Raw genomic sequence first — 57,671 nt, 5'->3', positions numbered from 1 at the left:
TTGTGAAGATATGGACGTTCATATTACAGGTGTTAATGCAAAGAGTGCTAAAGATCAAATTATAAACATTACTATGACTCTATCTATTTCAAACACAAATCAGATGGAAAAGGTTTTACGCTCGCTTAGAAGCGTACCAGGTGTAGCTGATGTATATAGAGCTATAACATAAAAAATAAACGATAAAAAAATTATGTAAACCATATTAGTTTGGAGGCAGCATGAGGGCGGTTGTACAAAGAGTAACGGATGCAGATGTAACCGTTGAAGGAAAGATTACTGGAGCAATTAATAAAGGGTTTGTGGTACTGTTAGGCGTTGAGGATACCGATGATCTAAAAGATGTAAGTTATATAGTAGATAAAGTTTCTGGCTTACGGGTTTTTGAAGATGAAGATGATAAAATGAATCTTTCGTTAATGGATGTTGGTGGCCAGGTTTTAGCCGTTTCTCAGTTCACTTTACTGGGTGATGCAAGAAAAGGGAAAAGGCCAAGTTTTATAAAAGCAGCCAGACCAGAAAAAGCCAAGGAACTTTATGATGAATTTGTTAAGCAGATAAAAGAAAAAGGAATTTTTACAGGAGAAGGTATTTTTCAAACAGATATGCTTGTGAGAATTAACAATGATGGACCTGTAACCATATTACTTGATAGTAAAAAATTGTTCTAATTGTGTTAAAAGGTGGGGAGTATATGCAGATAAATTGTATACCAAGTGGAGCTTTGGGTGTAAACACTTATTATGTAAGAGACGAAGATACGAATAAAGGTTTCATTGTAGATCCAGGTGGATTCAGCCCAAATATGGAAAATTTAATAAAAAAAGACCGTTGTGATGTTGAGTATATCATTCTTACTCATGGACATGGAGATCATATTGGTGGCGTTAAGGATTATTTATCTTTATTTCCAAATGCAAAGTTAGTGGCTTGCATTCACGAAAAAGAATTTCTTGCTAATCCAAGATTAAATATGTCAAGAGACTGCTGCGGCACAGAAATAGGACTTGAAGCTGATATCTGGGTTGATGATAATGATACTCTGGAAATTGGCAACTTGAAACTTAAATTTCTTTATACACCAGGACATACTCCTGGTGGAATGTGTATTTTACTGGGCAATGTAGTATTTAGCGGGGATACTTTATTTCAGCAGTCAATTGGCAGAACTGATTTTCCAGGTGGCTCATTTCCTCAGCTAAAAAATGCCATTCATACGAAGCTATTTACTCTTCCAGAGGATACCATGGTTTATCCAGGGCATATGGGTTCTACAAATATAGGACTTGAAAAGAGGAGTAATCCATTTGTATAAAATAATATTAAAGGGCATAACAAATAAATACGAATTCGATGAGTTAATAAAAGTATTCCTTCGACCAGAAGAATATACTTTATATTGTGATTTAGATCAAAATGATACAACTGGTATAAATGAAATGGTTAATTATGCAACTGGCCAGTTGCTTGAATTTAATGAAACAGAAAAAAACGCTCTTAAACAGGCTATCTACAAAAAATTATCAGTTTTAACTGGTAAAATGCCTGAATGGGGCATACATACTGGAGTAAGACCAGTAAAACTTGTTGGTGAACTTTTTAATAAGCTGGGATCTATGGGACTTGTTATAGATAAGCTTAAGAATTTTTATCTTTTTAATGATGAAAAAATTTCTCTAATATGTAATATATATCAAAAACAGCAAGAAATTTTAGATATACCAGTACAAAATAGTGTTGGACTTTATATTGGCATACCATTTTGTCCAACTAGGTGTTTATACTGTTCTTTTACTTCTAATCAATCAGAACCTGATAAAATCCAAGAATATATGGACGCCTTGCATAAAGAAATCAGGCATACTGGTAAAATGATGGCAGAAATAGGCATGTATCCGGAATCAATATATATAGGTGGAGGAACGCCTACAACACTTACTGCAGAACAATTGGACAGATTGTTACAAGAAATTAACAGGGCTTATGATTTAAGCAAAAATAAAGAATTTACTGTAGAAGCTGGCAGACCAGATACGATAACACTTGAAAAACTTCAAGTGTTAAAAAAGAATGGCATTGAAAGAATTAGTATTAATCCACAAACAATGAAAGATAAAACTTTAGAACTAATAGGCCGTGCTCACAATAGTAATGATATATTAAACGCATTTAATATGGCAAGAAGTGTGGGAATTCCTATTATTAATACAGATATTATTGCTGGTCTTCCTGAAGAAACGCTTGAAGACTTTGAAAAGACTATTGATACGATGATAAAACTTGGAGCTGAAAACATTACAGTCCATACTTTAGCAGTTAAACGAGCATCAAGACTAATAGATGTGGATAGTGATTTTCATTATAAACAAGCTTTGATAGTAAAAGATATGCTTGCCTTATCAAAGGACAAGCTTTATAAAAACCATTATAAGCCGTATTATCTTTATAGGCAGAAACACATGGCGGGTAGTTTAGAAAATGTAGGTTATGCCAAGAATGGATGTGAGGGCATTTATAATATAAGGATAATGGAGGAGCATCAGACGGTTGTTGCTCTTGGTGCTGGTGGAATATCAAAAGCATATTATCCAGAAGAGAACCGTCTGGAACGGGTTCCAAATGTATCTAATTTTGAAATTTATATATCAAGATTGAACGAAATGTTACAGAGAAAAGACGATAATTTATTTAGGAGGTAGTTTAATGTTAACAAATGCGCCAAAGGGTACGAAAGATGTTATGCCAAATCAGGTATATAAATGGCATTTTGTTGAAAAAGCCTTTTCTGACATATGTGGAAAATATGGATTCAAAGAAGTGAGAACCCCTATTTTTGAGCATACAGAGTTATTTACAAGGGGTGTTGGCGATACTACTGATATTGTAGAAAAGCAGATGTATACCTTTGAAGATTATGCAAAACGAAGTATTACTTTAAAGCCAGAAGGTACTTCACCAGTTGTAAGAGCTTTTGTTGAACATAAGCAGTTTGCTGAAGTTCAACCCACAAAAATGTATTACGATATACCTTGTTTTAGATATGAAAAGCCACAATCTGGAAGACTTAGAGAATTTCATCAGTTCGGTATTGAAATTTTTGGAACAAATAATATGATGGCGGATGCTGAAGTAATCTGTCTTGCATATGATTTTTTAAATTCTTTGGAAATTAAAGATCTAGAGCTAAGAATTAACAGCATTGGCTGCCCAAAATGCAGAGAAAAGCACAGAACGGCTTTAAAAGAATTTTTAAAGCCAAAGTATGACCAACTATGTGATACATGTAAAAACAGATATGAAAAAAACCCTTTAAGAATTCTTGACTGTAAATCTGAAATATGTCAGGAGTTAGGCAAGGGAGCGCCAATGATGCTGGATTACTTATGCGATGAATGCAGCGAGGCATTTGGAGATTTACAAAAAGATTTAACCGCTATGGGTGTTGAATTTATTGTAGACCCTGGTATTGTAAGAGGACTAGACTATTATACAAAAACTGCATTTGAATTTGTATCTAATAAAATTGGTGCACAGGGTACAGTATGTGGTGGGGGTCGTTATGATCACCTTATTGAGCAAATTGGCGGACCTGCAACTCCTGGTGTTGGATTTGGGCTTGGAATTGAAAGATTATTGTTGACTATGGAAGCTAATGGAATTGAAATCCCTGAACCAGAACCTGTAGATGTATTTATTGCAGTTATGGGTGAACCGGCTAAAGAATATGGACTTTCACTTATGAGAAAACTGAGATTAGAAGGTGTAAAAGCTGAAATGGATCTTCTTGCAAGAAATTTCAAGGGACAGTTTAAATATGCAGATAGAATTCATGCAAAATATACGGTTGTAATTGGAGACAATGAACTTCATGAAGGCAAACTTACCATTAAGACAATGGCTACATCAGAGCAGAGGGTTGTTGCAATTGATAATATTATTGAGGAATTAAAAAAGTAAGATAGGAGATATAAATAATGAGCAATGTTTTTAAGAGAACACACATGTGCGGCATTTTGAATTCAGGCAATATTGATGAAAGTGTTGTATTAAATGGATGGATTCAAAAAAGAAGAAATCTTGGAGGCCTTATTTTCTGCGATTTAAGAGATAAGACTGGTATTGTTCAGGTTGTTTTTGATGATAAAATTCCTCAAGAGCTTTTTGAATGTGCGGACAAACTTAGAAGTGAATATGTTGTTGGAATTAAGGGTATAGTTAAAGAAAGACAATCAAAAAATCCGGATATTCCTACAGGAGATATTGAAGTTTTTGCGAATGACTTAGTGATTTATTCAGAAGCAGAAACTCCACCAATTTACATTAAAGATGATGATAATGTTGATGATAATTTAAGGTTAAAATACAGATACTTAGATTTAAGAAAGGTTAAGATGCAAAAAAACCTTACTTTCAGACATAGCATAGCAAAACTTGCAAGAGATTATTTTGATAGTCAGGGTTTTACTGAAGTTGAAACACCTATTCTTAATAAGCCAACACCGGAAGGCGCGAGAGATTATCTTGTACCAAGCAGAGTTAACCCAGGTCAATTCTATGCATTACCGCAATCACCACAGTTGTTCAAACAGCTTTTAATGGTAGGTGGTACGGATCGGTATATGCAGATAGCTAGGTGCTTCAGAGATGAAGACCTAAGAGCTGACAGACAGCCTGAATTTACACAGATTGACCTTGAAATGTCTTTTGTTGATGTGGATGATGTAATTGAAATTCAAGAAGGTTTTCTAAAGAGAGTAATGAAAGAAATCATGAATGTTGATATTCAGACTCCATTCTTAAGACTTCCTTATGATGAAGCTATGGAAAGATACGGAAGTGATAAACCAGATACCAGATTTGGTTTTGAACTGAAAAAACTGAATGATGTAGTAGCAGGGACTGAATTCAAAGTTTTTGCTGATGCGTTAGAAAAGAATGGTGATGTAAGAGGCATTAACATTGATAGTGGTTCTGAACATTTCAGCAGAAAAGATTTAGATAAGCTTACTGATGCTGCAAAGCATTACGGAGCAAAAGGTCTTGTATGGATGAGATTAGCCGAAGGTGAAATTAATTCTTCTGTAAATAAATTCTTTACTCAGGAACAGCTGGCTGAAATTGCAAAAGTATTTGATGCAAAAACAGGAGATTTAATTCTAATAGCTGCGGATAAAGCCAAGATTGTATTTGATACACTTGGATTCCTTAGAAGAGAAATTGCTGGAAGACTTGGTCTTCTTGATGATACACAATACAATTTCTTATGGGTTGTTGACTTCCCATTATTTGAATATGATGACGAAACAGATTCTTATTCTGCTATGCATCATCCATTTACATGTCCTAGACTTGAAGACGTACCGATGCTTGACACGGAACCTGGAAAGGTTAAGGCTCAGGCTTACGATATTGTTCTTAATGGTGTAGAACTTGGTGGCGGCAGTATCAGAATTCATGATAAGAACCTTCAGGCAAAAATGTTTGAAGTACTTGGATTAAGTAAAGAAGTTTGTGAAAGCAAATTTGGTTTCTTGTTGGAAGCCTTTAAATATGGTACACCTCCTCATGGTGGTTTAGCTTATGGGCTTGACAGACTGGTAATGCTTCTGTCCGGAGAACACAGCATTAGAGAAGTTATGGCATTCCCTAAAAATCAGGCAGCGCAGTGTATGGTAAGTGATGCCCCTACTAGTGTACCGGAAGATCAGCTTGAAGAACTTAGTATAAAGATCAAAGGTTAAAATTTGTTCTTACTTTAGTGGAGAGGTTATGAATAAAATAGGGATATACGGGGGAAGTTTTGACCCCATACACTGGGGGCATATCCAACTGGCTTTGCAGGCAAGGGAGGAACTACATTTAGATAAAGTAATCTTTATTCCTGCAAAATACCAGCCCTTTAAGATGGATATGGAGGTTACCCCAGAAGAACATAGAGTAAATATGTTAATACAAGCACTGCAAGGAAAAAAGGGCCTTGAAATTTCTTACGCAGAGCTTGAAATTGATGAAATTTCATATACTATTAACACTTTAAGGAGAATAAGAACTTTTTATAGTAGTGATACAGAATTCTTTTTTATCTTAGGCACGGACTCATTTTTAAATATTGAATGCTGGTACAAGTCAAAAGAATTACTACGTGATTTTAGTTTTGCCATAGGCAGTAGACCCGGTTACAAAGAAGATCAATTAAAATGCTGTATAGACAAGATAAGAGCGGTTTATAATACTAATATTATATTGTTAAATAATGAAGAATTACCCATTTCTTCAACGGATATAAAAACTCATATTAAAATGGGGGAAAGTATTAAAGATCTGGTTCCGGAGTCTGTAGAAAGGTACATCCATGAAAATGGACTATATAAATAATTATATTGAAAAAAACTTATCAGAAAAAAGAAAACGTCATATTTATGCAGTTAAAGACACGGCTCTGAAATTAGCTTCTTTATATGGCGTTGATTTAGAAAAAGCAGAGATTGCTGCACTATTTCATGATATGTTTAGGGAAATATCTCTGCATGAAATGAATGAATATGTTAAGCAATTTAATTTAGGTTCAAAATATCTAAATAACAGAAATTTAGCTCATGGTAAAGTTGCAGCAGTTATTATGACAAAAGATTATGGGATTACGGATGAGGATATTTTAAATGCAGTAAGTTATCATACTACAGGCAGACTAAATATGTCACAGTTAGAAAAGATAATCTATTTAGCTGATGCCATAGAACCAAATAGAGAATATCCAGGAGTAGAGGAATTAAGGAAAGCTGCATTTGTTAATTTAGACCAAGCTTGTATATTATCATTATCAAGAACTATTGATTATGTTAAATCACAAAATTTATTTTTAGATGAAGATACTGTAGAAGCAAGAGATTACTTAAAAAGATTGAAAATTTAAAGGAGATCTAGATGAATAGTAAAGAAATAGCATTATTGGCCACTAAAGTTTTGGACCAAAAAAAGGCACAGGATATCGTATGTATTGATATTAGCATTAAATCTTCATTTGCTGATTATTTTGTTTTAGCTTCAGGTAATAGCGAAAGGCAAATTAAATCACTAAGTGATGACATTGATGATGAATTTGCAAAAGAAGGAATGTTTGCAAAGAGTATAGAGGGACAGGCTAGTTCAGGTTGGATTCTCATGGATTATGGTGATGTAATTGTAAATGTTTTAACTACAGAAATGCGCCAGAGATACAACATTGAGAAGGTTTGGGGCGATTGTGAATTTTTAGAACTTGATTTGGAGGATTAATCGATGTTAGAAAAGTACAACTTCAGTGAAATCGAAGAAAAATGGCAGAAGTATTGGGACGAGAACAAGGTTTTTGCTACTTCTGAAGATGAAAGTAAAGAAAAGTATTATGTACTGGAAATGTTTCCATATCCATCAGGAAAACTACATATGGGACATGTAAGAAACTATTCTATCGGTGATGTTATTGCAAGATACAAAACTATGGCTGGTTTTAATGTATTACATCCTATGGGCTATGATTCATTTGGTCTTCCTGCTGAAAATGCAGCCATTAAGCATGGCATTGCTCCTGCTAAATGGACTACAGAAAATATTGCAGAAATGACAGAACAGTTAAAGGAATTAGGATTTGCATATGATTGGGATAGAGAAGTAGCTACTTGCCGCCCTGACTATTATAAATGGATGCAGTGGATTTTCATTCAGTTCTATAAGAAAGGTTTAGCTTATAAGAAAGAAAATCCTGTAAACTGGTGCCCAAGCTGTCAAACTGTACTTGCAAACGAGCAGGTTGTTGATGGCTCTTGTGAACGTTGTGGTTCATTAGTTGGTAAGAAAGAATTATCTCAGTGGTACTTTAAGATTACAGATTATGCAGATAGACTTCTTGATAACCTTGAAAAACTAGAAGGATGGCCAAGCAAGGTTAAAATTATGCAGAAGAACTGGATAGGAAAGAGCGTTGGAGCTGAAGTTGACTTTGATGTGGATGGGTTTGATAAAAAACTTAAAATTTTCACAACAAGGCCAGATACTCTTTATGGGGTAACTTACATGGTACTTGCACCAGAACACCCATATGTAAAAGAATTTGTAAAAGGTTCAGGCAAAGAAACTGAAGTTAAGAAATATTTAGATGAAGTTCAGCATAAATCTGATATTGAAAGAACATCAACTACAAATGAAAAAACCGGTGTATTTATTGGTAGATATGCTGTCAATCCTTTAAATGGAAAGAAGGTTCCAATCTTTATTTCCGACTATGTTCTGATGGATTATGGTACTGGGGCTATAATGGCGGTACCTGCCCATGACCAGAGAGACTTTGAATTTGCTAAAAAGTTTGACTGTGAAATTATTCCTGTAGTGGAATCAGCAGACCCTTCAATAGACATCAATAATTTGACAGAAGCTTTTGTGGCAGAAGGTAATATGATAAATTCTGAGATGTTCACTGGTATGAACAATAAGGAAGCAATACTTAAGATTATAGATTATCTTGAAGAAAAAGGGATTGGTAAAAAATCCATTAATTACAGGCTAAGAGACTGGCTTATTTCAAGACAGAGATATTGGGGTACACCTATTCCTATGATTTACTGTGATGATTGCGGATGGGTTCCTGAAAAAGAAGAAAATCTTCCTGTAATGCTACCAACAGATGTGGAATTTACTGGTAAGGGCGAATCACCACTTACAACAAGTAAGACTTTTGCTAAAGCCGTATGCCCTAAATGTGGAAAGCCTGCTAAAAGAGAAATGGATACTATGGATACATTCCTTGATTCATCTTGGTATTTCTTAAGATACACAGATGCAAAAAATGACAAGGAAGCTTTCTCAAAGGATAAGCAAAAATACTGGATGAATGTTGACCAGTATATAGGTGGTGTAGAACATGCTATACTTCACTTAATGTATGCAAGATTTTTCCAGATGGCTCTTTGTGATCTTGGATATACTACAAATGAAGAACCTTTCGAAAATTTATTAACTCAGGGTATGGTTATCAAAGATGGCAAGAAAATGTCAAAATCTATTGGTAATGTAGTAAGCCCTGCAGAAATCATTAAAAAATATGGAGCAGATACAGCGAGATTATTTATTTTATTTGCTGCACCTCCTGAAAGAGAACTTGATTGGTCAGATGCTGGTGTTGAAGGAAGTTACAGATTCCTTAACCGAGTATACAGACTAGTTTATGAACTTGAGAATGTTATAGAACATGCACCAAATTCATATATTTTAGAAACAGAAGAAGATAAATCTTTAGCTTTTGAAATGAATACAACTATTAAAAAGGTTTCTGAAGACGTTGGCGGCAGATTTAGCTTTAATACTGCTATCAGTTCCATTATGGAAATGGTAAATGAAATGTATAAATACAAGGAAAATGATAATATCAATCTAGGGCTTCTAAAAGCTGCAGTTGAGAACCTGGTATTAGTTTTATCGCCATTTACACCTCATATCTGCGAAGAAATGTGGCAGAGTTTAGGACATAATGAATCTATTCATACAGTTAGCTGGCCAAAGTATGATGAAGCAGCAATGGTAAAAGATACTGTTGAAATCGTTATCCAGATAAACGGAAAAGTTAAAGAAAAAATGAATGTAACAAATAATTTAGATAAAGAAACATTTGAAAAGATAGCGATGGAAAATGAAAAAGTAAAAGCTTTAATAGATGGAAAAACTGTTGTTAAAATCATAGCAGTACCTAACAAGCTATTGAATATCGTTGTGAGATAAGTTTCATAGCAAAAGTAGAACGGAGAAACAATGAGAAAAAGAACGAATAAAAAGGGTGGCAGCCCACTACGCGTTATTCCAATTGGCGGATTAAATGAGATCGGTAAAAACATGACCGTTTTGGAATATAAAGAAGATTTGCTAATTATTGACTGCGGACTGTCCTTTCCAGAAGATGAAATGTACGGAATTGATATTGTTATTCCTGATTTTAGCTATGTTGTAAAAAACAAAGAGAAAATAAAAGGAATGATATTAACACATGGTCATGAAGACCATATAGGAGCTATTCCTTACCTTCTAAAGCAGATTAATATTCCAATTTACGGAACAAGGTTAACTTTAGGGCTGGTAGAAAATAAGCTTAAAGAACATGGAATTAAGGCTGATTTAAACACAGTTGCCCATGGAGACAGGGTCCAGCTGGGAGCATTTAATGCAGAAGCCATTAGAAGTACACATTCTGTTGCAGACGCCATTTGCTGGTGTATAGATACACCAGTAGGAAGAGTATTCCATACAGGAGATTTTAAGATTGATTATACACCGGTAGGCGGAGCACCTATGGATTTTGCAAGACTTGCTGAACTTGGCTCAAAGGGTGTTCAGCTTATGCTTTGTGATAGTACAAATGCTACAAGACCGGGTTATTCCATGTCTGAACAGACGGTAGGCATTACTCTTGAAAATATATTTAGAAATTCAGAAGCAAGGATTATTATTGCTACATTTTCATCAAATGTACACAGAGTACAAAGAATTATTGATAATGCAGTTATGGTTGGCCGTAAGGTGGCAATATCTGGTAGAAGCATGGTCAATGTAGTAAATATCGCGATGGAACTTGGATATTTAACTGTCCCTGCAAATGTACTTGTAGATATAAATAAAACTAAAAATATTCCAGATAAAGAACTTGTAATCATCACTACAGGCAGTCAAGGTGAACCAATGTCAGCGCTTTCAAGAATGGCGTCTGCTGATCATAAAGCAGTGACCATTAAAAAAGGGGATATGGTAATACTATCCTCCAGCCCTGTACCTGGAAATGAGAAGACAGTTTCAAATGTTGTAAATAAACTTTTTGAAAAGGGTGCAGAAGTAATTTATTCAGATATAGCAGATATTCACGTTTCAGGCCATGCCTGCGAAGAAGAATTGAAGTTAATGCATTCTCTAATTAAACCTAAGTTTTTTATGCCGGTACATGGTGAGTATCGACATCTAAAAAGACATGCACAAATTGCAGAGAGCCTGGGTGAAGATCCCGAAAATATCTTTATTTTAGAAAATGGCAATGTTCTTAGTGTGACTGCTAATAAGGCAGAAATACTCAAAGAAGAAGTACCTTCACAGGCTGTATATGTGGATGGCTTAGGCGTAGGTGATGTGGGAAATATCGTACTTCGTGACAGAAAGCTTCTTTCAGAATCAGGGCTTATTATTGTAGTAGCTGCTATCGATAAGGCATCTGGTACAATATGTTCTGGTCCAGATATTATTTCCAGAGGATTTGTTTACGTAAGAGAAAACGAAAATCTTATTGAACAAGCAAGAAATCTCGTTTCAAACACACTTGATAAATGTTGTGAAGAGAATATTAAAGATTGGAATGCGCTTAAATCAGCAGTAAGAGACGATCTTAGAAGCTTTATTTATAAGCAGACAAAGAGGAGTCCTGTTATACTGCCCATATTCTTGGAGGTTTAAAAATGAATGTATATGATGCAGCTAGAACTCTAGCTACAGCAATTAAGGATTCAGAGGAATTAAAACAGTATGAAGCTATGAAGGCGACTGTTTCTCAAAATAGTGAGCTTACTGAAATGATAAATGATTTTCAGGCGAAGCAAATGGAAATGCAGACAAAGCAAATACTAGGCCAGGAAATTGATGAAGAATTTACTGGCCAGATTCAACAGCTTTATGGTATTATGATGAGTGATCCTCTTGCAGCTCAATATCTGCAGTCAGAACTTAGGTTTTCACTTATGATGAATGATATATATAAGATTTTAGGAGAAGTAATTAATCTTGGAAATAACAAATAAAGGTTAGAGGTTATATTGAGGACTTGGCAATTGTTACATCTTTTGATATAATAAATACCGTAAAATCTACAAAAGACTTAATAATTCTCTAAGAACCAAGGTTTTTAGTTATTTTGACACTAATTATAAAGGAGTAAAATATGTTATACGCAAGTGATTTTAGAAAAGGTATTACTTTTGAATTAAATGGTGAACCACATGTTATTTTAGATTTCCAGCATGTGAAACCAGGAAAAGGTGCTGCTTTTGTAAGAACAAAGTACAAAAATATTCTTACTGGTGCCACTAGAGAAGAAGCATTTAACCCAAATGATAAATTCCCTAAGGCTCATATTGAAACAAAGCAGATGCAGTACTTATATAATGATGGGGAATTATACTACTTCATGGATCAAGAAACTTTTGAGCAGGTTCCTCTAATGGAAGAACAGGTTGAAGAAGCTATCAAGTACTTAAGAGAAAATGATGAAGCTACTATTAAATTCTACAAGGGGTCAGCATTTATGGTAGAACCTCCTAACTTTGTAAATCTAAAGGTAATTGAAACTGAGCCAGGCGTTAAAGGAGATACGGCTACTAACGTAACTAAGGCAGCAACTGTTGAAACAGGCGCGATTGTTCAAGTCCCTATTTTTATTGAAGAAGGCGAAGTTATTCAGATAGATACAAGAACAGGCGATTATTTAGGAAGATCTAAATAAAAGCAGTAACTGAATAAATGAATTAAAAGGGGCGTTCTAAACGTCCCTTTCTATTTAATGTGAATAATACAAAAGAGGAAATATTTATGGGAAAAACAAATCAAAGCAAGGGAAAAGGGAAAAAATTTAATTTAATAGCCTTAATTTTAGTGCTAGTTATAATATTAATTGGAAGTTCAGTATACTATCTAAGCAATTTAGGAAACCCCTTAGATAAAGACAATACTCAAATAGTAGCTGTCAGTATACCTCCAGGCTCAGGAACAAAAAATATTGGTCAAATATTACAAGATAATAAAATAATTTCAAATGCAAATCATTTTAAACTATTATCAAAATTACAGGGAAACGATGGAAAGTATAAAGCAGGGGAATACTCACTATCACCAGCCATGACAATTGAGCAGATTATGGAAATAATCATATCGGGAGAATCGAATATCAGTCGGTTTACAATTCCGGAAGGGCTTACTGTAAAGCAAACTGCAGAAAAACTTGCTGCAAAAAATTTAATTAATAAAGATTCCTTTATCTCAGAAATACAATCTGGTACCTTTGATTATAAATTTATGTCTCTTTTACCCAATAATGAAAACCGACTTGAAGGTTTTTTATATCCTGAAACATATGATATTTATACTACAGCCAGTGAACATGAAATCATAAATAAAATGCTGGCACAATTTAATAAACTTGTTTTAGATGAATATTACACTAGAGCAGCTGAAATGGGCTATGATATGTATAAAATCATTACTATAGCATCTTTAATTGAAAGAGAAACCTTAGTTTCTTCTGAAAAGGCTACAGTTGCCAGTGTTATATATAATAGATTGGCTATTAATATGCCGTTACAAATAGATGCAACTGTTCAGTATGCATTGCCTGAACACAAGGACAGACTTGATTATAATGATTTACAGGTGGATTCACCTTATAACACTTATCAAAATACCGGTCTTCCTCCAGGGCCTATTTGCTCGCCAAGTATTGATTCCATAAAGGCCGCTTTATATCCAGAGAGCACAAATTATTATTATTATGTACTCAGTGCTGAAAATAATGGTACGCATAAGTTTTCAAACACTTATGAAGAGTTTTTAAAAAATAAGAAATCCTATATTAATTCACTGTAATGGAGAATGTTTATGAATATTACAAATGAAAAAGTAACTCAATATATTGATGAATTATATAAACCTTTAACGCAAGAGCTGGGACAACTACGCATGAAGGCTGAAGAAGCTAATGTACCCATCATATTAAAAGATACAGAAAGCTTGCTTTTAAATCTAATTCGTATTCATCGTCCTAAAAGAATATTGGAAATTGGTACTGCAGTAGGATATTCATCTTCTTGTTTTGCTATTGTTTATGATGGTGCAGAAGTTGTTACTATAGAATATAATGAAGAAACATATGAAACAGCTTTACAAAATATAGAAAATCTTGGATTGTCTGATAAAATTACAGTTTATCATGGTGACGGTGGTGAGGTTATAGAAAAGTTGTATAACGAAGGCAGTGAACCCTTTGATTTGATATTTATCGATGCCGCCAAAAGTCACTATAAGAGATTTTGGGATTCTGCCATAAAATTAGCTCACCAAGATACTATAATAGTATCAGATAATGTACTTATGAAAGCAATGACTGTATCCAGTGAATATGACATTCATGGTAAACATAAAACAAATATCCGTAAGATGCAAGAATATGTACAATATATTAATGAATTGGATTATTGCCATACTTCAGTTATTCCAGTGGGAGACGGGTTGGCAATTAGTGTTATAGATAAATAGATTTACAGTAAATATATTATGGATACGAGAGGTAAAAATGAAAAAAATCGAATTACTAGCTCCTGCCGGGGATTTAGAAAAATTAAAAATTGCCATAGATTATGGCGCAGATGCGGTATATTTTGGTGGTGAGATGTTTAGTCTTAGGGCCGGAGCAGGGAATCTTACTATTGGAGAAATAAAAGAAGGAGTGGAATATGCTCATGCTAGAGGTAAAAAAGCCTATTTAACAGTTAACATTTATGCACATAATGAAGATATCAAACCTTTTGAGGAATATTTAAATAAAATTAAAGATATCGCGATTGATGCTTTCTTAGTATCAGATCCTGGCATAATGCTATTAATAAAAGAAGCTATACCAAATGCTGAGCTTCACTTAAGTACACAGGCAAATATGACTAATTTTAAAACTGCGGAATTTTGGCACCAACAAGGAATAAAAAGAATTGTTCTTGCCAGAGAGCTTACTTTTAAGGAAATAAAGGAACTTCGAAGCAAAATGCCTGAAGAAATGGAAATAGAAGCTTTTGTTCAAGGAGCAATGTGTATTTCTTATTCAGGGAGATGCCTGCTTAGCAACTTTATGATAGAAAGAGATGCCAACAGAGGGCAATGTGCGCATCCTTGCAGATGGAAGTATAGTCTGGTGGAAGAGCAGAGACCCGGTGAATATTTTCCTATTGAAGAAGATGAAAGAGGAACGTATATTCTAAATTCTAGAGATTTATGTATGATTGATCATATACCAGAATTGATTGATTCAGGAATTGTATCTGCGAAAATAGAAGGCCGAATGAAAAGTGTTTTCTATGTAGCTACAATTGTAAGTGCATATAGAAAAGCCATTGACGCTTATTATGAAGATCCTGCAAACTATGTTTTCAATGAAGAATGGCTAAATGAACTAAAAAAGGTTAGTCACAGACAATTTACAACTGGGTTTTATTTTGATAAGCCTACAAACAAAGATCAGGACTATCAAACTAGTGCATATACCAGAGAATATTCTTTTGTAGGTTTTGTAAAAGATTATAATTCTGAAACAGGAATGGCATTAGTAGAACAGAGAAATAAAATGAGTATTGGTGAAGAAATAGAAATCTTTGGCCCTAACTGGCATTCCTTTACGCAGACTCTTGAAATCATGTTGAATGAAGATGGTAATCCTGTTGAATCAGCACCCCATCCTCAACAACTTCTTCAGATAAAAGTAGATCATCCCGTTACTGCTGGATTTATGTTGCGTAAAAGAAAATAAAATGATATAATTTTCCACATGGTTTAAGTATTAATTACAGTAATAAAGGAAAAAAAGGAGAGAAAAAGAATGTCTTCGGACCCCAGTACGCCAGTAATGGCGCAAATAATATTTTTAATATTTTTAATTTTTATACATGCGTTTTTTGCAGCTGCAGAAATGTCTATCGTATCTATAAACAAAAATAAGATTAAACTTCTTGCTCAAGAAGGAAACAAAAAAGCTGCAATGTTGCGGGAACTATTAGAAAAACCAAATGTATTCCTATCTACCATTCAAGTAGTCATTACTTTGGCAGGATTTCTTGCTAGTGCATCGGCGGCAGTAGGGATGTCTGATAATTTGGGTGAATTATTAACGAACTTAGGATTACCTTATGGTGGATATATAGCTATTCTTGTTGTGACTATTATTTTATCTTATGTTACACTTGTTTTTGGTGAGTTATATCCTAAAAGAATAGCACTACAACATGCAGAAACCATTGCACTTCATGTTGTGCAGCCAATTATAATATTATCAAAGCTAACGAGACCATTTGTATGGATTTTATCTTCTTCTGTAAATATACTTTTATGGATTACTAAACAAAAGATAAAAATTGAAGATGAAGAATTCTCTGAAGATGAAGTTATGTCTATGCTTGAATTTGGACAGGAAACAGGTTTACTTAAAGAAAAAGGCAGAAAAATGATTAATCGGATCTTTGCTTTTGATGATAAACTTGCATATGAAGTAATGACTCCGAGAACAGATGTATTTTATATTGATATTAATGATCCTACTGAAGAATATATTGATGAATTAATGGAGCTAAGATATTCAAGAATTCCGGTATATGAAGATGACAGTGATAATATCATCGGTATATTACACATAAAAGATTATTTAATAAAAGCTAGGGAAGATGGCTTTGAAAATGTTGATATAAAATCAATTCTAAGGAAACCATATTTTGTTCCTGAAACCAAAAATATTGATTCTTTATTCTTTGATTTACAAAGCTCAAAACAGCATATTGCGATTTTAATCGACGAATACGGAGGATTTTCCGGTATTGTTACAATGGAAGACATTATTGAAGAAGTAATGGGCGATATTGATGATGAATATGACGAAGAAGAGCTTCCTATAGAGAAAATTGACGATAATACATTTATTGTCGATGGATTTATCAATTTAGATAATTTAGATGAAAAACTAAATTTAAATCTTCAATCCGAAAACAGTGAGACGCTTGGAGGTCTTTTAATTGATTTACTTGGTGAAATACCCGATGAAGATGAACCAGAAGAACGTGTTATCGAATATGAAAACTGTGTGTTCAAAATAGAATCTGTAAAAGAACGAAGAATTGAAAAAGTAAAACTATATATTGTTCCAAATCCAAATGAGGAGGATACTCTTGGAAAGGAAGGATAAAAAAATACAAACACATTCTCTTATGAGAATGTGTTTTTTTTTATACACACTTTAAAATTTTTATCATAATTTTGTGTCCAAGCAATATGTTTATGATATGGAGGTGTTACATCATGGAGAAAAATATTGAGAGTATACTGATTAAGATGCCACAGGATCTTGAGAAGACCTTTAGAGCTTTGCCCGATAAAATTATTAATAATGCTGAAGAATTTAGATTTAGAATCGGACAGCCCATTTCTATAATTTCGCTAAATGAGGAGTATCACATATCTTACGCAGTTGATTATGAAATGCTAAACAATTTAATAAACCGTTTATTGAATTACTCTTATTATGCTTACGAGACAGAACTGGCAAATGGTTATATTACAATTGAAGGTGGTCATAGAGTGGGGGTATGTGGGAAAGTAGTTCTTGAAAAAGAGAATGTAAGATTAATCAAAGATATATCATCACTAAATATTAGATGCAGCAGAGAAGTCATAGGTGCTTCAGAAGAATGCTTAAAAAAAATCCTTAAAAAGGATGGCAGCATTCATAATACTTTAATTGTTTCCCCACCTAAATGTGGCAAAACAACCTTGCTTCGTGATTTAGTAAGGAACTTAAGCTGTAAAGGGTTTAGAGTTGGCGTTTGTGATGAACGATCCGAAATAGCAGGCAGCTACAAAGGCAAAACTTGCTATGATTTGGGGCCACGCACGGATATATTAGATGGCTGCCCAAAAGAACAGGGGATTATAATGCTTATTAGAGCCATGTCGCCCAATATAATTGCTACCGATGAAATTGGTAAGAGTGCTGATATTTATGCTATAGAGGCTGCCATGTGCGCAGGGGTTAATTTAATTACTACTATACATGGGAATTCTTATGAAGATATTTTAAATTCAGCAATAGGCAGTTTAGTGAAAAAAGGTACTTTCTCCTGTATTATATTCTTATCAAATATACCTAAGACAGGTTCAATCAGAGAAGTTATGTATTCAAAGCAGGATAAAGATTGAACAATAACTATTTTATGTAAACTGATAGAAAGGAAGAGCTATTTTGCTTAATATTATATTAAACACTCTAATTTTTATAATCTGTTGTGCACTAGGATATTTCAAGGCACAGGATTATCAATGCAGGGTTATAAATTTGCAAAGCTTCCTAGATGGTTTAAAGAACTTGGAGGATGAAATATTATACCGGAAGACACCGCTTCCAGAAGCATTGAAAATTGTTTCTGATGAAAAGGCAAATAACGCTGCAAAAAATTTATTTTCTAACGTATCTGCAGATCTAAAAGGAAATAACAATTGCAGCTTTATTGAAAGCTGGTTTAAATATACTGAGAAATTAGATGAGAGCTGTTCCTTTACTACAGAAGATATGTACACCATAAAGGAACTTGGAAAGGTGCTGGGTGGTACTGATATTTACGGTCAGAGTGCTGTTATACAAAGAGCATATAAACAAATTGAAAAACAATTGGAACAAGCAGTTCAGGAAAATAATACGAAGGGAAAAATGTACAAAGGTTTAGGGATAGCGATTGGCTTAACAATTGTTATTATACTTTTATAGAAATATAAAAATGTGGAGGAAACAAAGGATGATGGATGTTGACATCATATTTAAAATCGCTGGAATAGGTATTGCAATAGCAGTAATTAATCAAATTCTTTCAAAAGCTGGCAGAGAAGATTATGCACTAATGACGACTTTAGCAGGAATTGTGGTTGTACTTTTCTTCATAATACGTATGATAAGCGAATTCTTTGACACTGTAAAAACATTATTTCAATTATAGGTGGTCCTATGGATATAATAAAAATAGCTCTAATTGCACTTGTAGGGGTTATTTGTGCACAAGTAATAAAAGGTTTTAAACCTGAGTTTGCAATTTATGTAGTACTGGCAACAGTTATAATCATATTTACTTTAGCTTTAGAAAAGCTTATGGCCGTATTTTCATTCTTAGAAAGTATATATGGAAATATTACATATGGAAAAACCTTTTTCCCAATCATTATTAAGGTACTTGTGGTTGCATATATCGCTGATTTCACTTCTCAACTGTGTAAAGATTCAGGGGAGGGAGCCATCGCTGGAAAAGTTGAGCTGGCAGGAAAAATTATCATATTTTATCTTGCTATTCCAATATTGATTGCAATACTACAACTAATTAATTCAATATTGAAATAAAAAAGTCTCTATCTTAAAATTTGAAAACAAATAAGGCATATGGATATTTCAAATTATCCACATGCCTTCAAAGTTATTATTTAATTTACTACATTAAAACATTATTATTGCACGTACAGGGCAGACAGGTGCACAATAGCCACACGTTAAACAAACACCGTGATTTACAGATGCTGAACCATTGTCATTAAAACGAATGGCATGGTTAGGGCACTTTTTAATACATGCTCCACAACTTTCACAATCACCTTCATCTATATGGATTTTTTTGTTTGTAATATCAGGGGCATAGTTTCTGTCTATGTTCCCGTCTATATATTCAATGATGTGATCTATTTCATGATTATATCCAAAACCTATCATCATTGAAGAAACTCCTGAAAGGGCAGTAACATAATCGAGAGCCTCTAAATAATGGCCCGTTAGATTTCCACCACCAAAAACCTTCATAGTAAAAACTCCTTTACCATTCTCCGAATTTTTTTTTATAGCGGCAGCCATTTCATCTTTAGTACCAGATTCATTTCCTTTTCTTATTCCAAGACTTTTAAAATTAATAAGGGGAAAGAGTACATCCAGTTCTTGGATATTAGCAGCTTTTTGGGCTACATCTACATGATGAGTAGAAACACCTATAGCTTTTACAATTCCTTTAGCCTTTGCTTCCTGCAAGTATTCCCATGCTCCTTTTCTATCATCCCAATCTGGGTCATTTCTAACCTCATGCAGAAGAAATATATCAATTACATCTCTGTCCATTTCTTTTCTTGCCTGTTCAACAGCATATTTCATTTGGCTATAAGAAGGATCTAAACATTTTGATGTTATAACCGGATTATAATTTGTTCCTTTTAGTGCATGTTTTATATAATGATAGGTATCATAATACTGAGCGGTATCTAGAAAATTTATACCCCGTTCCAATGCATATTTTAATACTGCCGAACCATCTTCAACAGACATATTTAATTGCGTTTTTCCTATGGTTAATACTCCAAAGCCAACAGGAGTAACCTCTAAACCCGTATTTCCAAGAACATTCTTTCGCATAATTCCCCCAATTATATATAATTACATACAAATTTATGTATACTTGACGTTTTATTCATTATTATCTTTAATTGTACCATAAAACGTGGTATAATGATGGGGTTATTTGTACAATGTTTCACGGGAGGAATAAATATATATGGAAAAACTTGGATTAAATCAGATTAGAGAAACATTCCAAAATTTTTATGTTAGTAAAGAACACTATAAGAGAAAGAGCTTTTCACTTGTTCCAGAGAAGGACAAGAGTCTGCTTATTATAAATTCTGGTATGGCACCATTAAAGCCTTATTTTGCAGGACTTGAAACACCGCCAAGCAAGAGAATGACAACTTGTCAGAAGTGCATCAGGACAGGTGATATTGATAATGTCGGTATGACAGCAAGACATGGTACTTTCTTCGAAATGCTTGGAAGTTTTTCCTTTGGTGATTATTTCAAGACAGAGTCTTTAACTTGGGGATGGGAATTTATAACCCAAGTTCTAAAATTACCTGAAGATAAAATCTGGGCTACAATTTATGAGGATGATGATGAAGCCTATAACATTTGGAAAACTGTTATAGGGATGCCAGAAGAAAGAATAGTAAGACTAGGGAAAGATGATAATTTTTGGGAAATTGGTACAGGCCCATGCGGACCATGTTCTGAGATTTATTTTGACAGAGGTGAGGAATATGGTTGTGGCAGCCCAGACTGTAAGCCTGGTTGTGACTGTGACAGATATGTTGAATTCTGGAACCACGTATTCACACAGTTCTCTAGAGACGAAGATGGAAATTATTCAAATTTAGCACACCCAAATATTGATACCGGTATGGGACTTGAAAGACTTGCTTGTATCATGCAAGGTGTAGATTCAATATTTGATATTGATACGATTAAATATATTCTTGACGCTGTTGTTGCAAAGTCAGGAGTTGAATATGGTAATGGTAAGCTTAAGACAGATGTATCTATCCGAATTATTACTGATCACATACGTTCAGTAACATTCATGATTGCAGATGGCATCATTCCAAGCAATGAGGGTAGAGGTTATGTTCTTAGAAGACTTCTTAGAAGGGCGGCAAGACACGGCAAACTTCTAGATGTTGAAGGAGCATTTCTTGCTGAATTATCAAAGAAGGTTATTGAAGTTTCAGGCAACGCATACCCTGAACTGGAAGAAAAACGCGAATACATTCATAAGATTATAACTATAGAAGAAGAAAAGTTCAGTTCCACAATTGACCAAGGAACTGCAATTATCGCTGAGTATGTAGAAGCATTAAAGAAGGAAGGCAAAACACAGCTTTCTGGTGAAAAAGTATTTAAACTTTATGATACTTATGGATTCCCACTTGAGTTAACTCAGGAAATTTTGGCAGAAAATGATTGTAGTGCTGATATTGACGGATTTAATGAAAATATGCTTCATCAAAAAGAAACAGCAAGAGCAGCAAGAAAATCTGTTGATGATGATGGCTGGGCAGAAGAAAATCTTGATTTTGCTTTTAGTAGTAAAACTGAATTTACAGGCTACGAAAAGACTATAGATGAGGGGACTGTAAAAGGTATTTTCTCTAATAAAACTGTTTTAGAAATCGCCAAAGCTGGTGATGAGGCAAGAATTATACTGGATAAAACCCCTTTCTATGCTGAAAGCGGCGGTCAGATGTATGACCACGGTATAGTTTGTAATAATAACTTTACTGCTGAAGTGGTTGAAGTTACTAAATTACAGGGTAACTTTGCACATAAATTAAAAATTGTGAAGGGTGAAATTAAGGTTGGCGATAAGTTAGACTTATTTGTTGATATTCCTGTAAGAAACCATATTTCAAGAAATCATACTGCTACGCATTTACTACAGCAGGCACTTAGAGAAGTAATAGGTGGTCATGTACAACAGGCTGGATCCAGTGTAAATACTGATGGTCTGCGCTTTGACTTTAATCACTATGAAGCTGTGACAAAAGAGCAGCTTGCTGCCGTAGAAAGAATTGTCAACGATAAAATAATGCACTTCTTACCAGTTACAATGGAAGAAATGTCTATGCAGGATGCGGTTAAAACTGGCGCAACTGCTTTGTTTGGTGAAAAGTATGGTGATAAAGTAAGGGTTGTATCTATAGGTGAATTTAGTAAGGAGCTTTGTGGTGGTACACACGTAGGCAATTCAGGTCTAATTGGTTCATTTAAAATTATTAGTGAATCAGGAGTTGCTGCAGGTGTTAGGAGAATTGAAGCGATTACTGGATTAGGTATCGTTAATAAACTAAAGGAAACAGAAGCTGTTATAGATAATGCTGCTGATATTTTAAAGACAAGCCATGCTGGTTTAATGACAAAGATTTCAAGTATGTCTGAGGAAGTTAAATCTTTAAAGAAGGAATTAGATGAATTAAAGAAGACTGCAATCAGTTCTTCCCTTGATTCTATTTTAAGCGAAGCAAAACTTATTGGTGATGTTAAGCTCTTAACTAAAGCATTTACAGATTATGATATAAATGACCTTCGTCAGATTTCTGATGACATAAAAAAATCTAATAAGGGCTATATCCTAGTATTTGCTACTCAGAATGGTGAAAAAGTAACATTCATGGTTTCTGTTACCGATGATCTTCTTGACAAGGGCTATCATGCAGGAAATATGATTAAGCAAATTGCTGCAGCCGCTGGAGGCGGTGGTGGTGGAAAGGCCGATATGGCTCAGGCAGGTGCAAAAGATCCTTCAAAAATCCAGGATGCATTTAAAGTCGCTGAATCACTTATTAAATAAAAATTAATAAAATATATAAATTTTTGTAATAATTTTGTGCAAATGTTACAACAATATTAAATATGAAAATTAGGGTTGTTTTGATTATGGAAATATGTGTATAATAATAGAAAAGGAAGAAGGTGAGTAGGATTGGATAGAAATACAATTATGTTTAACAATTTAGAGAAAAGTGACCAAAAAACAACAGAAGATATTTTAAAGACCGTTTATGATGCTTTAGATGAAAAGGGTTATAATGCAATTGACCAGATGGTAGGTTATATCCTTTCAGGGGATCCTTCCTACATAACTGGGCATAACAACGCTAGAAATATCATTAGACACATCGAAAGAGATGACTTAGTAGAAGAACTATTACGAGCATTTCTGAAGAAATAGCACACAAACTTGAAAAAGGGCGGACATTTGTCCGCCTTATTTTTTGATTTTAATCAATGAGTATTTGATGATTTGATTAAAGAAAGGTAATTAATATATGAGAAAACTTGCACTTGACGTTGGTGATAAAACAATAGGGGTTGCTGTTAGTGATGAACTATTGCTCACAGCTAATGGAGTTACTACAATAGAACGAGTAGGCATACGAAAAGACGCCGGAAAGGTCATGGACTATATAAATGAATTTAACTGTGATACAGTTGTTGTAGGCCTTCCTAAGAAACTAGATGGAACAGACAGTATTCAGACTGAGAAGGTTTATGAATTTAAAACTATGCTTGAAAATAAGCTGAAGAGTTCTAGTATGGCTCATATAGCTGTAGTTTTTCAGGATGAACGTCTTACTACTGTAATGGCTGAAAAAGTTCTTATTGAGGCTGATGTCAGCCGAAAAAAAAGAAAAGCTGTTATTGATAAACAAGCGGCTATTTTGATTTTGCAGGGTTATCTAGATAAGCTTGCATTTGAAAAAAGTAATAATAAAGAATAGTTATCAATTTAGCCCTAAAACCATTTATTGATTAAACTTTATATAATATCATAATTTTAAAAAAAATCAACTAAATTTACTTACTTTTTTAAACTTTTTGTGATAAAATGAATATACAACGTGTAGTTTTTAGAAACGTAATTCCAGTTGCTAAACTCCACGTTATTTTTTTTCTGTTTAATTTTAGAAAAAATGGTCAATAGTTAAGTAAAGGAGGCATTTATGTATAAAATTGGAGAGAATATTATTTATGCAAATCAAGGTGTCTGCAGAGTTGATGAAATTGGAGTTCCAGACATTGCTGGCATAACTAAAGATAAACTATATTATACTTTATCACCTGTATATGGAGATGGAAAAATATTTATTCCTGTTGATACTTCAATGTATATGCGACCAATTGTTACAAAATCTGAAGTAAAGAATATTATTAGGCAAATTCCTAATATAGATACAGATTTTATTGAAAATCAAAATTACAAAGTAATGGAGGATTATTATAAAAAACTGTTATCTTCACACAAATGCGTAGATTTAATAAATATAATAAAATCTGTGTATGTTAAACGAAAAATTGTTAAGATGCAAGGTAAAAACTTAGGGCAGACAGATGAAAAGTTTAAGAAAATTGCAGAAGAGTTACTCCATAGTGAATTCGCCATAGCTTTAGATATACCAAAAGATGAAGTAGATCAATATATTGAATCAGCTGTAGGAAAAATGCAAAATGGTGAAGATATATTATAACATGTCAAATATGTACTAAATTATTAAAAACCTTAGCAATTACATTGCTAAGGTTTTTCGTTGTGACATTGATGTCTATATTACAAGTACTAGTTGTAGCAAGAAAACTCATAGTAACATATTATAAAGGAATAAACAAAATACACGGAAGGAGTTAAAAATGCAACAGTACACTGTAAAACCTAATGATACCTTATTTATGATTGCAAAACAATTTGGAGTGCCTTTAGTACAATTAATTAAGGCAAATCCTCAAATATCAGCCTCAAGTCCTTTATATATAGGGCAAATTATAAACATTCCAGAGTTATTACCCATACCAAAGCAGTTGGATACAATAGAGTCAAATGCTGAGGATATAATAGATGATATTTATGCGGCAGATTGGGAAAAAGCCGGAATCAAGGTAAATTTAATAAAAACAAATATGAATGAATTGACACCTTTACTTCAAGAGGCGGTGGTTCCTACTGAATTAATTTCTGGAATGAATCTAGCAATTAAAAATCTAGAACAAAATGTAATGCAAAAAAAGTCATATTCTGCAATAGCTCAGGCAAATCGTATTACCATGTACATTCCTGATATGCTTGACTATTTTAAAGTAATCATTCCAACAGACGTAAGCCGGTTAGACTATCTAGGGAGACAAATTATATTAAACGTTGAAGGTAATGATTGGAATGAAGCAAACAATAATTATATAGCAGCTAAAAAAGTCTGGGAAAGATTAAAACCTCAATTGGATACTAAATATAGTAAAGATATTGCGGACTTCGATCAGGCAATGAAAACTTTAGGTGAATCAATAAATAACAAAACTTATCAAAATACAATTGATAATGCTAATATATTTCTTGATAAAGTAGATGTGCTGGAAACAGATTTCAAACAACAGAACATATAATGGAACGAATGTTTTTACTCACAATAATTCATGCAAAAATAAAAAGCTAGAGTCTATGTTTTTGTTACACTAAAAACATAGACTCTTTTTATAGATTAGTAGAAAGAGGTGGCTTTTATGATAATTACTCCCAATATTAACAATCTTCCTTTTAAGTTACAAAACGGAATAAAATATTTTCAATTAATTGCTGAACCGGTTGAACAAGAAATATTACCGGGTTTGTTTATAAAAGGGTGGGGGTATAATGGAAGTATACCTGGTCCAACAATTCAAGTAAAATCAGGTGATTATGTAAAGATTCGTGTTATTAATTACTTACCAGAAGCAACGAGTGTACATTGGCATGGACTTGACGTACCCAATAAAATGGATGGGGTTCCAGATGTAGAGCCTTCTCCACTAATAAGACCAGGAGAATACTTTGATTATCAATTTAGAATAACCAATCCCCCTGGAACGCATATGTACCACACCCATTTTGATTCTTCAATGCAGCAAATGATGGGTTTGGGAGGAGCTTTTATTATAACTGAGTCACATCAAGAAAACTGCAATGACTACTTTTACATGCTTCAGGAATTTAAGATTAAAGACTTAAAAGCTGGAGAGGTGAAGCCTGGAAGCTATGAAATTGATCCTCATAGCATGGAATTTAACTTTTTTACTATGAACGGACGCTGTTTTCCTTATGTGGATCCTATTCATATCGAATTAGGTGAAAATGTCAGAATTAGGCTGGGCAATATAGCACACGATTCCCACCCAATGCATATACATGGACATCAGTTTATTGTATCGGCTAGTGATGGAAACTCTATTCCTTTTAGAAATAGACCTATAAAGAACACTATAAATGTAGCATCTGGCGAAACATATGATATAGAATTTTCTGCAAATAATCCTGGAATATGGCCATTTCACTGTCATATTCCACACCACATGTGCAACAACATGACGAAGCCATTGGGTGGAATGTCTACGATCATTACATACAGTACATAATTAAGATGAGCCAACATCAGCTCAATACGAGTTTGATGTTGGCTCATATATGTTGTATCTCTTCCTTACAGATAAGATACATGATTTAAAACTTGGATTTAATGCCTGTATTTATAACAAATGCCTGTTATGCTCTTGGAGGTGTTCCTTCAGCGTTTGCTACAACTACATCGATTTGAACTAAAGCATCTTTAAGTAAAGCTGATACGCCAACTGTTCTTCGTGCAGGAACCCCGCCTGGGAAGAATGTTTTATAAACTTCGTCTACGGCATCCATATCTGCGATATTTTTAAGGCAGATATTCACTTTAACCACATCGTCCATAACATGGTCGATACTTTCAACAATTGCCTTAATATTTTTTAAGCACTGTTTAGCCTGTTCTTTTACACTGCCAACTACCATTTCACCAGTTTTTGGATCTAAAGGTAATTGAGCTGAAAGATTATTGTAATGAGAAAAAGCTACAGTTTGTGTAGATAGAGGACTCTTTGGTGCATTTTCCGTATTGTGTGCTATTATAACCAGTCCATGCCTGTCTTCAACAGCTTGTGGTGGTGTGCCATCTCCATGTGACACTACTGCTTCCATTTGTACCAAAGCATCCATAGGTAAGGCTGAAGCTGCAATTGTTGTCCTTGCTGGGACATAAGCTACAGCTCTGGCAATCGCAGAGTCTGGGAAAAATGTTGTATAAACTTCGTTTACAGCGTCAATATCTGATAGATTTTTAAGGAAGATAGTAATTTTAACAATATCATCAAAAGGAACGTCGATACTTTCTAAAATTGCTTTAATATTTTTTAAGCACTGTCCAGCCTGTTCTTTTACACCGCCAGCTACCAATCTACCGGTTTTGGGATCGATAGGTAGTTGAGCCGAAAGGTTATTGTAATGAGAAAAAGACACAGTTTGTGTGGATAGGGTACTTGTTGGTGCATTTTCCGTATTATTTGTAAGTTTTATAAGGTCGCCTGCTTGTGGTGCGTTTGGAATTGTACCTTCACCGTTTGAAACAAGTGCTTCAATTTGCACCAAAGCATCCATAGGTAAAGCTGCAACTGCGACTGTCGTCCGTGCAGGATTATATGTTGGGAAGAATGTTTTATAAACTTCGTCTACAGCGTCAATATCCTTAATATTCGTTACGAATATAGTGATTCTAACAATATCGCTCATAACATGATCGATGCTGTCTACAATTGCTTTGATATTTTTGAAGCACTGTTCAGCCTGCTCTTTTATACCACCAGCTACTAATTTACCAGTTTTTGGTTCAATAGGTAATTGAGCTGAAAGATTATTGTAATGAGAAAAAGCTACAGTTTGTGAATATGGACCGATACCTTTTGGTGCATTTTCGGTATTTCTTGCTAATACTGTGTTATAGTTGCTCATGATAATATTCTCCTTTTTGTTAATTGAATTTTCAAATTTATCTAAGTGAATCATAAACCTTTGACTAACTCCAAGGTCAATAGGTATTTTTATTATAGTCAAAAAAATTTTTATCCCAACTGAAATAATACCCTTAAGTATTGCAGATACAGGATTCCTACTGTATAATAACCTTTAACTTACATAGGATTTTAAACAGAAACGAAGGGGATTTTTATGAAAGATAAATTTTTAATTGGAGAGCTTTCAAAAATATTTAATATAAGTACTGACACCCTAAGGTATTATGACAAAATCAATCTAATTAAACCTGAGCACGATGAGAGTAATGACTATCGCTACTACAGCATCAGAAATTTCTTCAAGTTAAGTAGAATTCTTTTCTTAAAAAATCTTGATATTTCATTGGGTGAAATAAAAAAATACATGGGTAACAAGAATACAAACAATCTACTTTGCTTACTGAAAAAGAAGGAAGAGGAAATCGATATAAAAATGAACAAGCTGGTAAACCTCAAAAAGAAAATTCAAACAAAGCTTGAGCTTTTTGAAAATATAGAGGGACAGCTGGATCAAATAATTATCAAGAAAATTCCCCAAAGAACAGGGGAGTTTATAGATATGAATAATATTAAAAGTGATTATGAAATTAAGCAGACTTTAAAAAGGAATGAAGATTATTTAAAAATAAGTTCCTGGCTTATTGAAGGACAAATCTATACCTCATTATCAAAGGAAGATATGGAAAAGGGGATTTTTAATAAATTTAGATATTTTATTGAAATTGTGCCCATCGATTCGGAGTTTTGCAAGCAATTGAAAATAATTCCTGAAAACCAGTATGTTTGTATTGCGTTTTTAGGGCCCTATAGGGATATGGGGAAACATTATCAACTACTTATACGATGGATTGAAGACAATGGATATCAAATTGCAGGAGACTCCATTGAAAAAAATATAGTGGATTACGATTTTTCCGATTCAGAGAATGAATACATTTCTGAAATTCAAATTCCTATAATAAAAAAGAGCTTAGAATAACTGAAAGTTTAGTATTAAACCCAAATATCCTTACATTAGAGTAATTGTAGGAGAAATCGGATTTAGTACTTTTTTCATTTAAAGAAGCATTTAGAATTAGTGGAAATTATTTACTTTATAATATATAATAGTTGTGAATATTGCAGAAAAATGTAAGACCTTTGTTTGTTGATTTTATACGAACTTAATAGAACTTATGGGAAGTTCGGGGCAATTTTTACTGATAACAATTTGAATCTGTGTAGTTGTTCTAACAAATTAGGGGGAAATTATATTGTCAACAATAAACAACATAAAAAGTATCTTAGAAACGCAAAAAGAAACCCTTGAAAAGCTTCATAACGAAGTCCGAATATTATCCAACAGTGATATGGCCAAGGAAAATGCTGAGATGAAGGTACAGATTAAATCCTTGAACGAAACACTTGCCAGTGCTAAAAGTAAGCTGACGGAGGTTTCTCAAGAAAATAAAGGGTTAAAAAACGCATTATATCAGCAAATCTATAATGAAAAAATGTCTATTCTTAATATGTCCTCAAGAAAATTGGATATTTATTTTAAATCCACGTGTGAGGTGGAGCTCAATCGGCTTTCTCAGTTTGAATCCGATTCAAAAAAGAAAATTAACAATGTGGCAGAAATTCTCAAAGAAAACAGAGTAGATACCACCGATGAAATCTATGCAAAACTGGATGAACTGAAAAGGCTGCTGGATATCAAGGTTACGGAAATCAAAGAAAAGTATGCTAAAGAAAAGGGGGCATACTCGTATAAAAATAAAGAAGAGTACGAGCGTTTAAAGGCAGAGCAAATCACGGATGAACAGATTGTAGCTTCCGTTAAAAAGAGTAATTGGGAAGCGTTTATAGGCCAGAATATTATCAATAAAGTAGGAATCTTCTTGGTAATTATAGGTGTCATAGCGGCATCACAGGTTACCTATTTTAAATTGCCTGATATGTTAAAATGTATTCTTATTTTTGTTTTGGGCGGGGGGATGTTGGTTGCCGGAGAATTTCTCAATCGTAAAAAGCCAAATATTTTTTCCATGGGCATCTCCGCAGGGGGAGTTGCCATTCTTTATGTGGGAATGTCCGTCAGCTATTTTATGTATGGAATTTTAGCCATGTATCCCGCCATTATTTTGTGTATATTGATTACTTCAGTATCCTTCCTACTATCTAAGCGGTATGATTCGGCTACCATTGCGGCCTTTTCCTTAGTGGGTGGATATTTGCCTATTTTCTCAGTGACCGGAGGAGTTTCGCTTATTTGGGGAGCTATGGTTTATTTCATCATCTTAAACCTGCTCATGCTGTCGCTATCATTTCACCGAAAATGGACGGCATGCTATTTTATAGGATTGGTACTAAACAGCTTGGGAACGTTTTATTTAATTTTAAACATTTCAATCCGTGCGGACAATCCGGTGAATGGTATCATTACCATCCTATACATAGTTTTTGCTTTTGGTATCTACACAGCCATTCCGGTGATATCAAGTTATACTCAACAACTAAAATTTAAAAAGTCGGATATTGTTTTGATGGCGATAAACACCTTATTAAGTAGTGTTATCATGTATTTCACGTTCTATGTGTTTAATTTTGAAGACTATAACGGTGTACTTGCTGTTATTTTTGCCCTTATCTATCTATTTGTCGGAACTTTTGTTGAGAAAAAGCTTGCTGAAGAGAAAAAAGCTGCAGCATTGTTTTATTTAACTGGATTTACTTTTGTGGTTCTCCTTGTGCCGATTCAATTCGGCAAGGTATGGTTATCCCTTGGTTGGCTGGCAGAAGGAATCGCGCTGGTTATTTATGGCATTCTAAATGATTTAAAATCCTTTAAAAAAGGGGGATTCATTATCGGTGCATTTTGCTTGGCTGCATTTATGGTCTTTGATACATCAAATTTCTGGGATAGTATGTTTGCTTATAAATATTTTGCCATTACAGCAGGGAGTCTTCTGGTTTTAGGTGCATATATACATAAGAGAGCCTTATCAAGCCGATTTGAAACCATCTATAAATATGCTTCATTAGTGAATACCTGGATTTTTTGCCTCTATATCATTTATATAAAATTATCAGAAAGTATAAGTACCCAGTTTTTTAATGAGTATTATTTAACTGGCATGCTTGCTATCGTTGTATCTTTTGCCATGGCTTTCATCCTGCCAAGAATCAAGATATTGTCTGACCAAGGTGTAAAAATCATTTCAATTGTTATTACTTTTTTTAGTATTATTTGGCTGCTGTCCATAAATGCGTTAAGTGAGCCGATAAAAATGGTGGGGAACCTATCCATCAACCAATACGCTTTGCTTGCTGCTGTTATTGCTGCAACAGGAATCTGCTCCTTAGTATCCCTTTATGATATGGTGAAATCTACTATTATAGACAGGAAATTAAGTATAGAATGGCTGCCGTTGATTGTCTCCGGATATTTCGTCATTCTTCTCACACAGAACCTTACGGTTCAATTTCATTTGAGCTTCACCAATATGTTTATAAGCATTATTTATGCGGTAACAGCATTTGTGTGGATTGTATTGGGATTTATAAAACGTTTTACTTTGATACGAAAGTTCGGGTTGGGATTATCCATCTTTTCGGTGGTCAAATTATTTATGCTAGACCTTTCTGATTTAACGGAAAGTAACCGAATTGTTTCCTATTTTGCCCTTGGCATATCTTTAATCGCTATTTCTTTCGTTTATCAATATTTCAGCAAACGGCTTGAAATCAAAGGGGGTATTGTTGATAATGAGTAAGAAAATAGTACTGTTTACCCTTATGCTGGGGATGATAATCCAAAGTACTGTCGTGGCCAACGCTGGCACGGCAACGATAGAAAACAAAGGTGAGCACTCCTATAAATCAGTTAGACTCTTACCGACCATCTATCATTCAGCCAATACGGATTTGTCTGATCTTCGGATTAAAAATGATAAAGGGGAAGAGGTACCATATTTTATTAACACAGGATATCAGAAAGAGCAGAGCGAAAGCCATCAATATGATATGGAACTGATTAATTCCTTCTTAAAGAACAAGGAGTTTTATTTTGATTATAAACTTAAAACTGCATTGGATAGTGATGTCATCGCTACTTCCATTGTTGCAGAGAGCAACAATATCAACTTTGCAAAGAGCGTGGAAATCTACGGAAGTTATGATAACAAGAACTGGCAGAAAATAAAGGATGATACCCTTTACTGTGTGGATAATCATATAAAAACAACTATTTCTTTTGCGGAACCACAAAAGTATACATATTATCGTTTTAAATTATCAAATAATGTAGAACAGATTTCTTTCGGGCGAGTGTATTTAGAATACAATGAAACTCAAACTAAAACCGATTATTTTTTAAAAGAAATCAACCCTGATTATAGGGTTCATGAACAGGGGAGTAATACAGAGATTACTGTTAAAGGGCTTAAAAATTTAAAGCTGGCCGAAATCATCATCATATCTGACAGTATGTTTAAAAGAATGCTGGTGACCCCGTTGGGATCAAAAGAGATTTATCATTTAACTTTTGGAAGTGAAACATATCAAGATACTACAATTCCCATGGATTGGCAGATTTCCACGGAAGAGAATTTTGTGGTAATGATTCAAAACAACGATGATGCTCCCATCAAGATTGATGATATCATCGTTCGTTATTATGCAGACGAGCTTATTTTTGATGGCAGCAACAGTGATTCTTTTACCTTGGAATATGGTGCTTCGAAAGATAAAACCGCACCGGAATATGATATCGCTAATTATAAGGATTTGGCTTTAAAACAGGATATGGATGCTTTAGCATTCACCACAATTGCAACTGATGAAAAAGCTGAAAAAGCTATTGACTACAAATGGATTTTCAATGTAGTGATTGTAGTTATCGGGGTACTGCTGGGTGCGATTATCTTATCAAATGTAAAGAAAACAAAGTCATAAAGATGATGATTGGCTCATCAATTTAAGTAATCATTCTATGCACGAAAATCTTAACTCTATCATAAAATAATAGGATTAAATATTGATTGGGATGGGGAGGTTTAAAATGGATTTTAAGCAGAGTAAAACATATCAGAACCTGAAGAATGCATATGATGGGGAAAGGAAGGCTAGTACAAAATACGCTATCTATGGATCAAAAGCCAGAGAGGATGGTTATGAACAAATCGGTAACATATTTGATGAGACATCAAGTAACGAACGTGAACATGCGGAAATATGGTTAAAGCAATTAAATGGTGGCGAAATTCCTTCAACATTAGATAATCTTAAGGAATCAATTACAGGTGAAAACTATGAATGGACCACTATGTATCGAGAATTTGCTGAGACTGCTCGTAAAGAAGGGTTTAATCAAATTGCAGAACTATTTGATGGCGTAGCATCTATAGAATACAATCATGATAACCGATTTAAGCAATTAATATATAATATAGAAAACGACCAAGTTTTTTGCAAAGAACAAAGCATGGTCTGGGTTTGTTTAAACTGTGGTAATCTTTATTGGGATGAATGTGCGCCTGAATTTTGTCCTGTCTGTGGATATCCTCAGGCATTCTATCAACTAAATTGCAATAACTATTAGGACGATAGGAATTGTCCTAGGTTCATAAAAAATCTCCTATACTGTATATAAGCAAGGAAACAAAAAATATCAAGCATAAGAGTAAAGCATAGAAATTAAAAATTATATCTACAAAAATCTGTTCATAATTGAGCAGATTTTTTATTTGAAAGAGATTAGATTGAATTTAGTACTTTTTTTTATAAAAGCATGCATAAAAAAGTACAAAATAATCGGCAAAAAAATTTTCAGTTATTAAATAGTATGTGCTGACATTCTCTATTGTCAAATGAATTAAATGTTGTTAATTGGTTTCAGAGTATGGATGTTGAAATTTAAACATCCATATTTTTTTATGTGTTTCAATTAACACAAATTAGTTCGATTTTTTTGAATTAATTTTAGTTAACAGATGTTTTTAAGAAGATAAAAAATAGTTTTAGTGATGAAAAATTACAAGTTAATGAAATACCTAAACTAAAAGCCATTATAGAAGATTTATATAGCTCTAATAAAAAGGTTATTTTTACAATGGGTAAAGGTGGTGTTGGTAAAACAACAATAGCAGCTGCTATTGCTTTAGGTTTGGCCGATAAAGGTGCAAAAGTACATCTTACAACTACTGATCCTGCAACTCATTTGAAATTTGTTTTGGACGAAAGCTATGGTATTACAATAAGTAATATAGATGAGAAAAAAGAACTAAAAAAGTATAAAGAAGAAGTTTTATCAAAGGCTGGAGAGACAATGAGTGAAGAAGATCTTGAATATGTGAAAGAAGACCTAAGATCTCCTTGTACACAAGAAATTGCAGTTTTTAGAGCTTTTGCACAAATAGTTGAGAAATCAGAAAATGAAATTGTTGTTATAGATACCGCGCCAACAGTTCATACTTTGTTATTATTAGACTCTACTGAAAGTTATAATAGAGAGATACAGCGTTCCCAAGGAGATATCCCTGAATCCGTCAAGAAACTTCTGCCAAAGCTCAGAAATGAAAAGGAGACAGAGGTGGTTATTGTAACTCTAGCAGAAACAACACCAGTTTATGAAGCAAAAAGACTAGAAGAAGACTTAAAACGTGCAGGTATAAAGAGTAAGTGGTGGGTTATTAATTCAAGCCTATTAGCCACTAATACTACTAATGATATTCTAAAAGCTAAAGCAAGTAATGAAATAATCTGGATAAATAAAGTGAACGAAATCTCTAATGGAAATTTTGCAGTAGTACAGTGGAGAAACGAAGAAATTAAAGGTAAGAAGCTTTTAGATTTATTAAAATAAATAATGACTTTATAATTTATAAAAAATAGTGAGGAAGGTAGCCTAAATGGCTACTTTTTTCGATATTAAACAGAATTGATATATATTAAAACTAGCTTATTGCTTTAAAGATATATATATCAAATATTTTTGATATATATATTGACATAGTAAAATAGTAGAGTTATACTCTATACATCAAATAATTTTGATGTATAGATAAAAACTATTTGATGTGTGTTCTAGACTTCAAATACTTATCCTAAGGAGGGTTTTGTAATGCAAAAAATAGGTTACCCAGTATTAAATTATAACAGTAAAATGTCACAAGAAAGGGGTGATACAAGTGTTCTCAGCAATTAATTGGATAGTTAATATCTTAAGCTACATAGTTACTGCGTTTCTAAGACTGATTTTAGGGCTGTTCAGTATGAGTGATTCATTCTTAGACTCGGAACGCTATATTGAATCCATCAAATTCTTCTTCACTGATACGATTGTAATATTCTTGATGATCATTGCGATAACATTCATTGTATCAATTATACGAAGCTTTTTCCCTCCGGAAAGAACAAGAAAACTTTTAGGGGAGCAAGGAAAAGCCAGGGGATTTATCGGCAATGTTGCTGCCGCCCTACTAGGTATTGTAACCCCCTTCTGCTCTTGCTCGGCTGTTCCTGTCTTTATTGGGTTTATTGGAGCAGGAATACCCTTGGGAGTAACATTCTCATTCCTTATTTCCTCACCAATGGTAAATGAGGTAGCGGTTACTATGCTTTGGGCTTTGTTTGGCTGGAAGATAGCGTTATTATACATGGCAACCGGTTTAACTGTAGCGATTATTGCAGGAGCCATTATTGGTAAATTGAACATGGAAAAATATCTTGAGGAAGATGTATGCGGCATTACTTTAGGTGATGTTGAGATAGTAAAGCCTTCATGGAAACAGCGGATTACAGATGCATGGATTTATGATTTGGATTTGGTAAAAAAAATATGGCCATATATTATTATTGGATTGATCATTGGAGCAGCTATACATGGTTGGGCTCCAGGTGACTGGCTCGCTAATTATGCAGGAAGAAGCAATCCTTTCGCAGTTCCAATTGCCGTTCTTCTTGGAATACCACTCTATTCCAATGCGGCAGGCACTCTTCCTATTGTTAGTGAACTCACAAAGTTAGGAGTTCCCATTGGTACAGCGCTGGCATTTATGATGGCGGTAACGGCTTTAAGCCTCCCTGAAATGATCATTCTCCGTAAAGTTTTAAAACCAAAACTGCTAGCTGTATTTATTGGAATAATGGCAGTCACGATTACATTTGTAGGTTATTTGTTTAATTTTGTTCTTGCTTAATCGAATAGTGCTTTGAATAAAAAAATTTACTCAAAATATCTGTGTTATACAGGTTTTGAAATATATTAATAGGAAAGGGTTGATAAGAAAATGAATATCAAAGTCTTAGTATCATGCTGTTCTGACTACGGTCTAAAGGAGGCAACCGAGGAGGTCATTAAAGAATTAGGCATAGACGCAACTGTTGAAAAGGTAAGCGATATGCAAAGGATAATGGAATATGGAGTTATGAAGGCTCCGGCCGTTGTTATTAATGAAAAAGTAAAGGCCATGGGCAGAGTCCCAAGTAAGGCTGAAATAAAGGAATACATTCAGGATGAACTGAATGCTTAAGTTTAATCATTAATAAACTGAACATAAGAGGGCAGGGAAAATCTGCATAGATTGAGAGGTTGTAAGGGTTTTATCTTTACACCTCTTTTTCGTTTGAACATGTTTTTATACATTGACAGCAATACCATATTACTTATATAATAAAATATATCAAGAAAAATTGATGTATGGAGGTGGTAAAAATAGATACGCAATTTTCGAATTATACAAGTTGCTTTAAAGCATTGTCCGATGAACTAAGGTTTAATATCCTTTTTTATCTTTATGAAAGTGAAGAAAAATGTGTATGCAGTCTAACTGAATACTTTAAAACATCACAATCGGCGCTTTCATATCATTTAAAAATACTTGCAGACAATGGGCTGCTGATAAAACGACAAGAAGCAGTTTGGAATTTTTACGCTTTAAATAAAGAACATTTTATATTTCCTATCTTAGAAAAGGCTTTTAAAAATCAATCCGAATTATCTACTGTTGATGGATTAAATATGGATGATTTTAATCAATAACTTGGACAAGTTTAATTTTGTTTGAAAAATTAAAGACAGCTGGATGATGTATTTGTTTCGTAACTTATATATACGACAAATAGGGGGAATACCCTTTACTTTTAAGAAGTTTATATTAAAAAGAACAAAATAAGAAAATTTATATTGCAAGTTGTGAATCTAAAAATTAAATCATAACTTTAAAATAATCCTTTACTAAACAAGAATTTTACAAAAAGCCGAGAAGTAATCTATCAACGGATTAACTTCTCGGCTTTTTTCACTTACTTGTGTCAAATGAATTAAATGTTGTTAATTCATTTCAGAGTATACTAGATTTGTTACTCGTTGTTTAGCTTTATGATAATATATTGCAATTTGCTATTTTTGAGGTATTATAAAATTATAAGATGTTTTGTGTGTTAAAAAGAAAGGAAATTGAAATGAGCAGAAAAAGGAATTCGATTTTAGCGGTAATTATCTCAATTGCCCTAACTTGTTCTAGTTTTGGACTAGCATTTGGTCACTCAGGAAGGACAGATTCCAGCGGTGGTCATCATGACTATAATAATGTATCAGGGTTAGGATATTATCATTATCATCATGGTATGGGGCCACACCTACATCCTAACGGAATCTGTCCATATGCTACAACTTCTGTCAGCAAGTCTAGTAATTCAACGGCTATAATAAAAGCTGCTCAACAAAAACTTAAAGATTTAGGTTATTATACTTCATCAGTCGATGGAAGTTTTGGAACAAAATCTAAAGATGCATTGAAAGCGTTTCAGAAAGATTATGGACTAGATATAGATGGTAAACTTGGGCCTAAAAGCAAAGCAGCATTAGGAATTGAGTAATACAATAAAAGTGTAGAATCAATTTCACGGATATATAGCTAAAAATAAAGCAAGAAACAAAAATTTGTTCATTTTAAACATTTATTAACAACATTTAATTCATAACAGTATATATTAACGAAAATTAGTTCACTTGACATCTAATAACTGAAAGTTTTAGTACTAAACTCAAATTGCCTTACAATAGTGTAATTGCAAGGATACTCGGGTTTAGTACTTTTTTTATTTAGTCGTACTTTATCATAAATTTGAGGATAGAATTTAGTACTTTTTTATATAGTTAACTTATTTATTATTGCTTAAAAAGAATTAGGGAAGTTGCGATAATTTTGGTGCTGCTATACCATTAATTAAAGTTTCAATATTTGTTTATCATTTGTTTTTGTTTGATATGTTTTTTAACTACAATAATATGCTTTATTCTGGAAACAAAAGAATTAATATTGGATTCTTCTATAGTTTCCACTATTTTAGTAAGGTCTTCACTATCTATAAGTCTAGTTTTAAAGGATGTAATAGTATCTAATAATTTATCAGAAGTTACAACTATATCAGTATCTTTGATAGAAAGGTTTAATTTAATCTTATTAACAAAAACGATAATAGGTATTACTTCATTATTTAAATTAAATAATTGCTTTATTAATTGTGAATGACAATAATTTTGGCGAAGCGGATTATATAACTCTAAATTATTTAAGGTCCACATTTCATCAAAACAATCTCCAAACAAAGTTCCATGCCAATTTTTGATTTCTATAACAAATATACCGTATTCAGAAATAATTATTGAATCGATGTTTGTTATAGAACATTTACTATATCTATTTCGTAATAATATACAATTTATAACTTTGTATTTATCTGAAGGTAGTTTATTTAATAACCAAGCAATTTGTTTTTCTCCTAGCCATCCTTTAAATGTTTTAGATAATTGACTTTGCATTTATAACAGACTCCTTAACCAATTATTTCTTAAAGAATATTGATTTATTATTCCTTACATAATTAATTATTTTGTATTTATAAAAATTATTACTAAATAATAAGGTACAACGTTCATTAATTTAGGAACTAAGAAGAGTATTGTTTATATATCAATATATCCTAATATATAACTATCAGATCATGATTGGAAAAGAAGGGAAAAGATATGAACTGAAATATATTGTGGCAGGGAGCTCTATAAGATGTAATATCCTAAATTCAAGACTTTATCAGAATGAGAGTAGACAATAAAATTATTGGACAAAGGGGATGAAAGTACTGTTTTAAAAATATGTGATTTATAATTATGTATTTTTAAACAGTATTTTTTATTTATCAAGGGATATAAAAATTATATTCAACGTCGAAATGTGTCGAAAAAGGGGAAAGAACAAAAACCCAAAAAGTAGAAAAAAAGAAGTATACTTATAATAAGGAAGAATTTTGAAATGGATATAAAATTTGAGCAGTTAATAACTGAAATGTACACATTTGGTTGGGTATGGTTCGGGTTATAGCAATAATGCGAAACTCAATAAGAAATTGGTGGTGAAAATGGAAAAAATAATAGTTGATTTACAAAATTGCTTTGGAATCCAAGAAATGCATCATGAATTTGATTTTCATGGAGATAATGTAATCGCTATATATGCAAAAAATGGATTGATGAAGACCTCTTTTGCTAAAACATTCCAAAAGATACAGGTCAACAAGACTGATGATGTTTGTGATGCTATTTTTGGAGATGTTGGATGTATGATGATCAAAATTGATGGAAGAGACATAACAAGTGATGACGTGTTTGTTATCAAATCATTTGAAAGCTCTTATGAATCGGATGTTACTTCCCTACTGGTAAAAGATACTGTAAAAGAGCGGTTAAGTGATGTTCTTAAAGCTCGTGACAAACTACTGAAGGTACTTGAGAAGTTATCAGGATTAAAAATAAAGAAAACAACTGGCGGCAAGACAATTTATGAGCTTGAGGCAGCGATTATTGAGGATTTTGGATTTGAAGAAACCAGTATTTTATTAAATCTTGACGCACTATCAAATGCCGAAAGAGCACTACATTGCGGAAGCATTGCTTATTCGACCATTTTTGACCCCACTGTCCTGAAAAAAATACAATTACAGAATTTTCAGGAACAAATCCAGGCTTTCATTACAAGCAGTGATCGTGTTTATGAATCGTTTGGCTACTTGGAGAAGGGACAGCTAACACTCCCAAAACTGAAAGACATTCGCAAATCCTTGGAAAAGGATTGCTTCTTTGTGCGCAGTAATCAACTGGTGCTTGCAGGGACAGATGTTATTGGCGATATGGATGCTCTTGGAGGAAAAATCACTGAGATTGAAACGGCTATCCGTCAAGTCCCAGAGTTGCAGATAATTGAAACTTTACTAAGTGATGCTAAAGGGATGTCCTTGAAGGACGCAATAGAGACACATCCTGAAATTGTTGAGTTTCTAGCACTTGATCAGCTACCGGTGCTCCGGAAGTCATTGTGGCTTTCTTATATCAACGACAATCAGAGACTATTTGATGATGTTTGTGAGAAATATCGTGCTCTTTCTGATGAAATAGATGCTGTTTCTATGGATGATACACCGTGGAATCAGGCACTCGATATTTTCAAAAAACGATTTTCGGTTCCCTATACAATGGAAATTGCTAACCTAAAGGGTTCTATCATCGGAGAAAGCATCCCAAGAGTTAAGTTTTCGTTCAATAAGGGAGACCGAACAATATGCATTGATCGTGGAAAGCTAGACGAACTGGATACACTAAGTCAAGGTGAAAAGAGAGCACTTTATTTGTTGAACATTATATTTGATATTGAGCAAATTAGGGAATCTGGACAAGAAAAACTACTTATCTTTGATGATATAGCCGATTCGTTCGACTACAAGAATAAATACGCTATCATTGAGTACTTATATGAACTTGCACAGGAAGATCAGTTTTACTTATTGGTTCTATCCCACAATTTTGATTTTTATCGGACTGTCTCAAACCGACTAAATCTGAAACGGGATAATAAGCTGACAGCAAATACGGACGGAACAACCATTACAATTAATCAGGAGCATTATCAAGATAAGCCGTTTAAGTGGTGGAAAGAACATCCAAACACCAAGAATGTATTGGCTTTAATTCCGTTTGTAAGAAACCTTGTAGAGTTTGGAGTAGACCGTAATATTTCTCAAACCGGTAAGGACTTCCTATTTTTAACCTCACTGCTTCATGAAAAAACAACTTCGCATTCAATTACTTTTGGGCAGATATTGCCTTTATACCAAGCTTATGATGGTGTAACTGCTTTTCAGCCAGAAGTACAGTTAACAGATTCTGTATTGGATTCACTATATACCATTTGTGATGCACTCACCATTGCAGATACATTGCTTGAAAACAAAATTGTTCTTGCAATGGGGATACGACATAAAGCGGAAGAATATATGATGAATCAAATCAATCAATTCCAAGGGCAAATTTCTTGGAGGGCCAACCACCAGGATCATTTTGGAACGAGTTTGGAGTTTTTAGCAGCGATAGCTGGCATGACCAATCAGACCAGAGAGTTGCTGAATGGGTATAAACAATTTGGAACAGCCGATTCACTTACTGTTCTTAATGAGGTCAGCATCATGACACCCGAAAATATTCATTTAAATTCCTTTATGTACGAGCCGCTTTTGGATATGGATATAGTGGAACTTTTAGATTTGTACATCAGAATAAAAAGTCTGTAAAAAAGGGGATGACTATATGGATAAAATACCAATGGAATCGGTTGATATGAACGCTCAGAACATAGAAAAATTGCAGTGCAGTTTTTGAACTGCGTGGTAGAGACTGTAGATAAAAATGGCCAACCAAAGCAAGCAAATAACTATAGCAAAATTCCCATTATATTTATGTTGGACAAAGCTTACAATCGAAATAATGTGCAATTCGGGTTGTATGAAAATTTTAAGCTGATGTCAGAAATGGTTATAATAAGGAGTGAATAGATAATTATGTGTGATAAAGATATTATATTAAGCTATTCTGAATTTTCAAAAGATACAACCTCATATGGGATTAATAGTGGTAATAAAAGAAATGAAATATTCTACGAAAAAATTGGATGGTGCCCTTTTTGTAATAGACAAGCAATGCAACAAGTGAGTATGTCAGAAAATTACAAAACTAATTTTGGACCTATGCGTGAATTAATTGAACAAGTATGGCAATGTACTTGCGGATGGTGGCAAATTTATTATTATAGCCATTTAGACGATGGGGATTCATGGAAAGATTGGGAAATATATGTTTATAATGCTCAACTAAAAAAATTCAATATAGGGGCTCGTCAAGTGCCAATTAAAATATTACGAGACTATTTAGAAAGCCATTATGATAGAATTTGTGATATAAACGATAAAAAGATGGAAGAATTAGTGGCTGCTGTTTTTAGAGAGCATTATTCATGTGAAGTGATTGAAGTCGGGAAATCTCATGACGGTGGTGTCGACCTTTTATTAGTTAATTCAGACTGTCCCACTATTATACAAGTCAAAAGGAGGAGAACATCGGCTAAGACTGAAAGCGTTAAAGAAATTAGAGATTTATTGGGTGCAACAATGCTATTTGGGAGTAGCAAATGTATTTTTGTGACAACGGCTGATCATTTTTCACCAGATGCTATAAATTCTCGGAATATAGCAATTAGTAAAAAAATTGTGGATTCATTCGAGTTATATGATTACAACAGTTTTTTTGACTTAGTTCAATTACATAAAAATGAAACTATAGCCCCATGGGTTCAACTATTAAGGTTCGAGCAAGATTTAAAATGTAAAGTTCAACTTTAACTGAAAATGAAAGAAATCTAAATTGTGAGAAATGTAATTATTAGGCATAGTTTTTAATCAGATTTTAAACTTCCCATTATGTTTAATCACAGGACAAGATGTAAATTAAAAAAAGAACATTTAGCTGAACATCAAGGCCAAAGTATTTAGCTATCTTATTGAAATTAAGGAGGAAAATTTTGAAGAGAAGAATGATTTTTTTTAATGGCGGCTGGATGTCGTCTTATGATGGTATTGGAACAGATGAAATTATTCATGGTGGCGCGTACATAGATAAACATGGTTTTGGTGGTGAAGTATACAATTTTAGAGATAGTAATGGAATGAATTATGGGTATGTTATGACCAAAAGTGGTAAGCTTGCCTTAAAACGTATCAATTTGGAACAGGAATTTGATAGTGATGTCATTAAAAACGTGGTATGTGTTTTTGTCGCTAGGCACCCATTAGGAGGACGTAGAATAGTAGGTTGGTATGAGAATGCTAATGTTCATTCTAACTATCAATTTTATTCTGGAGACGATCGTGTAATCATGACTAACCAAGAAGATTGGCCCTTTGGCTCTAAACAAGTGGGATACTTCACATTAGCAGAAAATAGCAATGTTGTTCTATTGACCGAAGATGAAAGACTTGCTACACCAGAAATACCATCAGGAAAGGGTGGCTTTGGACAATCCAATGTTTGGTATGCTGATTCAGATATTGGAATAGAGTTTAGGTATAAGGTAGCCGAATATATTTCAAAATATAGAAAACAAAAATTAGAAGTTAAAGTTTCTGAACAAAAAAGATATACCAAAAGCCAGGTAGATTTGGTAGAAAAAAGAAAGGTTGAGGAGGTAGCAATCAAACGGACAAGAGAGTATTTTGAAGCGCTTGATTATGTATGTAAATCTGTAGAATCAGAGAATACTGGATGGGATTTAGAATTTACGAATGGGAGTATTAAGCTTCTTGTTGAGGTAAAAGGCTTGTCACAGTCATATATCTCTGTGATGTTGTCACGTAACGAATATCAGAAGATGTGCGAAAACCTAGAATATTATCGATTAGCTGTCGTAACGAATTGCCTTGACCAAAAAGAAAAGCCCACGATAAATATTTTCTCTTTTATAAATGAGAAGAATGGATGGTTTGATCAATATAACAATCAACTTAATATCCAGGAAATTGTGGCTGCTCGTTGTGAATCAAGGTGATTACAAAAATAAAAGGGTTCAAGTTAATAAAGATAAAAAGAGCTTACATTGGAATTTTAGGGGGATAAAGATGCAAGATATCATTAAGATTATTGGCGTAGATTGTGCAACCGATGCTAGAAAAGTGGGTTTAGCAATGGGAGTATATTATAATCGTGATATTTCATTGTTGGAGACAAAATTTGGTTCAAACGGTAATTCAATTGCTGAAATAATTATGGATTGGATACAGTTAGATGATAAAGTCGTTCTTGCTATTGACGCTCCGCTTGGATGGCCGGAAGACTTAGGGGATTCTCTTAATCACCATTTAGCGGGACAAACATTATACATAGACTCCAATTTATTGTTCCGTCGTGAAACAGATCGATTTATTAAGGAAAAATTGGGAAAACAGCCACTTGATGTTGGAGCTGATCGTATTGCAAGAACTGCATACGCTGCATTAAAGATTATCGGTGAGTTACAGCTAACCATGAAAAATAAGATTGAGATGGCATGGAATCCAGAAAAGGTAAATACAATTTCTGTAATTGAAGTATATCCAGCAGCAACTTTGCAATCCTATGGAATTCGGAGTGGTAGATATAAGGAAAAGGGTCAGAGCGATGCGAGAGAAGAAATTTTAAGAGATTTGGCAAAGGTTATGAAAATTGAGTGTGATTTGCAACATATGATACAAAGTGCAGATGTTTTAGATAGTGCAGTTTGTTTACTTGCAGCAAAGGATTTTTTAGATGGTAATGTCTATTTTCCAAGTGATTTTAAGAAAGCTAAAAAAGAGAGCTGGATTTGGGTAAAGAAGTAAATTTATACTCCCCATTATGTTTAATGCTAGCAATAGGTGATTAAATGAAAAAATATAATATTTCAAAATATAATCCTAAGTTTAAAGATAATCAAGGAAGATATTTAAGAGAAGATTGGACAGCTATATCAGATATAGATAAAGTCTATAATGGAAAGATATTTTCTGCTGAAGATTACTTAAAAATGGAGGATAATTACATTAAAGCTATATATATAATTTTAAACTTTCATAACCTTAAAACTCTCAAAGTTAAAGATGTTAAAAAAAGTTTTTCACAGGAAAAATTTCTAAAGTTGATTGACAAACAGAAAATAGTATATAGCCAACATTTATTGAATTTTTATAATAAGATAGAATCTGTGGAAAATTTAGAATATCAAGACATAGATTTATTTTGCAGACTTCTTTTAAGAGAAGATATTGGGGCAAAGCTATTTTATCCAAGAAAGTTAAAGATATTTATTTGCTATGATTATTTACTTGGAATTCATAGCAGTAGTTCTATTGAAAAAGTGATACCAGAAATAACTGATTTAGGATTATTTGTAGAAGAATTTTCCGATTAGCAACTTTATCATTTTTAACTTGAAATGAACATAATGACTAATAATTTGAATTTCCCATTATGTTTATCATGGACAAGTTAGAAATTACAATAATGACAAGTTAAATTACAAGAGCACGAGGAGAGAAGTATATGGGAAATGACCCAAAAGAATATGAATTTACTAACATCAGAGATTTTATAATATTCCTTAACTTATTAATTGAAATAACTATTAAACACTTAAGAAAATATGAAATGTATTTTAATGAACTAGAGATGTATACACTTTCTAAGTTTGATGAAAAATCAGTAAAGTTAATTTGTTCAGAAGAATTTGACCTAGAAATGTTTATTGAAAAAAAGGGGCTTTTATTAGATTCTATGAAAATAGATTATTGGGAATTGAAATCGTTAGAAGATAAATTGGATACACCTAAGAATTTGCTGCTGAATGCTTTTGCAGACAAAACTTCTAAAGGGGTATCATATTGGAGATTCAGAAATGAATGTGACAAGAAAGCAAAAAAAGACAATAAATTCTACGTAACTTTAACTGAATTTGATGAAAATATTCGAGCAATATTTAATAATTTAAGTAGTATAAGAAATTACGAGCATCATTTGACAGATGCTAAATTTATTGAGTGGAGAAAATATAGAGAAAACCAACTAGTAAACTGGGGTATCAGCAAATATGTATGGCCTTCTGAAAATATTGAAGTAGTCTTTTCTGAGAATGTTAGTATAGGTTATTTATTGAGTACGTACCTATCATCAAAAAAACTCATAGGTGATTTTAAAAAATTATTGCAATATATGAAAAAAGATTATTCAAAGCTAATAGGAAAAAGTATGACTATTTCTAAAACAATGAATCATGGGGAAACGTTAACAATCAATGACGCCAAAATATCAATTAATGGTATAAAGCGTCATTTTGGTAAGATGTGTTAGGATTACATGGACTGTAGAAGGCAATGAATTGATAGAGATTAATAATGATATACTATTGAGTGAAATTGACATAACACAATCAATTAATAGAAATTTCTGATGCTTAACCATTTTAAGTATTATATTTATAATTTGATAAGCGATAATAGCATACATAGTTCTCATTATGAGATGAATTATATCATTTTATTAGTGAGAGGCAGATATTCAAATGGAAAATAAGGGAGTTAGTTTTCAAATCCCAAGTGAATACGGGAATTATCTTTCGTGTTTATTAGAGCCTCTGCCATATAGCGACTATCAATGGTTAATTGATTATGCTGAGATACATCTATTACATGATAACGAATTTATTAATCAGCCTTTGTTTAATGATAATCTATTAACTGGAAATGAATTATATAATATTGCAAAAGGCAATAGGTATTATATGATTTTTGTTACATTGATAGCTTTTAACAAAGGTGAGACTATTCAACGCATAACGAATTACAAAGAATTCATAGAGAGTGACTGCAAAATATTTCTTACAGTATATGATTGCACTGGTGTCATTATTTTGAGTAAAGATATTCAATTAATATCAATGATGTACAGTTATGCTCAATCAAAAGGATACGAAGATGTAAATTATATTAGTGAAAAAGAATTAATTGAAGGAATCTGCAGATTGTCATAATCTGAAATCAACTTACATAATCAGCTTCCCATTATGTTTATAATCAGAATGGCGAGTATGATTATAATTTCCAAACAAGGTAAGACATCATTTAAAGTTTTATACCCTGAGATTGATCACGGATTATTAAAGACAAATTGGTTAAATTTGATACAGATACTATTTTTCTAAATAGTGTTAAGAGGGGTTTTTATTTAAGGAGAGAGTATATGAGTTTAAAAGAATTAAGGAATACACTAATTGAAAACGATATCGAAAAATGTTCAGAAATTTTAGTTAATATTTATTTAGAATCTCCTTTAAGTTTACGAAAAAATTTATTATTAAGTAATAGTCTATTTGAGCCTTTTGATAAGGACTTAAATGATAATATTATAAAAACTCTTATTGATTCTATTTTAAGAGCACAACAAAAAATAATAGAAAGATGTGAAAATATTGAGTGCATTGGATTCTTTCAAGAAGCACTTCAAATTGTAGATGCAATAAGAGTAATACATAAAAATGCTGTTAGTAATGATGAAATGTTAATGGAAAATGCATATCTCCATATGTCATTATCTGAACAAGTACAAATATTTTGTATTTTTTTAGAAGATCAACATAGATTATCTCAGCAGATACAAATATCAAAATATAAAAAAAAGCCGTATGTAACCGGACTCGAAAGTGAAATAGCAGATCGAAGTATCAATAAAATGAAAGGTTTAAGAAGCTCAGAATCTGATAACTTTGAAACATTGATTTCAGCCGCAGATACATTGTTTAGATTTTTGTATTTTAATGCTAGAAAGAGTATGGAATCAAATGAAAATTTTAACCATGAAAATATAACACCATATAAGAATGAGGGCTTTGAAGAGATAATTTATCTTTCAGTTAATAGAAACATGTTGATAGATTTGTGGGGCAAATTTAAATTTAGTAATTGGAAACTGAAAGTTAAGGATTCCAAAGAAAGTATAGAGAAAAGTTATATATTTACTCCTGAATCAATTGAGGATTATAAAAAAAAATGTATTGGAATTGAGCGATACATTTATCAAGATTTCACAAACATTCAAAAACGAAAACCAATAAATTTAGAAAAATACACTAGAAGAATTGATAAAATAGCTTCTGGAGTAAAGTTAGATATGGAAAAAATATTTTCTATATCTAAAAAAGATTTTATTGAAGCAAATGGGATAAGCGAATTACTAATTCATTCTTTCTCAGATCATTTAGAGCGTGTATATTTGAAAATGAACTTTAATGGGATTAATGTAGCGGATGCTCTAAAGGGCATGGAATATCTTTTGACTATTGCACAGATATACAGAAATGCTTATTTACTAGAATTTAATCAAGATGATATTAGTTTATACAAAAACTTAGCACCTATTATTGACATAGGTTTGATTATTAATCATTTTGCAGAAATGTACAACTTTTCAATAGCAGATGCAGAAAAAATTATTAATTTATTTATATTTTCACCTAAACCTAAATTAGATTTATTCTCTCAACCCTTAATTTATATTGGTAAAAATAAAATAGTTTTCTGCCCAATGTTAATTATGCAAATGAATGTAATTAGAATTATTGAGAAAAATCTAGTCGCATATAATGTTAAACTTGCTAAGAAAGGTCTAGCATTTGAAAAAGATTTAAGAAATATATTATCTCTTAATCCATACATACAAGTTAATTCAAATCCTATTAAATTTCAAGCATTTGACGATAAAGAGGTTGAGTATGATTTTTTAGGTGTATTTGAAGACCATCTATTATTAATAGAATTTAAACACCTTATGAGACCTGATTCTGATAAAACAAAGGCCGCTTGTGAAGATACCATATACTATGGGATAAATCAGGTGAATAGGCGTGTTAACGTATTGAAAAAAGATTGGCAAAGGGTTAAAGAATTATGTAGTTTTGAACTACCTGAGGCCCCTTACGAAGAAGATAAAATAATAAAATTAGTTTGCACGAATATTTACGATTTTACGAGTATTGTAAAAGATGGGGTGAAAATTGTTGATTCGTCATCTTTAATAAAATTTTTTTTAGATCCTACAGTTAATACAATTATGGTAGGCGAAAAAGCTAAAAAAATAGGATCACATAGACTTTGGGAAAAAACATATCCAACTGTCCAAGAGTTTAAAGAATTCTTAGAAAATCCAATTGCTGTTAAAATGTATGGTAATGCATTTGACAAAGAATTAAGGCCAATATTAAAATTTAAAAAAGAAGATAACAATTTATTTTTTTTCCATTATATTTTTACTAGAAATCCTTATGATAATCTACCTGTTGCTAAAAACCACTCCAAAGTGAAAATTGGAAGGAATGATCCATGTTCTTGTGGGAGTGGAGTAAAGTATAAAAAGTGTTGTGGTAAATAAACAAAAAGTAATTTCATGGATAATATTAAGTAAAAAATATAAAAATATGATAAATGTAATGGTATATTAAACTTTTAAGACTCCTATCTAATAAATTAAACTATTTAATAAAAAAAAGGTATATACAAAAGACGAATATTTAAAATATGTATAATTAAGTATTAAGAAGAAAAAAGTGCTTTAGACAAATGTTTAAGGTGCTTTTTTAATGAGACTTGATGAAATCATAAGGGCATTAAAATTTAAATAGAATAAAAGTAACGCTACTACCTTCGACTCAAGGTAAGTTGTTGGAAGAGTGCAGATTTAATATAGGTAGTAACTATGAAATTGCTTGTGAAGAAGGAAAATTAACACAAATATGACAAATCAAAAAAACAATAAACTAATCATTTATTAATGGTGTAAATATAATTAAATATCATCAAATATCATCAAAATGCTTGTATTCAGAACGAATGTACGGTATAATGTTAAAGGTAAAAATGTAACCATCGATTAACGGCGTGTGAGGTGTAAAGAATGTCCGAAAATTTGAAAGACAACTACATTAGCATAGATGAAGCTGCTGAATATTTAGGAATAAAAACAGTAACTTTAAGAAATTGGATAAAGAAAGACGAGCATATCCCAGCTCACAAGATCGGAAAACTGTGGAAGTTTAAACGTTCTGAATTGGATGAGTGGGTCAATAGCGGTAAGAGCGCTTTATAAAAATGGGATATGGTGAGGAAAATGATGACGAAAAATGCGCTCAATCTGGCATTTACATATCTGAATGCTAATTATAATGATGATGAACTTGTAAAACTTTGTGAAGCAATGAGAGTTATTGCTCGTGAACCTAATTTTAATTTTGAAGCCATAGAAGACCAGAAGGCTTATTCATACGATGGTATTCAGGATATGCTTTCTAAACTTAATGAAAAAGAGTCAATTAGAAAGAAAAAAGGTGTGTATTACACACCGCTTGATTTGGTAAACTTTATTCTGAAAAACTGTATAAAGTCATTATATGGGAAATTGAATCCAGAGAATATATCATGTCCTGATTTAGGAGAAATACCATACAAATCATTTTGTAAACAAAAAACAATTTTCGATCCGACGTGTGGAGCTGGCGAGTTTTTATTGGCAGCAACAAATGTTAAGCTTACCTTATGGCGTGAACATACTGAACTAACATCAAAGGCTACTCGGGATATCATTGCTTCTATTAAAGGGAACGATATTAATCTTGAATCAGTAATCATTACAGAACTGAGGTTATTTCTTTGTGCTATTAATAGATGCAAAATAAAAAGTTATGAAGAAATAGCAGAGGTTTTAAACAGCAACTTTACAACATATGATTTTGTTACGGATAGCCCGGAAATGAAAGAACAGTTTCATATTATCATTGGGAATCCACCATATGTTGAAGATTCAAAAAGCGGAATAATCCCTAATGTGAAATACGGAAATATATATGCAAACGTTTTGAAGAATGCATCGGATAGATTAGAAACAAACGGAAGTATGGGATTTGTTATTCCATTATCGTATATTTCCACCCCTAGAATGCAAAGAATTAGAAGTGATTTGTTTGCAACGCTACCAGAACAGTATATTTTAAGCTATGCAGACCGCCCAGATTGCTTATTTGACTCGGTCCATCAGAAACTATGTGTTCTAATTGGAAAAAACAAAAAAAGTGAAAGAACAGTATACACTAGCAATTATCATTATTGGTATAAAGAGGAAAGAAAAAAACTGTTCCATGATGTTCAGGTTATAAAGAATCCTTTTTGGACGGATAGTTTTATACCGAAACTTGGAAACGAATATGACCGAACGATATTTAAGAAAATTTCGACATCCAAAAAGAATGATTCTGTATATGAGATGTCTAGGCAAGGCACAGAATCGGTTTACTTAAATAGAAGAGAGACTTTTTGGATGAAAGCATTTAGAACGTTTGTTGATGATCCAGAATATAAGGTCTTTAACTACAATACTACAGGAGAAGCTGATTACTGCTATTGCTTGATAAACTCTTCATTGTTCTGGTGGTATTGGATTTGCGTGTCTGACTGTTGGCACGTGAGTAAAGAACTGAATGGATTTAAGGCCCCCAAAATTTCAAATCATGAAATATTTACGGAATTGGCACAAAAATTAAGGGACAAGCTTGAAGAAACAAAAGTGTATGTTGGAACACGTCAGACGGAGTATGAATACAAACATAAGATGTGTCTTTCTGAAATTCATGAGATAGATGATTTAGTCAATACAGCTTTTGACTTGTCTGATGAAGAAAGTGCCTATGTTAAAGGGTTTGCCTTTAAATATAGAACCAGTGGAGGTACTGATTGAGATGAATGCAATAGATTTATTTTGTGGGTGTGGTGGATTGTCACTCGGATTTATGAAGGCCGGCTATATAATAAAAAAAGCCGTTGAATTTGATCAACCCATTGCAAACACCTATAAGTTAAATCATCCAGAAGTTGAAGTGATAGTTGATGATATAAGAAATATAGATACTACAGGCGTTTTCAAAAATGGAGATGCAGATATTATTATTGGGGGGCCACCTTGCCAGGGATTTTCGATGGCAGGGGCAAGAATTAGACAAGGTTTTATTGATGACCCTCGGAATTATCTCTTTAAGCATTATTATAATGTTGTAAAAGAAGTTCGCCCAAAAGTATTCGTTATGGAAAATGTTAAAGGAATGAAAACCATGCAGAATGGGAAGATATTCAAAGAAATTCTTGGTACGTTTTCAGATGCAGAAACGATGGAAGGAAATCCGTATCATTTATATTATAAAGTCATAAAAGCACTGGATTTTGGGATTCCACAGAAACGAGAACGTTTAATAATAATTGGTACATTAATTTCAGATATTGATTTTGATACGTTGTGGGAAGATACAAAACAAGAAATCCAAAAGGAATACTCTGATTATTTTTCACCTGTTACAGTTTGGGATGCAATTGGAAATTTGCCAAAAGTAACACATGATGGACTTATAGAATCTCCATCATCTATGACATCTTATCAACGATATTTAAGTGGCAACAAGAGTATAATAACCAACCATACACAATCTAATCATTCAGCTAAAGTAATTGAAAGAATGCAACAGATTGGAAATGGTCAAAATTATACGCAATTGCATGAAACAATTAATTCTGTTCATAGTGGAGCATATGGTAGGTTGTGTTGGGATGAGGCTGCGCCAACGATTACTACTAGGTTTGACACACCAGCCGGAGGGAGATTTACGCACCCTGTGGAGAATAGAACTCTAAGTCCAAGGGAAGCTGCAAGGATACAAAGTTTCCCGGATGATTTTGTGTTTTATGGAGCAAAGAGAGAAATTAGCCGTCAAATAGGAAATGCTGTACCACCAAAAATTTCATATTTTCTGGCGAGACTTATAGAAAAGATACTAGAAAAATCCTAATTGTTTAAGGAGGTGACTGTTACGGATAATATTTTAATAAGAGGTTGTCCTGGAACTGGAAAAACCTTTTTTGCTCGTGCAATAGCTTATTATCTTTGTGTAAAAGGACTTACAGTACAAGATGCTTTTGAACAAGATATTTATTCCGATATTAGTGTGATCAATACTTTTATTGACGATGGTATACACTGTGAATTTATTCAAGTTCATCCGTCTATGGATTATGATGATATAGTTTATGGAATGCAGATAAAAGCAGCTAATGGACTAGATATATCTTACGCAGAAAAAAGGATTATGCAGCTTTGTACTCGTGCAAGTGGAAACAAAAATAAATATTGTATTATTCTTGACGATATCAATAGAACAGATGCAAGCCGACTACTTGGAAATGTGTTATATGCTATGGAATATCGAAACCAGAAGATAGAATTATCTGATGGCAAGGTTTTGTGTATTTCGGATAATGTTATTTTGATTTTTACTGAAAACCCGTTAGATACAGAAAATGGTTTAGACTTAGCAGTGAGAAGAAGGATGACATATATAAAGGAACTACGATCCAGTAGAAACGAAATACGAAAGTATTACAGCGGAGCCGTTGATTCTAATGGATTTAAACTGATTTTAGACATATACGATAGGGTAAAGGATTTTGTAACAAGTTATACAAGTAAAGACACGGGGATTAATTCAGATAATTATGTCCCAGGACATGGGATGTATCTTGTAGAAAGAGTAGGAAACACCCATTTCATTTTGGATAATGTAAGACAAAAAATCCTGTTTCAAGTAGCACCTTATTTGAGAGATTTGAATTCCAGAGGAATCCTTACAGTAAACCCAGATGCTTTTTTAAGCAGAATTCTCTCAAGTGTTAATATCGGTATATTAGGACTGTGTACTATTTCTTCCATTTCAAAGAAACTTGTAAAAAATGGTAAAACAGTAAAAGGATTTTCATTAACTGAATCACGTAATTATTATCAAGGAACAATTGTAAAATCGGGATGTGCTGATTTCCGTGGAATGATGGAATGCATCATAGATGCGTTGATTCTAAATAAAGTATTACCATATGATGTGCTGATGGGGTCATTGTTAATGAACACCAACCTAGCGTACATAGAAAGTTTGCATACACCAGTCATTAAAGCATCATATATGGTTGAAAAACATAAAGCTAATCGTTTTATGTATGAAACTGTTAAGGGTGGGAAAATATCTGGAACTCATGCATACTATACTTTAGATGTCGCAGCTACCGGGAGGTGGCAGGCAGAGAATGATACGGAAGAGTATATTTTATCCTATAGTGATGGACGCCTAGATGCCGAATATATTCCTTTGAGTGGTTTTCGTAATCATGGATATAATCCGGATTCTGCTGAACTTGGCGTACAACATAATACTGTTAACATCATGAGTGCTGTACACATTCTTTTGGCTAAATATTTTGAAGTATATAAAACAAATATAGGTTTGGTTATGGGAACTGATCCAAAATACCATGAACTATATCAATTGATTATATTGGAAGAAAAGTATTTGAATTATGTAAAACAAGTACTTAAAGGAAAAGCGCCGGGAAAACCGACAGGAGACAATCCAAGACTAAAGTATTTTGGCGAAAAGATATCGAATCTAAAACTGCTATGGAACAGTGTGGATGACATTGTTGAAGTTGCCGAACAACCTTTTTTAGACCTAGTTAGTGGAAAAACATCGTTTGATAGTAGCGCATACGAGAATTTGTTTAATATCGCTGCCGTGCCAACAATAAAAATCGAGATTAAAGGAGTGTTAAAAATGGTAGATTTGAAAGATTACCAGAAAATCATGGAGAACATCGGTATTCGTCAGATGATTTTCCAAGGTCCTCCGGGGACATCAAAAACATTTGAAAGCAAACGATTTGTTCTGAATCAGCTTAATCCAGGTGCAAGTGCACTGAGTAAGACGTTTGTGTCACAGGAAGATATATCAAAAGACCTCGAAGCATATAAGCTTGGAGATGATGACTATTCAGACCCTTCAAAATCCTCAAAACTAAAGTCGGGAGGATGGGATTTGGTTCAGTTTCATCCTTCTTATGGATATGAGGATTTTATAAGAGGAATTGAGGTTAAGATACCAAAGGGTTCTTCAACCCCGAGTTATTCTAGTGTCAATCGAATCCTTGGAAGAATAGCTGAGTTTTCTAAAGCTGCGGCTGATAGTGCTGGAACGAGTACACCTCCAAAATTTTATTTGATTGTTGATGAAATTAATCGTGCTAATCTAGCGACTGTTTTTGGAGAATTAATCTATGGCTTGGAATATAGAAATAGCAGAGTTTCTACGCCTTATGAAGTTGAAGAAAAAGTATCTGGAAAAGTAACAAAGGATATTATTATTGGTAAGAACTTATTCATTATTGGTACGATGAATACCGCTGATAAATCAATAGATGCTATTGATTATGCAATCCGTAGAAGGTTTATGTTTGTTGATAGCCCCGCAAATCGTGATATTGTTATTGGATGCTATCAAAATGCATCTGGGAAAACAGATGAGAATTCCATCGAGTTGATATTGTTTGATGCAGTTCAGCAAATATTTGATGATGAGCGTTTTTTCAATACAGAATATCAAAAAAGCGATGTTAAAATAGGACACACATATTTTCTCAGGGATCGAAAAGGCGGATATGATGATGCTATTATTGAACATTTCGTATTCCAAGTAGTACCTATTCTTCGAGAATATGTTAAGGATGGAATTTTGGATGTAATGGAAAATCTTACTCCAAGTGAACACACGGTATCTGAAATCAAAGGGGCTGCGACTGGGGACGAACAAATTGAAATGTTGAGTGAGAATTTAATGCTGTACGTGAAAGAGTTTGGAAATCTCAACAAGTCAAATGTAACTATAGATAATTCATACATTGGAAAGTTTATTGATGACTTAAGAAAAGAATTCAAATATTGAGAATCGAGGGACTATGGCAAAAGGAATAATACCCCACAGTTTAAAAGACTGGACTCAGATTAATGAGAACGAGAGCTTCTGGGGGAAAATTAATTTACAAAGGCCAGAGGATAATTTTGGTATTCATCAATATAACAATGGTCTTTGGACTAGTGGAATGATTGGCGTAGGACGTGTTTTCGACATTGATGGACTTCCTATTCAAGACAATGGCAAGGAGCATATTTTAATGGTTTCATCTACATATGGAATGGACCCATGGAAAATGCTAGAAAAAGTTCTGAAAGACGATGAATATGATGCATACACAGAAGAATTAGACAAAGCAAATAAATTTTTGTTTCGGATTTTCTATGATCAACCAGTTATTCAATTGGAACAAGATAGTAATTCTGATGCAGAAATCCTATATGCTTTGAGTTTTTTAAATGCTTGTTATTCTCTATGCAAAAAAGGACTCAAGAAATCGCTTATATACAAGAACGAAAACTACACAGCCAAACTTCGAGGAAAAATTGATGTTTCTAAAAATATGAAACATAATACGGCGCGTGGAAGAAGTGACAAATTCTATTGTAAATATGTTGATTTTACAGAGGATAATATTGAAAACAAAATAATTAAAGCTGCATTACAAAAATGCAAAGCTACGCTTAAACAGAGATTTCAGGATATTGCATCAATAAGTAACAGAGTTGGATTTTGTCAAAACATACTTCGGCACGTTAGTAGTACTAGGATAACAAATAGTGATTTTAATGCCGTTGCTGTAAGTGGGTTGTATTCATACTACAAACCTGTCATTCAACAATCAAGAGCAATCTTGGGACAAAAGCTGTATAATTATATTAAAAATGATGGAAGTACAGCAAAGAAAAGCGTGTACACTATTCCATATGTGATAAATATGGAAACATTATTTGAGTTCTATACAAGAACAATTCTGAAAGAAATATTACCTGCTGATGAGTATTGCCTAGAGAAATACTCGCAAAAACTGTTTTTGCAAAATGGAGTAGCCAAAACAGAAGATTCAGAAAAAGGAATTCATTTAATGTCATATTGCATTCCAGATATTATTATCTGTAATGTTAATACAGGAAAGCCTTCTATGGTTATCGATGCAAAATATAAGCCAGATAATCGACCATTGAGATCCGACAGTCATCAATTGCTATCTTATGTATTGTTAACAGGGGTACAAAAGTGCGGATTTATTTTTCCAGGAGAAATAACAAAACTCAAAAAGATGGAAAGTACAAATAGTGAAGCACTTCCTCTAAGTGCAAAACCAGTTCAATATTACGAATTGATTATGGGAAATGACAACAATGCTGCTGAAATATATAAAGCATTGTTGTAGATTTTTGATTATATCATTATAACGTGATGATTGGAGGCTTACATTGGGAAAGTATTATACTGTATATAATGAAAATACCGAAGAGATTATTGCATTTGGTAATGCTTCGAGATGCACGGAGATATTAGGTCTAAAGAACGAAAGACAATTTCATGCATTTGTATCAAAAACACGTTCAGGACTTCGTAAAAAATATAAGGTTGTAGTGGAAGATGATACTTCGCCTACGGATGATGACGAGTAAGAAGATTACGGAGACAGGATCCTTTATCAATGAAACAAATGTTGATAGAACGGCTTCAACTAAATTAGAAAGAGGGGGATTCTGTATGGTGGCAAATCACTCATTTAAAGAAGGCTTTGTTTATAAAATATCCAGAACCGATATGGGTGATTGGAGATTACCTTTCACCATATGGAGTAAAAAATTTAAAATAATTTATAGTAAAAAATGGACATGTCATTGTCCAGTCATAACTCTCATCACATAATATGGTGAGGGTTTTTTAATTCAAGTTAAAAATATATATTTGAA

General features: G+C 33.1%; 53 protein-coding genes (1 of these 53 only partly in view). 50 read left to right on the top strand and 3 right to left on the bottom strand.

Annotated elements, in window-relative coordinates:
• The 21 genes from RTW14_RS08430 to RTW14_RS08330 all read left to right on the top strand — a co-directional run.
• On the top strand, positions 1-172 hold the 3' portion of the coding sequence (locus RTW14_RS08430; protein WP_312649441.1) for a RelA/SpoT family protein. Its footprint begins 2,024 nt before the window's first position; the window shows 172 of its 2,196 coding nt (coding positions 2,025-2,196); its start codon lies beyond the left edge, outside the window; the stop codon is at positions 170-172.
• A gap of 49 nt (positions 173-221) precedes the next feature.
• Positions 222-671 carry a D-aminoacyl-tRNA deacylase gene (gene dtd, locus RTW14_RS08425; RefSeq protein WP_312649439.1) on the top strand — a complete coding sequence of 150 codons (450 nt, stop codon included), beginning with the start codon at positions 222-224 and terminating at the stop codon, positions 669-671.
• Between the two features lie 23 nt (positions 672-694).
• Positions 695-1,315, top strand: coding sequence for an MBL fold metallo-hydrolase (locus tag RTW14_RS08420; protein ID WP_312649436.1), 621 nt, complete (start codon positions 695-697; stop codon positions 1,313-1,315).
• Positions 1,308-2,699 carry a coproporphyrinogen dehydrogenase HemZ gene (gene hemZ, locus RTW14_RS08415; RefSeq protein ID WP_312649434.1) on the top strand — a complete coding sequence of 464 codons (1,392 nt, stop codon included), beginning with the start codon at positions 1,308-1,310 and terminating at the stop codon, positions 2,697-2,699. The genes RTW14_RS08420 and hemZ overlap by 8 nt, the downstream gene beginning before the upstream one ends.
• Positions 2,700-2,703: 4 nt before the next feature.
• Positions 2,704-3,957 (top strand): histidine--tRNA ligase, encoded by a 1,254-nt coding sequence (gene hisS / locus RTW14_RS08410; RefSeq protein WP_312649432.1) that lies wholly within the window; start codon positions 2,704-2,706, stop codon positions 3,955-3,957.
• Positions 3,958-3,974: 17 nt separating this feature from the next.
• Positions 3,975-5,741, top strand: a complete 1,767-nt coding sequence (gene aspS / locus RTW14_RS08405) for an aspartate--tRNA ligase (protein ID WP_312649431.1) — start codon at positions 3,975-3,977, stop codon at positions 5,739-5,741.
• Between the two features lie 28 nt (positions 5,742-5,769).
• A complete protein-coding gene (gene nadD / locus RTW14_RS08400; RefSeq protein WP_312649429.1) occupies positions 5,770-6,375 on the top strand; it encodes a nicotinate-nucleotide adenylyltransferase in 606 nt (201 codons plus the stop codon).
• Positions 6,353-6,913 carry a bis(5'-nucleosyl)-tetraphosphatase (symmetrical) YqeK gene (gene yqeK, locus RTW14_RS08395; protein WP_312649426.1) on the top strand — a complete coding sequence of 187 codons (561 nt, stop codon included), beginning with the start codon at positions 6,353-6,355 and terminating at the stop codon, positions 6,911-6,913. The genes nadD and yqeK overlap by 23 nt, the downstream gene beginning before the upstream one ends.
• An 11-nt stretch (positions 6,914-6,924) precedes the next feature.
• Positions 6,925-7,275: a ribosome silencing factor gene (gene rsfS / locus RTW14_RS08390; protein ID WP_312649424.1), complete on the top strand. Its 351-nt coding sequence runs from the start codon at positions 6,925-6,927 to the stop codon at positions 7,273-7,275.
• 3 nt (positions 7,276-7,278) lie between these two features.
• Positions 7,279-9,750 (top strand): leucine--tRNA ligase, encoded by a 2,472-nt coding sequence (leuS, locus tag RTW14_RS08385; RefSeq protein ID WP_312649421.1) that lies wholly within the window; start codon positions 7,279-7,281, stop codon positions 9,748-9,750.
• 30 nt (positions 9,751-9,780) lie between these two features.
• Positions 9,781-11,460: a ribonuclease J gene (locus RTW14_RS08380; RefSeq protein WP_312649418.1), complete on the top strand. Its 1,680-nt coding sequence runs from the start codon at positions 9,781-9,783 to the stop codon at positions 11,458-11,460.
• A 2-nt stretch (positions 11,461-11,462) separates the two neighbouring features.
• Positions 11,463-11,801 carry a YlbF family regulator gene (locus tag RTW14_RS08375; protein ID WP_312649416.1) on the top strand — a complete coding sequence of 113 codons (339 nt, stop codon included), beginning with the start codon at positions 11,463-11,465 and terminating at the stop codon, positions 11,799-11,801.
• Positions 11,802-11,941: 140 nt separating this feature from the next.
• Positions 11,942-12,502 carry an elongation factor P gene (efp, locus tag RTW14_RS08370; RefSeq protein ID WP_312649414.1) on the top strand — a complete coding sequence of 187 codons (561 nt, stop codon included), beginning with the start codon at positions 11,942-11,944 and terminating at the stop codon, positions 12,500-12,502.
• Positions 12,503-12,588: 86 nt separating this feature from the next.
• A complete protein-coding gene (gene mltG, locus RTW14_RS08365; protein WP_312649412.1) occupies positions 12,589-13,638 on the top strand; it encodes an endolytic transglycosylase MltG in 1,050 nt (349 codons plus the stop codon).
• Positions 13,639-13,650: 12 nt separating this feature from the next.
• Entirely contained in the window at positions 13,651-14,307 is a 657-nt protein-coding gene (locus RTW14_RS08360; protein WP_312649409.1) for an O-methyltransferase, read from the top strand.
• A 37-nt stretch (positions 14,308-14,344) separates the two neighbouring features.
• Positions 14,345-15,568, top strand: a complete 1,224-nt coding sequence (locus RTW14_RS08355) for a peptidase U32 family protein (RefSeq protein ID WP_312649407.1) — start codon at positions 14,345-14,347, stop codon at positions 15,566-15,568.
• A gap of 69 nt (positions 15,569-15,637) precedes the next feature.
• Complete coding sequence (locus RTW14_RS08350; protein ID WP_312649405.1) at positions 15,638-16,990, top strand: hemolysin family protein; 1,353 nt, start codon at positions 15,638-15,640, stop codon at positions 16,988-16,990.
• 113 nt (positions 16,991-17,103) lie between these two features.
• A complete protein-coding gene (spoIIIAA, locus tag RTW14_RS08345) occupies positions 17,104-18,000 on the top strand; it encodes a stage III sporulation protein AA (RefSeq protein WP_312649403.1) in 897 nt (298 codons plus the stop codon).
• A 43-nt stretch (positions 18,001-18,043) separates the two neighbouring features.
• A complete protein-coding gene (locus tag RTW14_RS08340; RefSeq protein WP_312649400.1) occupies positions 18,044-18,565 on the top strand; it encodes a stage III sporulation protein AB in 522 nt (173 codons plus the stop codon).
• Between the two features lie 28 nt (positions 18,566-18,593).
• On the top strand, positions 18,594-18,791 hold the full coding sequence (spoIIIAC, locus tag RTW14_RS08335; RefSeq protein ID WP_331654421.1) for a stage III sporulation protein AC: 198 nt from the start codon (positions 18,594-18,596) through the stop codon (positions 18,789-18,791).
• Between the two features lie 8 nt (positions 18,792-18,799).
• Positions 18,800-19,186, top strand: coding sequence for a SpoIIIAC/SpoIIIAD family protein (locus RTW14_RS08330; RefSeq protein ID WP_312649398.1), 387 nt, complete (start codon positions 18,800-18,802; stop codon positions 19,184-19,186).
• Positions 19,187-19,279: 93 nt separating this feature from the next.
• On the opposite strand, the gene RTW14_RS08325 is transcribed toward RTW14_RS08330, so the two are convergent.
• Positions 19,280-20,236 (bottom strand): aldo/keto reductase, encoded by a 957-nt coding sequence (locus RTW14_RS08325; protein ID WP_312649395.1) that lies wholly within the window; start codon positions 20,234-20,236, stop codon positions 19,280-19,282.
• A 139-nt stretch (positions 20,237-20,375) separates the two neighbouring features.
• Here RTW14_RS08325 and alaS point away from each other — a divergent pair, with 139 nt between their 5' ends.
• The 6 genes from alaS (at position 20,376) to RTW14_RS08295 (ending at position 26,590) form a co-directional block, all read left to right on the top strand.
• A complete protein-coding gene (alaS, locus tag RTW14_RS08320; protein ID WP_312649393.1) occupies positions 20,376-23,000 on the top strand; it encodes an alanine--tRNA ligase in 2,625 nt (874 codons plus the stop codon).
• A gap of 132 nt (positions 23,001-23,132) precedes the next feature.
• Positions 23,133-23,381: an IreB family regulatory phosphoprotein gene (locus tag RTW14_RS08315; RefSeq protein ID WP_442871567.1), complete on the top strand. Its 249-nt coding sequence runs from the start codon at positions 23,133-23,135 to the stop codon at positions 23,379-23,381.
• Between the two features lie 97 nt (positions 23,382-23,478).
• On the top strand, positions 23,479-23,931 hold the full coding sequence (ruvX, locus tag RTW14_RS08310) for a Holliday junction resolvase RuvX (protein ID WP_312649391.1): 453 nt from the start codon (positions 23,479-23,481) through the stop codon (positions 23,929-23,931).
• Between the two features lie 222 nt (positions 23,932-24,153).
• Complete coding sequence (locus RTW14_RS08305; RefSeq protein WP_312649389.1) at positions 24,154-24,678, top strand: CarD family transcriptional regulator; 525 nt, start codon at positions 24,154-24,156, stop codon at positions 24,676-24,678.
• 160 nt (positions 24,679-24,838) lie between these two features.
• Positions 24,839-25,585, top strand: coding sequence for a LysM peptidoglycan-binding domain-containing protein (locus RTW14_RS08300; RefSeq protein WP_312649387.1), 747 nt, complete (start codon positions 24,839-24,841; stop codon positions 25,583-25,585).
• 117 nt (positions 25,586-25,702) lie between these two features.
• Positions 25,703-26,590, top strand: coding sequence for a multicopper oxidase family protein (locus RTW14_RS08295; RefSeq protein WP_312649383.1), 888 nt, complete (start codon positions 25,703-25,705; stop codon positions 26,588-26,590).
• 127 nt (positions 26,591-26,717) lie between these two features.
• Here RTW14_RS08295 and RTW14_RS08290 read toward each other — a convergent pair whose 3' ends face one another.
• Positions 26,718-27,989, bottom strand: a complete 1,272-nt coding sequence (locus tag RTW14_RS08290; protein WP_312649380.1) for a RidA family protein — start codon at positions 27,987-27,989, stop codon at positions 26,718-26,720.
• A gap of 216 nt (positions 27,990-28,205) precedes the next feature.
• Here RTW14_RS08290 and RTW14_RS08285 point away from each other — a divergent pair, with 216 nt between their 5' ends.
• The 9 genes from RTW14_RS08285 to RTW14_RS18665 all read left to right on the top strand — a co-directional run bounded on the left by RTW14_RS08285 (position 28,206) and on the right by RTW14_RS18665 (position 37,912).
• Entirely contained in the window at positions 28,206-29,030 is an 825-nt protein-coding gene (locus tag RTW14_RS08285; RefSeq protein WP_312649356.1) for a MerR family transcriptional regulator, read from the top strand.
• Positions 29,031-29,304: 274 nt separating this feature from the next.
• Positions 29,305-31,806: a DUF2339 domain-containing protein gene (locus tag RTW14_RS08280; protein WP_312649348.1), complete on the top strand. Its 2,502-nt coding sequence runs from the start codon at positions 29,305-29,307 to the stop codon at positions 31,804-31,806.
• Positions 31,799-32,986: a hypothetical protein gene (locus tag RTW14_RS08275; protein ID WP_312649340.1), complete on the top strand. Its 1,188-nt coding sequence runs from the start codon at positions 31,799-31,801 to the stop codon at positions 32,984-32,986. The genes RTW14_RS08280 and RTW14_RS08275 overlap by 8 nt, the downstream gene beginning before the upstream one ends.
• A gap of 106 nt (positions 32,987-33,092) precedes the next feature.
• Positions 33,093-33,632, top strand: a complete 540-nt coding sequence (locus tag RTW14_RS08270; RefSeq protein WP_312649338.1) for a rubrerythrin family protein — start codon at positions 33,093-33,095, stop codon at positions 33,630-33,632.
• A 405-nt stretch (positions 33,633-34,037) separates the two neighbouring features.
• Positions 34,038-34,895 (top strand): ArsA-related P-loop ATPase, encoded by an 858-nt coding sequence (locus RTW14_RS08265; RefSeq protein WP_331654426.1) that lies wholly within the window; start codon positions 34,038-34,040, stop codon positions 34,893-34,895.
• Between the two features lie 325 nt (positions 34,896-35,220).
• Complete coding sequence (locus RTW14_RS08260; RefSeq protein ID WP_312649335.1) at positions 35,221-36,231, top strand: permease; 1,011 nt, start codon at positions 35,221-35,223, stop codon at positions 36,229-36,231.
• Positions 36,232-36,321: 90 nt separating this feature from the next.
• On the top strand, positions 36,322-36,564 hold the full coding sequence (locus RTW14_RS08255) for a thioredoxin family protein (RefSeq protein WP_312649332.1): 243 nt from the start codon (positions 36,322-36,324) through the stop codon (positions 36,562-36,564).
• A gap of 167 nt (positions 36,565-36,731) precedes the next feature.
• The gene (locus RTW14_RS08250; protein WP_312649330.1) at positions 36,732-37,073 is read left to right on the top strand and encodes an ArsR/SmtB family transcription factor; all 342 of its coding nucleotides are present in this window, start codon (positions 36,732-36,734) and stop codon (positions 37,071-37,073) included.
• A gap of 422 nt (positions 37,074-37,495) precedes the next feature.
• A complete protein-coding gene (locus RTW14_RS18665; protein WP_331654420.1) occupies positions 37,496-37,912 on the top strand; it encodes a peptidoglycan-binding protein in 417 nt (138 codons plus the stop codon).
• Positions 37,913-38,270: 358 nt separating this feature from the next.
• Here the strand turns inward: RTW14_RS18665 and RTW14_RS08235 are convergent, their stop codons facing one another.
• Positions 38,271-38,858, bottom strand: coding sequence for a nuclease-related domain-containing protein (locus RTW14_RS08235; RefSeq protein ID WP_312649327.1), 588 nt, complete (start codon positions 38,856-38,858; stop codon positions 38,271-38,273).
• A 596-nt stretch (positions 38,859-39,454) separates the two neighbouring features.
• On the opposite strand from RTW14_RS08235, the gene RTW14_RS08230 reads away from it, so the two are divergent.
• The 14 genes from RTW14_RS08230 to RTW14_RS08165 all read left to right on the top strand — a co-directional run bounded on the left by RTW14_RS08230 (position 39,455) and on the right by RTW14_RS08165 (position 57,380).
• Complete coding sequence (locus RTW14_RS08230; RefSeq protein ID WP_312649320.1) at positions 39,455-41,656, top strand: AAA family ATPase; 2,202 nt, start codon at positions 39,455-39,457, stop codon at positions 41,654-41,656.
• 267 nt (positions 41,657-41,923) lie between these two features.
• On the top strand, positions 41,924-42,760 hold the full coding sequence (locus RTW14_RS08225) for a restriction endonuclease (RefSeq protein ID WP_312649318.1): 837 nt from the start codon (positions 41,924-41,926) through the stop codon (positions 42,758-42,760).
• Between the two features lie 179 nt (positions 42,761-42,939).
• Positions 42,940-43,962: a protein NO VEIN domain-containing protein gene (locus RTW14_RS08220; RefSeq protein ID WP_312649315.1), complete on the top strand. Its 1,023-nt coding sequence runs from the start codon at positions 42,940-42,942 to the stop codon at positions 43,960-43,962.
• Between the two features lie 70 nt (positions 43,963-44,032).
• The gene (locus tag RTW14_RS08215) at positions 44,033-44,770 is read left to right on the top strand and encodes a DUF429 domain-containing protein (RefSeq protein WP_312649313.1); all 738 of its coding nucleotides are present in this window, start codon (positions 44,033-44,035) and stop codon (positions 44,768-44,770) included.
• A gap of 44 nt (positions 44,771-44,814) precedes the next feature.
• Positions 44,815-45,339: a hypothetical protein gene (locus RTW14_RS08210; RefSeq protein WP_312649311.1), complete on the top strand. Its 525-nt coding sequence runs from the start codon at positions 44,815-44,817 to the stop codon at positions 45,337-45,339.
• Between the two features lie 131 nt (positions 45,340-45,470).
• The gene (locus RTW14_RS08205) at positions 45,471-46,274 is read left to right on the top strand and encodes a hypothetical protein (protein WP_312649309.1); all 804 of its coding nucleotides are present in this window, start codon (positions 45,471-45,473) and stop codon (positions 46,272-46,274) included.
• A gap of 211 nt (positions 46,275-46,485) precedes the next feature.
• Positions 46,486-46,953, top strand: a complete 468-nt coding sequence (locus RTW14_RS08200; RefSeq protein ID WP_312649307.1) for a DUF2691 family protein — start codon at positions 46,486-46,488, stop codon at positions 46,951-46,953.
• A 209-nt stretch (positions 46,954-47,162) separates the two neighbouring features.
• Entirely contained in the window at positions 47,163-49,346 is a 2,184-nt protein-coding gene (locus tag RTW14_RS08195) for an SEC-C metal-binding domain-containing protein (protein ID WP_312649305.1), read from the top strand.
• A gap of 522 nt (positions 49,347-49,868) precedes the next feature.
• Entirely contained in the window at positions 49,869-50,060 is a 192-nt protein-coding gene (locus RTW14_RS08190) for a helix-turn-helix domain-containing protein (protein ID WP_312649302.1), read from the top strand.
• Between the two features lie 21 nt (positions 50,061-50,081).
• Complete coding sequence (locus RTW14_RS08185; RefSeq protein ID WP_312649300.1) at positions 50,082-51,701, top strand: Eco57I restriction-modification methylase domain-containing protein; 1,620 nt, start codon at positions 50,082-50,084, stop codon at positions 51,699-51,701.
• A 1-nt stretch (position 51,702) separates the two neighbouring features.
• Positions 51,703-52,800 carry a DNA cytosine methyltransferase gene (locus tag RTW14_RS08180; RefSeq protein ID WP_312649298.1) on the top strand — a complete coding sequence of 366 codons (1,098 nt, stop codon included), beginning with the start codon at positions 51,703-51,705 and terminating at the stop codon, positions 52,798-52,800.
• The gene (locus RTW14_RS08175) at positions 52,801-55,773 is read left to right on the top strand and encodes an AAA family ATPase (RefSeq protein WP_312649296.1); all 2,973 of its coding nucleotides are present in this window, start codon (positions 52,801-52,803) and stop codon (positions 55,771-55,773) included.
• 13 nt (positions 55,774-55,786) lie between these two features.
• Positions 55,787-57,136, top strand: coding sequence for a 5-methylcytosine restriction system specificity protein McrC (locus tag RTW14_RS08170; protein ID WP_312649293.1), 1,350 nt, complete (start codon positions 55,787-55,789; stop codon positions 57,134-57,136).
• Positions 57,137-57,179: 43 nt separating this feature from the next.
• Positions 57,180-57,380, top strand: a complete 201-nt coding sequence (locus RTW14_RS08165; protein WP_312649291.1) for a hypothetical protein — start codon at positions 57,180-57,182, stop codon at positions 57,378-57,380.
• Positions 57,381-57,671: the final 291 nt, after the last annotated feature.

It is taken from the genome of Aminipila sp., from assembly GCF_032051575.1.
Lineage (GTDB): Bacteria > Bacillota > Clostridia > Peptostreptococcales > Anaerovoracaceae > Aminipila.
Note: the sequence above shows the minus strand (reverse complement) of the source record. Positions and strands in the feature narration are given on the sequence as shown.

Bases quoted from the DNA above. Each gene is read 5' to 3' on its own strand.
- dtd (WP_312649439.1), top strand. From the start codon at position 222: ATGAGGGCGGTTGTACAAAGAGTAACGGATGCAGATGTAACCGTTGAA.
- RTW14_RS08420 (WP_312649436.1), top strand. From the start codon at position 695: ATGCAGATAAATTGTATACCAAGTGGAGCTTTGGGTGTAAACACTTAT.
- hisS (WP_312649432.1), top strand. From the start codon at position 2,704: ATGTTAACAAATGCGCCAAAGGGTACGAAAGATGTTATGCCAAATCAG.
- aspS (WP_312649431.1), top strand. From the start codon at position 3,975: ATGAGCAATGTTTTTAAGAGAACACACATGTGCGGCATTTTGAATTCA.
- nadD (WP_312649429.1), top strand. From the start codon at position 5,770: ATGAATAAAATAGGGATATACGGGGGAAGTTTTGACCCCATACACTGG.
- yqeK (WP_312649426.1), top strand. From the start codon at position 6,353: ATGAAAATGGACTATATAAATAATTATATTGAAAAAAACTTATCAGAA.
- rsfS (WP_312649424.1), top strand. From the start codon at position 6,925: ATGAATAGTAAAGAAATAGCATTATTGGCCACTAAAGTTTTGGACCAA.
- leuS (WP_312649421.1), top strand. From the start codon at position 7,279: ATGTTAGAAAAGTACAACTTCAGTGAAATCGAAGAAAAATGGCAGAAG.
- RTW14_RS08380 (WP_312649418.1), top strand. From the start codon at position 9,781: ATGAGAAAAAGAACGAATAAAAAGGGTGGCAGCCCACTACGCGTTATT.
- RTW14_RS08375 (WP_312649416.1), top strand. From the start codon at position 11,463: ATGAATGTATATGATGCAGCTAGAACTCTAGCTACAGCAATTAAGGAT.
- efp (WP_312649414.1), top strand. From the start codon at position 11,942: ATGTTATACGCAAGTGATTTTAGAAAAGGTATTACTTTTGAATTAAAT.
- mltG (WP_312649412.1), top strand. From the start codon at position 12,589: ATGGGAAAAACAAATCAAAGCAAGGGAAAAGGGAAAAAATTTAATTTA.
- RTW14_RS08360 (WP_312649409.1), top strand. From the start codon at position 13,651: ATGAATATTACAAATGAAAAAGTAACTCAATATATTGATGAATTATAT.
- RTW14_RS08355 (WP_312649407.1), top strand. From the start codon at position 14,345: ATGAAAAAAATCGAATTACTAGCTCCTGCCGGGGATTTAGAAAAATTA.
- RTW14_RS08350 (WP_312649405.1), top strand. From the start codon at position 15,638: ATGTCTTCGGACCCCAGTACGCCAGTAATGGCGCAAATAATATTTTTA.
- spoIIIAA (WP_312649403.1), top strand. From the start codon at position 17,104: ATGGAGAAAAATATTGAGAGTATACTGATTAAGATGCCACAGGATCTT.
- spoIIIAC (WP_331654421.1), top strand. From the start codon at position 18,594: ATGATGGATGTTGACATCATATTTAAAATCGCTGGAATAGGTATTGCA.
- RTW14_RS08330 (WP_312649398.1), top strand. From the start codon at position 18,800: ATGGATATAATAAAAATAGCTCTAATTGCACTTGTAGGGGTTATTTGT.
- RTW14_RS08325 (WP_312649395.1), bottom strand. From the start codon at position 20,236: ATGCGAAAGAATGTTCTTGGAAATACGGGTTTAGAGGTTACTCCTGTT.
- alaS (WP_312649393.1), top strand. From the start codon at position 20,376: ATGGAAAAACTTGGATTAAATCAGATTAGAGAAACATTCCAAAATTTT.
- ruvX (WP_312649391.1), top strand. From the start codon at position 23,479: ATGAGAAAACTTGCACTTGACGTTGGTGATAAAACAATAGGGGTTGCT.
- RTW14_RS08305 (WP_312649389.1), top strand. From the start codon at position 24,154: ATGTATAAAATTGGAGAGAATATTATTTATGCAAATCAAGGTGTCTGC.
- RTW14_RS08300 (WP_312649387.1), top strand. From the start codon at position 24,839: ATGCAACAGTACACTGTAAAACCTAATGATACCTTATTTATGATTGCA.
- RTW14_RS08295 (WP_312649383.1), top strand. From the start codon at position 25,703: ATGATAATTACTCCCAATATTAACAATCTTCCTTTTAAGTTACAAAAC.
- RTW14_RS08290 (WP_312649380.1), bottom strand. From the start codon at position 27,989: ATGAGCAACTATAACACAGTATTAGCAAGAAATACCGAAAATGCACCA.
- RTW14_RS08285 (WP_312649356.1), top strand. From the start codon at position 28,206: ATGAAAGATAAATTTTTAATTGGAGAGCTTTCAAAAATATTTAATATA.
- RTW14_RS08275 (WP_312649340.1), top strand. From the start codon at position 31,799: ATGAGTAAGAAAATAGTACTGTTTACCCTTATGCTGGGGATGATAATC.
- RTW14_RS08270 (WP_312649338.1), top strand. From the start codon at position 33,093: ATGGATTTTAAGCAGAGTAAAACATATCAGAACCTGAAGAATGCATAT.
- RTW14_RS08255 (WP_312649332.1), top strand. From the start codon at position 36,322: ATGAATATCAAAGTCTTAGTATCATGCTGTTCTGACTACGGTCTAAAG.
- RTW14_RS08250 (WP_312649330.1), top strand. From the start codon at position 36,732: ATGGAGGTGGTAAAAATAGATACGCAATTTTCGAATTATACAAGTTGC.
- RTW14_RS18665 (WP_331654420.1), top strand. From the start codon at position 37,496: ATGAGCAGAAAAAGGAATTCGATTTTAGCGGTAATTATCTCAATTGCC.
- RTW14_RS08235 (WP_312649327.1), bottom strand. From the start codon at position 38,858: ATGCAAAGTCAATTATCTAAAACATTTAAAGGATGGCTAGGAGAAAAA.
- RTW14_RS08230 (WP_312649320.1), top strand. From the start codon at position 39,455: ATGGAAAAAATAATAGTTGATTTACAAAATTGCTTTGGAATCCAAGAA.
- RTW14_RS08225 (WP_312649318.1), top strand. From the start codon at position 41,924: ATGTGTGATAAAGATATTATATTAAGCTATTCTGAATTTTCAAAAGAT.
- RTW14_RS08215 (WP_312649313.1), top strand. From the start codon at position 44,033: ATGCAAGATATCATTAAGATTATTGGCGTAGATTGTGCAACCGATGCT.
- RTW14_RS08210 (WP_312649311.1), top strand. From the start codon at position 44,815: ATGAAAAAATATAATATTTCAAAATATAATCCTAAGTTTAAAGATAAT.
- RTW14_RS08205 (WP_312649309.1), top strand. From the start codon at position 45,471: ATGGGAAATGACCCAAAAGAATATGAATTTACTAACATCAGAGATTTT.
- RTW14_RS08200 (WP_312649307.1), top strand. From the start codon at position 46,486: ATGGAAAATAAGGGAGTTAGTTTTCAAATCCCAAGTGAATACGGGAAT.
- RTW14_RS08195 (WP_312649305.1), top strand. From the start codon at position 47,163: ATGAGTTTAAAAGAATTAAGGAATACACTAATTGAAAACGATATCGAA.
- RTW14_RS08190 (WP_312649302.1), top strand. From the start codon at position 49,869: ATGTCCGAAAATTTGAAAGACAACTACATTAGCATAGATGAAGCTGCT.
- RTW14_RS08185 (WP_312649300.1), top strand. From the start codon at position 50,082: ATGATGACGAAAAATGCGCTCAATCTGGCATTTACATATCTGAATGCT.
- RTW14_RS08180 (WP_312649298.1), top strand. From the start codon at position 51,703: ATGAATGCAATAGATTTATTTTGTGGGTGTGGTGGATTGTCACTCGGA.
- RTW14_RS08170 (WP_312649293.1), top strand. From the start codon at position 55,787: ATGGCAAAAGGAATAATACCCCACAGTTTAAAAGACTGGACTCAGATT.